The 57,671-nt window shown below is 44.8% G+C and carries 46 protein-coding genes (1 of these 46 running past the window's edge); 31 read left to right on the top strand and 15 right to left on the bottom strand.

What is annotated here, in order from left to right; all coding sequences use genetic code 11:
* From RIG27_RS18745 to RIG27_RS18725, 5 genes are all read left to right on the top strand, one after another.
* Window positions 1-2,403: the 3' portion of a two-component regulator propeller domain-containing protein gene (locus tag RIG27_RS18745; protein ID WP_446347626.1), read on the top strand. The gene continues 2,598 nt to the left of window position 1, outside the view; 2,403 of the gene's 5,001 nt are visible here — the last part of the coding sequence; its start codon lies beyond the left edge, outside the window; its stop codon occupies window positions 2,401-2,403.
* 462 nt (window positions 2,404-2,865) lie between these two features.
* The gene (locus tag RIG27_RS18740; RefSeq protein WP_446347624.1) at window positions 2,866-3,291 is read left to right on the top strand and encodes a hypothetical protein; all 426 of its coding nucleotides are present in this window, start codon (window positions 2,866-2,868) and stop codon (window positions 3,289-3,291) included.
* Window positions 3,281-3,778 carry a TOMM precursor leader peptide-binding protein gene (locus tag RIG27_RS18735; protein WP_446347622.1) on the top strand — a complete coding sequence of 166 codons (498 nt, stop codon included), beginning with the start codon at window positions 3,281-3,283 and terminating at the stop codon, window positions 3,776-3,778. Before RIG27_RS18740 ends, RIG27_RS18735 begins: the two co-directional genes overlap by 11 nt.
* Entirely contained in the window at window positions 3,730-3,930 is a 201-nt protein-coding gene (locus RIG27_RS18730; RefSeq protein WP_446347620.1) for a YcaO-like family protein, read from the top strand. Before RIG27_RS18735 ends, RIG27_RS18730 begins: the two co-directional genes overlap by 49 nt.
* A gap of 71 nt (window positions 3,931-4,001) precedes the next feature.
* Window positions 4,002-4,169 (top strand): hypothetical protein, encoded by a 168-nt coding sequence (locus RIG27_RS18725; protein WP_446347618.1) that lies wholly within the window; start codon window positions 4,002-4,004, stop codon window positions 4,167-4,169.
* A gap of 72 nt (window positions 4,170-4,241) precedes the next feature.
* On the opposite strand, the gene RIG27_RS18720 is transcribed toward RIG27_RS18725, so the two are convergent.
* Complete coding sequence (locus RIG27_RS18720) at window positions 4,242-5,708, bottom strand: Dyp-type peroxidase (protein ID WP_446344945.1); 1,467 nt, start codon at window positions 5,706-5,708, stop codon at window positions 4,242-4,244.
* Window positions 5,709-5,914: 206 nt separating this feature from the next.
* Here RIG27_RS18720 and RIG27_RS18715 point away from each other — a divergent pair, with 206 nt between their 5' ends.
* The 8 genes from RIG27_RS18715 to RIG27_RS18680 all read left to right on the top strand — a co-directional run bounded on the left by RIG27_RS18715 (window position 5,915) and on the right by RIG27_RS18680 (window position 20,324).
* Window positions 5,915-6,247, top strand: coding sequence for a hypothetical protein (locus RIG27_RS18715; RefSeq protein ID WP_446344943.1), 333 nt, complete (start codon window positions 5,915-5,917; stop codon window positions 6,245-6,247).
* Between the two features lie 99 nt (window positions 6,248-6,346).
* Window positions 6,347-8,590 (top strand): TOMM precursor leader peptide-binding protein, encoded by a 2,244-nt coding sequence (locus tag RIG27_RS18710; protein ID WP_446347615.1) that lies wholly within the window; start codon window positions 6,347-6,349, stop codon window positions 8,588-8,590.
* Between the two features lie 19 nt (window positions 8,591-8,609).
* Complete coding sequence (locus RIG27_RS18705) at window positions 8,610-9,701, top strand: amidohydrolase family protein (RefSeq protein WP_446344939.1); 1,092 nt, start codon at window positions 8,610-8,612, stop codon at window positions 9,699-9,701.
* Between the two features lie 33 nt (window positions 9,702-9,734).
* A complete protein-coding gene (locus RIG27_RS18700; protein WP_446347612.1) occupies window positions 9,735-15,116 on the top strand; it encodes a trifunctional serine/threonine-protein kinase/ATP-binding protein/sensor histidine kinase in 5,382 nt (1,793 codons plus the stop codon).
* A 458-nt stretch (window positions 15,117-15,574) separates the two neighbouring features.
* Window positions 15,575-15,949, top strand: coding sequence for a response regulator (locus RIG27_RS18695; protein WP_446344935.1), 375 nt, complete (start codon window positions 15,575-15,577; stop codon window positions 15,947-15,949).
* Window positions 15,950-15,979: 30 nt separating this feature from the next.
* Window positions 15,980-17,164, top strand: coding sequence for a SpoIIE family protein phosphatase (locus tag RIG27_RS18690; RefSeq protein ID WP_446347610.1), 1,185 nt, complete (start codon window positions 15,980-15,982; stop codon window positions 17,162-17,164).
* Window positions 17,161-17,289, top strand: coding sequence for a hypothetical protein (locus RIG27_RS18685; RefSeq protein ID WP_446347608.1), 129 nt, complete (start codon window positions 17,161-17,163; stop codon window positions 17,287-17,289). Before RIG27_RS18690 ends, RIG27_RS18685 begins: the two co-directional genes overlap by 4 nt.
* A gap of 113 nt (window positions 17,290-17,402) precedes the next feature.
* A complete protein-coding gene (locus RIG27_RS18680; RefSeq protein WP_446347606.1) occupies window positions 17,403-20,324 on the top strand; it encodes a response regulator in 2,922 nt (973 codons plus the stop codon).
* 326 nt (window positions 20,325-20,650) lie between these two features.
* Here the strand turns inward: RIG27_RS18680 and RIG27_RS18675 are convergent, their stop codons facing one another.
* Entirely contained in the window at window positions 20,651-21,253 is a 603-nt protein-coding gene (locus RIG27_RS18675) for a DUF1517 domain-containing protein (protein ID WP_446347604.1), read from the bottom strand.
* Between the two features lie 126 nt (window positions 21,254-21,379).
* Here RIG27_RS18675 and RIG27_RS18670 point away from each other — a divergent pair, with 126 nt between their 5' ends.
* The 7 genes from RIG27_RS18670 (at window position 21,380) to RIG27_RS18640 (ending at window position 33,132) form a co-directional block, all read left to right on the top strand.
* Complete coding sequence (locus RIG27_RS18670; RefSeq protein WP_446347602.1) at window positions 21,380-21,847, top strand: ABA4-like family protein; 468 nt, start codon at window positions 21,380-21,382, stop codon at window positions 21,845-21,847.
* 135 nt (window positions 21,848-21,982) lie between these two features.
* Window positions 21,983-23,884, top strand: a complete 1,902-nt coding sequence (locus RIG27_RS18665) for a S9 family peptidase (RefSeq protein ID WP_446347600.1) — start codon at window positions 21,983-21,985, stop codon at window positions 23,882-23,884.
* A 320-nt stretch (window positions 23,885-24,204) separates the two neighbouring features.
* Entirely contained in the window at window positions 24,205-26,214 is a 2,010-nt protein-coding gene (locus tag RIG27_RS18660; RefSeq protein WP_446347598.1) for an AMP-binding protein, read from the top strand.
* Between the two features lie 110 nt (window positions 26,215-26,324).
* Complete coding sequence (locus tag RIG27_RS18655) at window positions 26,325-27,536, top strand: cytochrome P450 (protein ID WP_446347596.1); 1,212 nt, start codon at window positions 26,325-26,327, stop codon at window positions 27,534-27,536.
* 114 nt (window positions 27,537-27,650) lie between these two features.
* Window positions 27,651-30,524, top strand: a complete 2,874-nt coding sequence (locus RIG27_RS18650; RefSeq protein WP_446347594.1) for a beta-ketoacyl synthase N-terminal-like domain-containing protein — start codon at window positions 27,651-27,653, stop codon at window positions 30,522-30,524.
* 241 nt (window positions 30,525-30,765) lie between these two features.
* A complete protein-coding gene (locus RIG27_RS18645) occupies window positions 30,766-32,091 on the top strand; it encodes a DnaJ domain-containing protein (RefSeq protein WP_446347591.1) in 1,326 nt (441 codons plus the stop codon).
* 282 nt (window positions 32,092-32,373) lie between these two features.
* Entirely contained in the window at window positions 32,374-33,132 is a 759-nt protein-coding gene (locus RIG27_RS18640) for a PEP-CTERM sorting domain-containing protein (RefSeq protein ID WP_446347589.1), read from the top strand.
* Window positions 33,133-33,529: 397 nt separating this feature from the next.
* Here RIG27_RS18640 and RIG27_RS18635 read toward each other — a convergent pair whose 3' ends face one another.
* Window positions 33,530-36,508, bottom strand: coding sequence for a pentapeptide repeat-containing protein (locus RIG27_RS18635; RefSeq protein WP_446347588.1), 2,979 nt, complete (start codon window positions 36,506-36,508; stop codon window positions 33,530-33,532).
* Window positions 36,509-36,972: 464 nt separating this feature from the next.
* On the opposite strand from RIG27_RS18635, the gene RIG27_RS18630 reads away from it, so the two are divergent.
* Window positions 36,973-37,623, top strand: a complete 651-nt coding sequence (locus tag RIG27_RS18630; protein ID WP_446345785.1) for a calcium-binding protein — start codon at window positions 36,973-36,975, stop codon at window positions 37,621-37,623.
* A 13-nt stretch (window positions 37,624-37,636) separates the two neighbouring features.
* Here the strand turns inward: RIG27_RS18630 and RIG27_RS18625 are convergent, their stop codons facing one another.
* Window positions 37,637-37,894 (bottom strand): hypothetical protein, encoded by a 258-nt coding sequence (locus RIG27_RS18625; RefSeq protein ID WP_446347585.1) that lies wholly within the window; start codon window positions 37,892-37,894, stop codon window positions 37,637-37,639.
* A 260-nt stretch (window positions 37,895-38,154) separates the two neighbouring features.
* On the opposite strand from RIG27_RS18625, the gene RIG27_RS18620 reads away from it, so the two are divergent.
* A complete protein-coding gene (locus tag RIG27_RS18620; protein ID WP_446345781.1) occupies window positions 38,155-38,391 on the top strand; it encodes a hypothetical protein in 237 nt (78 codons plus the stop codon).
* Between the two features lie 32 nt (window positions 38,392-38,423).
* Here the strand turns inward: RIG27_RS18620 and RIG27_RS18615 are convergent, their stop codons facing one another.
* From RIG27_RS18615 to RIG27_RS18595, 5 genes are all read right to left on the bottom strand, one after another.
* Window positions 38,424-38,768 (bottom strand): hypothetical protein, encoded by a 345-nt coding sequence (locus tag RIG27_RS18615; RefSeq protein WP_446347583.1) that lies wholly within the window; start codon window positions 38,766-38,768, stop codon window positions 38,424-38,426.
* A gap of 41 nt (window positions 38,769-38,809) precedes the next feature.
* Window positions 38,810-40,351 (bottom strand): HlyD family efflux transporter periplasmic adaptor subunit, encoded by a 1,542-nt coding sequence (locus RIG27_RS18610; protein WP_446347581.1) that lies wholly within the window; start codon window positions 40,349-40,351, stop codon window positions 38,810-38,812.
* 129 nt (window positions 40,352-40,480) lie between these two features.
* Window positions 40,481-43,531: a peptidase domain-containing ABC transporter gene (locus RIG27_RS18605; RefSeq protein ID WP_446347579.1), complete on the bottom strand. Its 3,051-nt coding sequence runs from the start codon at window positions 43,529-43,531 to the stop codon at window positions 40,481-40,483.
* 58 nt (window positions 43,532-43,589) lie between these two features.
* Window positions 43,590-44,327: a peptidylprolyl isomerase gene (locus RIG27_RS18600; RefSeq protein WP_446347577.1), complete on the bottom strand. Its 738-nt coding sequence runs from the start codon at window positions 44,325-44,327 to the stop codon at window positions 43,590-43,592.
* Between the two features lie 283 nt (window positions 44,328-44,610).
* On the bottom strand, window positions 44,611-44,784 hold the full coding sequence (locus RIG27_RS18595; protein ID WP_446347576.1) for a hypothetical protein: 174 nt from the start codon (window positions 44,782-44,784) through the stop codon (window positions 44,611-44,613).
* Between the two features lie 475 nt (window positions 44,785-45,259).
* Between RIG27_RS18595 and aroF the strand changes: the two genes are divergently transcribed.
* Complete coding sequence (gene aroF / locus RIG27_RS18590) at window positions 45,260-46,102, top strand: 3-deoxy-7-phosphoheptulonate synthase (protein ID WP_446347574.1); 843 nt, start codon at window positions 45,260-45,262, stop codon at window positions 46,100-46,102.
* Window positions 46,103-46,400: 298 nt separating this feature from the next.
* Here the strand turns inward: aroF and RIG27_RS18585 are convergent, their stop codons facing one another.
* Entirely contained in the window at window positions 46,401-46,775 is a 375-nt protein-coding gene (locus RIG27_RS18585) for a c-type cytochrome (RefSeq protein ID WP_446346691.1), read from the bottom strand.
* 295 nt (window positions 46,776-47,070) lie between these two features.
* On the opposite strand from RIG27_RS18585, the gene petG reads away from it, so the two are divergent.
* Window positions 47,071-47,184, top strand: a complete 114-nt coding sequence (petG, locus tag RIG27_RS18580; RefSeq protein ID WP_006106132.1) for a cytochrome b6-f complex subunit V — start codon at window positions 47,071-47,073, stop codon at window positions 47,182-47,184.
* 229 nt (window positions 47,185-47,413) lie between these two features.
* On the opposite strand, the gene RIG27_RS18575 is transcribed toward petG, so the two are convergent.
* A complete protein-coding gene (locus tag RIG27_RS18575) occupies window positions 47,414-47,527 on the bottom strand; it encodes a zinc ribbon domain-containing protein (protein WP_446347571.1) in 114 nt (37 codons plus the stop codon).
* Window positions 47,528-47,622: 95 nt separating this feature from the next.
* Window positions 47,623-48,261 (bottom strand): 16S rRNA (guanine(966)-N(2))-methyltransferase RsmD, encoded by a 639-nt coding sequence (gene rsmD / locus RIG27_RS18570; protein WP_446346684.1) that lies wholly within the window; start codon window positions 48,259-48,261, stop codon window positions 47,623-47,625.
* A 116-nt stretch (window positions 48,262-48,377) separates the two neighbouring features.
* On the opposite strand from rsmD, the gene RIG27_RS18565 reads away from it, so the two are divergent.
* The 3 genes from RIG27_RS18565 to RIG27_RS18555 all read left to right on the top strand — a co-directional run bounded on the left by RIG27_RS18565 (window position 48,378) and on the right by RIG27_RS18555 (window position 51,903).
* The gene (locus RIG27_RS18565) at window positions 48,378-49,241 is read left to right on the top strand and encodes an SWIM zinc finger family protein (protein WP_446347569.1); all 864 of its coding nucleotides are present in this window, start codon (window positions 48,378-48,380) and stop codon (window positions 49,239-49,241) included.
* Window positions 49,242-49,344: 103 nt separating this feature from the next.
* Entirely contained in the window at window positions 49,345-49,665 is a 321-nt protein-coding gene (locus RIG27_RS18560; protein WP_446347634.1) for an ADP-ribosylglycohydrolase family protein, read from the top strand.
* A 372-nt stretch (window positions 49,666-50,037) separates the two neighbouring features.
* Window positions 50,038-51,903: a tetratricopeptide repeat protein gene (locus RIG27_RS18555; protein ID WP_446347567.1), complete on the top strand. Its 1,866-nt coding sequence runs from the start codon at window positions 50,038-50,040 to the stop codon at window positions 51,901-51,903.
* Between the two features lie 191 nt (window positions 51,904-52,094).
* Here RIG27_RS18555 and RIG27_RS18550 read toward each other — a convergent pair whose 3' ends face one another.
* The 3 genes from RIG27_RS18550 to RIG27_RS18540 all read right to left on the bottom strand — a co-directional run bounded on the left by RIG27_RS18550 (window position 52,095) and on the right by RIG27_RS18540 (window position 54,405).
* Complete coding sequence (locus tag RIG27_RS18550) at window positions 52,095-53,681, bottom strand: glucose-6-phosphate isomerase (RefSeq protein ID WP_446347565.1); 1,587 nt, start codon at window positions 53,679-53,681, stop codon at window positions 52,095-52,097.
* Window positions 53,682-53,878: 197 nt separating this feature from the next.
* Window positions 53,879-54,136 (bottom strand): cytotoxic translational repressor of toxin-antitoxin stability system, encoded by a 258-nt coding sequence (locus tag RIG27_RS18545; protein WP_446347563.1) that lies wholly within the window; start codon window positions 54,134-54,136, stop codon window positions 53,879-53,881.
* A gap of 50 nt (window positions 54,137-54,186) precedes the next feature.
* Window positions 54,187-54,405: a hypothetical protein gene (locus RIG27_RS18540; RefSeq protein WP_446347561.1), complete on the bottom strand. Its 219-nt coding sequence runs from the start codon at window positions 54,403-54,405 to the stop codon at window positions 54,187-54,189.
* A gap of 753 nt (window positions 54,406-55,158) precedes the next feature.
* Between RIG27_RS18540 and ndhL the strand changes: the two genes are divergently transcribed.
* The 4 genes from ndhL to RIG27_RS18520 all read left to right on the top strand — a co-directional run bounded on the left by ndhL (window position 55,159) and on the right by RIG27_RS18520 (window position 57,479).
* Entirely contained in the window at window positions 55,159-55,371 is a 213-nt protein-coding gene (gene ndhL, locus RIG27_RS18535; RefSeq protein ID WP_446339716.1) for an NAD(P)H-quinone oxidoreductase subunit L, read from the top strand.
* A gap of 6 nt (window positions 55,372-55,377) precedes the next feature.
* Entirely contained in the window at window positions 55,378-55,680 is a 303-nt protein-coding gene (locus RIG27_RS18530; protein WP_446346672.1) for a DUF3007 family protein, read from the top strand.
* Between the two features lie 67 nt (window positions 55,681-55,747).
* A complete protein-coding gene (gene trpA / locus RIG27_RS18525) occupies window positions 55,748-56,542 on the top strand; it encodes a tryptophan synthase subunit alpha (protein ID WP_446346670.1) in 795 nt (264 codons plus the stop codon).
* Window positions 56,543-56,708: 166 nt separating this feature from the next.
* Window positions 56,709-57,479 (top strand): Uma2 family endonuclease, encoded by a 771-nt coding sequence (locus RIG27_RS18520; protein ID WP_446347559.1) that lies wholly within the window; start codon window positions 56,709-56,711, stop codon window positions 57,477-57,479.
* Window positions 57,480-57,671 lie beyond the last annotated feature (192 nt).

Below are 57,671 nucleotides of genomic sequence, written 5' to 3'. Positions count from 1 at the left end.
GAAGCGATTCCCGTCGGAATTGGCGTGATTGACGCCATGGGAAAATGGATTAATATGAATCAAACGGGGTTAGAATTACATGGTTTAGATGCTCCAAAAGAAGGATTAATCGAGAATCTGTCCCAAGCTTATCAGGTGTATATCGCGGGGACGGCTCAGTTATATCCCACAGAAAACTTGCCCTTAGTTCGGGCGTTGCGGGGAGAAAAAACAATCATTGATGATGTAGAAGTGCACCAACCGGATCGGGTTGTTCCCTTAGAAGCTTGGGGTACACCCATTTATGATGATCAGGAGAACGTCATTTATGCGATCGCGGCGTTTCAAGATATCACCCAACGCAAACAAGCCGAACGCGATCGCCTCCAGTTTACTCAGGAACTAGAAGCCAAAAACGCCGCCCTGCAACGCCTCGACCAACTCAAGGACGAATTTCTCGCCAATACCTCCCACGAACTCCGCACGCCTCTGAACGGGATTATTGGTATTGCTGAATCCTTAATCGATGGTGCAGCCGGGGCGCTGTCTGAGATGCAAATTGCGAACTTGGCGATGATTGTCTCTAGTGGAAAGCGCCTCTCCAATCTGGTTAATGATCTCCTGGATTTCTCTAAACTGAAAAACCAAGATATCCAACTGCAACGTACATCCGTCGATTTTCAGCAAATTGTTGAGGTCGTTCTTACCCTTTGTCAACCCTTAGTCATGGGTAAATCCTTGCATCTGCAAAACCAGATTCCGGCTACTTTACCTGCTGTTGATGGGGATGAGAATCGCTTGCAACAAATTATGTATAACTTAGTCGGGAATGCAATTAAATTTACTGAATCCGGGTTTGTTACCGTATCCGCACAGATAATAAATAACCAGATTGAAGTCACCGTGGCGGACACAGGAATCGGGATTCCAGAAAATAAATTTGAGGATATTTTCAAATCCTTTGAACAGGTGGATACATCCCCCTCTCGATCTTACAGTGGCACGGGTTTAGGATTGAGTATTACCAAACAATTGGTTGAACTCCATGGCGGTAAAATCCGGGTTGAGTCTGAACGGGGACAGGGGTCTCTATTTATCTTTACTCTACCGATTAGTGCTAAACCCCCAGAACCTCCCTTGACTATCAGCCAATTCATTAGCAAAGTGCGACCCAATCCGATACAACTTCCGGCACCATTACCGAAAGAGACAACGATCGCATCGAATCAACAATTAACGATTTTAGTCGTTGATGATGAACCGATTAATCTGCAAGTCGTAGCCAATCACCTTTCTGTACAAAACTATCGGATTATTCGCGCCACGAATGGGATGGAAGCCTTAGATCATATTCAAAAGGGGTTAAGACCAGATTTAATCATCCTGGATCTGATGATGCCCAAAATGTCAGGGTATCAGGTTTGCCGCGCGATTCGCCAGCAGTTTTCGGCGTCAGAAATGCCGATTGTGATGTTAACGGCGAAAAATCAGGTGTCTGATTTGGTTACTGGGTTAGAGGTGGGTGCGAATGATTATGTCACCAAACCGGTGCTGAAAAATGAATTGCTGGCACGGATTAAAACTCATCTTCGTTTATCGAAAATCAATACTGCCTATAGTCGCTTTGTTCCCCATGAATTCCTCCGCTTTCTGGGACGTGAAAGTATTGTCGATGTTCAGTTAGGGGATCAGGTGCAAGAAGATATGTCGGTTTTGTTTGCGGATATTCGCAACTTTACCACCTTGTCGGAGCAAATGTCTCCTAAGGAAAACTTTGATTTTATTAATGCTTATTTAAAACGAGTGGGTCCGGTAATTCGCCAGCATCAGGGTTTTATTGATAAATATATTGGCGATGCGGTGATGGCATTGTTTCCTAATACTCCTGACGATGCCTTGCAAGCCGCGATTGAGATGCAACAGGAGGTAGCACAATATAATCGCGATCGCCAAAACGCTGGGTATCCGCCAGTAACGATTGGTATTGGCTTGCATAGTGGGAGTTTGATGTTAGGAACCATTGGTGAAAAACAACGGATGGAAAGTACAGTGATTTCTGATACGGTGAACCTAGCATCGCGCCTGGAAGATTTAACTAAAGTCTATGGGGCGGCGATTCTGGTGAGTGGACATACCTTATTTTGTCTAGATGACCCCAACCAGTATGATTATCGGTTTATGGGTCAAGTTCAGGTCAAAGGCAAAAAGGATTTGGTTCCTATTTTTGAAGTGTTTGAGACTGACCCGATTGATAGCCGAACGTTAAAGCAGCAAACGAAGCAAAAGTTTGAAGAAGCAGTTATACTCTATCACCAGAAAAAAATATCGTTAGCGTCTCAAATCTTTACAGAAATCAGTCAAATGAACCCCCAGGATCAAGCGGCTCGTTTCTATATCCAGCGCTGTCAATGGTTACAGGGTTAAAGTCTGATTCAGACGCGATCGCATTAGCTAAGTCTTCTAGTTGATCGGGTAAGGGCTACTATGCCAACCTCTCTCATCTAAAATTTATATGATGGTTATATTGACAAAATGCAGGAGATATGTATCAAATCCAAGCTAGGGGAGAAGAGCGCGATCGCATCCCGTCACAGACCTGACTTTTCACGCCATCTAGAAAAATCGATATCAAACCTAACCCCCCTCATTCCCCCTGCGAGGGGGGAGGAGAAAGGATGCGAGAGCTTTTTTTGGCACGTAAGGGGGAGAATTCAAAGTCTCTCTCCTTGTAGGAGAGAGGTTTGGAGAGAGGTTTTCCAGATCCCGATCAAAAGTAAGGTCACAGAGGCGATCGCCAAGTATAATCCCGACAATCTCGATGATCAATATTGGCTAGTTTTGGGTTTATACTCAAATAATTAAGAGCCGCCTTTATCTTTGACAAGTATGATCAATAAGCCTAGATTTAAACAGTGCTTTCAGGTAGAAACGGTTGAACCAGAAACGGTATTTTTGTTATCGGAGCGAGGTTCAATTCAACTCAATCGTCATCTCTATCAACAATTAGTGCCGTTAATTGACGGGCATCACACGGTTGAGGACATTATTGATCAAATTCTCCAGCATTTACCAGAGGAAACTATTTCGTTTCAAGAGATGCTTAATACCAGTGTCATGGCGCGACACGCCCTGATGCAGATGGAACAGAAGGGATATATTGTTGAAAGTGAGTCTCTATTGCCTGAGCATTTAGCCAGCTTCTGCGAGATGCTAAATGTTGATGTTAAGCAGGCGTACCAGCGATTACAAACGACAAAGGTGGCAGTAAGATGTTTGGGTTCGTTGTGGACTGACTCAGAGGTTGAACCGTAAACCCTTACCGATTATTCTGGGACACCGGAAAAAGCGTTTTACTACCGATGGCGGACATCGTTATTGTTCACCGGAAGAAACCCTGAAAACCTATCACCATCACCTGAGTCCGATTACAGGTGTTGTGCGAGAATTGACCCGGTTAGAGACAGGCGTCAATCATTTAACTCATACTTATATCGCCAAGCATCATTTCGCCACATTGTTCGATGATCTCAACACATTACGCCAAAATCTTGGGGGTCGTAGTGCGGGAAAAGGTCGCACGGATGCTCAAGCGAAAGCCAGTGGGTTTTGTGAGGCGATTGAACGCTATTCTGGGGTGTTTCAGGGGGACGAAATTCGCGAAAAGGGGAGTTATCACAGGCTGGGCGATCGCGCGATTCATCCGAATACCTGTATGAATTTTAGCGCCAGTCAATATGAAACTCGTCAGGAGTGGCGTTATGGTGGTATAACCGGATTCAACGCCCCAAGGTTGATTTAGAGAGTTTTGATGACCCCTATTTTCATCAGTTAAACGAGTATTACCAAAGCCTGCATCGGGAACTCTGGGTGCTGGATATTACCAGTGATTTGACTATTCCCGTCTTTGCGGCGATTAGTCGGCGGTGCGATCGCGCGGTGGACAGTACCTAGAACCAGGGTTAAAGCGGTTTGCCCTAACGTCACCCAATATAACGATTCAGGGTGAAAAAATTTACAGCAAAATGTCTAATGATATTCACAATTATGCCGTAAGAAATATTGGACGCAATCACCCCACATCTGCCATACCCAATGGTTTTGACTCAGAATCTCAAGTTAGGGCAATGATGCAGATGGGAGTTGATATATCATTTCTCTATCCCAGCCTGGTTCGTTTTTATGGATTGTAGCTATTTTAGTCATTCACCAACTCATGGCGAAAATAGAAAAAACGACAATGTCTTTGAGAATACAGATAATTTCTAGATGTTTGCCAAAAAACTGATGCTAGGAGCAAAAAAGAATTCACCCCCTTGCATCCTGACAAAATTATTAAATTCAAAGGATACTTTTTCTTCTTGTCCCCACTCCTTTGACCACTTTTGTCCTCCATCCAACTGTTTTCCCTGACCAGCGACTGGATCAAGACCTGTGTCATACTTGACAAAGTTTTTTTGGTTGACCCAGGATTTTTGCATAAACATAAACTGATTAAATATATCCCGTTGAAAACACAAAAACAGTAAGCCAACCCCCTCATTGTTCTCTACCCGTAGAGCTTCGTGCGGTAAAGAGGTTAAGTGTTCCCGTAAACGTGAGATTGCGGAGGTTAAGGTTTGTTGTTCCGGCGACGTTCCACCATAGGGAATTGCTCGACGCACAATTCGATGTTGGCGCTGTTCTTCTAAAGACTCTACACTATCTCCTCTATCACCTCTAGGATTCGTCTTACGAATGTGAGCATGAAACGGACATTTTGTGCCTTCTGTATCATCAGCATAATTAAAATTATTAACAATAGTAGTATCTCCTTGTCCAGAGTTAGAAAGCGTAATTGGCGTTCCATCTCTAAACCGCCCGATTACCAAAGCACCAGCACGTTCAGCATCGTTTCCGGTCAATCCCAGTTTTTGTACCAATTGTTTTTCTCTTTGGCGAAAGCCTTGTACATCTTGTTTGAGTTTGCGGTAAACACAATAGCTCCCATAGCTATTTTCTCCCTGACCAAATGGATCTTTAACCAGAACCAATTCTAATGGCGCACAAGCATCCCATTGGTCATTCCCCTGCTGTTGTCTTTGCTCAATATCCTGTTTAAAAAATAACGGCTGGCTGATACCATCTCTGAAACCAAAGTGTTCAATGGTTTGTCCTTTGCCATTCGGCTGAATCTGAGCATTCCTGAGAATATGTCCCACTTCCGTATTGACAATACAGGCGACATGACTAACCGCTTTCATCACCGTTTTTGCCTGCTGCTGTAAATACTCTGACTGATCAGCCGCTAGTAAAATTAAGGCATCAATATCTCCCCGAAATCCATCTTGCCATTGGTCAATTGGCGGATCACTTAAAATCGGTTTGAACGCTTTCATTCCCGCCAGAAAAGTCCAACTTGGGAACTGTAGTCGCTTACCTTTTAACTCAAATCCCAGCGCTTGATATCCATGAGCTGATAGGAAAAAATTAGCCCAGAGTTTAGGGAAGTTTTGAGAAGAATCTTGGCTATATTTTTGCGGCTCATTTAACTGATGCTGCGCCGATGTCACAAATTCTGCGGCAAAGTCCCTAATCCATTGTCGAGTCGCCTGAGCATCAGACTCAAATTTTAGGAAAATCTGGACGGCGTAGTCCTGTTCGTACCCTTGCAAAATATTGCCTTGTAAATCCTCCAGTAGCAATTGATACTCTTTGACTTCAATGTTAGTTTTGGTTAAATCAACGGACATATCTGATTTTAGAATTTAGATTGTGATGATCATCGTTTGGCTGACATTGACCTGCACCACAGCCACTTACCCTTCGTTATATACCAGTTAAGCTTGATTTTGTCAATTTTCTTTAAAAAATGTATAGTCTTTATCCAACAACGGTAAAGTGTGATAAATATTATAGTATCGCGTCCGTTGCAAGTTGAGATAAACGGAGAAAACCCATGCCTTATGATCCAGTAAATTACACCAGAAGATATCCAGAAGAGTTACAGACAGCCTGGGCTAATGTTCTTGCCTTTGCTTGGCAAACCCCAGAGTTCCTCGATTTATTGAGACAAGATCCAAAGGAGACAATTGAGACGTATGCCTGTAGAGAAAACGAACCTGTTCAGCCTCATTGTGTTGTTATCCTTGAGCAAGGAGAAGGTGTATTTGGAATTCCTAATCCACCAGAGAGATTAGGAGAATCAGAGAGATTAGGAGAATTAAATCCGGAACAACTGGCTTCACTCCTCGATCGAGATGGGTTATTTGGTATCATTCGAGGAACGTGAGCTAGAGATTAATTTGCCTATCGAATGTTCAGGGTTCATAGTTTATAGATCATACAATAAATCCTGAACCCTGAGCCATGAATTATTTGAAAACGACCCATGACAAGTCGCCCCAGGTTTCCGCCCTACTTTCGTTGTGAAATTGTTCCGGCACAAGGCGTCTTTTTACTATCTGAGAAAAACTATATCCTGCTGCGGGGAGAATCCTATATCCAACTAGCGTCGCTTTTGGATGGTCAACATACGCTAACGGAAATTTGCACTATCCTTCAGGCACAATTTTCGCCGCTAGACCTATTATTCCTACTGGATAACTTGCGCCGCGAGGGATATGTGGTTGATGCTAACCCGTCCTTACCCAGCGAACAGCAGGCGTTTTGGGGAATGCTTGATATCACACCGGATGTGGCGGCGAAAAACCTACAACATACAACAATTTCTGTGGCGTCCTGGGGTAAACTTGACCCCACCCCCTTCAAAACCCTGCTGGAATCTATGGGAGTGCGAGTGGGGGATCAGGGTGATCTATGGGTGGTGCTAACCGATGATTACTTGCACGAGGGTTTGGAGGCGTTTAATCAGAATGCTCACCGTCACGGGTATTCCTGGATGTTAGTCAAACCCGTGGGAATTGAGCTTTGGATAGGTCCGATATTTCGTCCCGGTCTAACCGGGTGCTGGGAATGCTTGAGACATCGACTTCGAGGACATCGCCAGGTTGAAAACTACCTACAGCGGCAAAAAAACACGACTCAACCCTTGTCAACCTCACTCTCTGTACTTCCCTCAACCCAACAAATCGCTTTCGGTATAGCGGCGACGGAGACAGCTAAGTGGATAGTGGATGACACAAATTCTCACCTTGACGGTACTATCCTGACGCTGAATACCTTATCCTGGCAAAAGCGCCATAACCGTCTGATTCGGCGTCCCCAATGTTCTTGTTGTGGTCATCCCCAGTTATTATCGGTACAACAGTCCGCACCGATTATTCTGCAAAGCCAAAAGAAATCATTTACCAGTGATGGTGGACATCGGAGTTGTGCGCCAGAAGCCACGTTTAATAAATTAGCTGATCACATCAGTCCGATTACTGGAATCACCAGTGCTGTGACGCGAAATGCGGTGGGAGATGAAAACATACCGATCTATTCGTATGTCACGGATTACAATTTCGTCTTGATGGACGACACCCTCTATTTCTTACGGGAAAGTTTGCGGAGTCGATGTGGGGGGAAAGGGAAGAGTGAGATTCAGGCGAAAACGAGTGCGCTGTGTGAGTCAATAGAGCGTTATGTGGCGGTGTTTCAGGGAGATGAAGCTCGAACTCCGGCTCAGTTGGCACAGTTAGATCATGGAATTGCTCCCAATGCTTGTATGCTTTTTAGTGAACAGCAGTTTGCCGATCGCGACCAATGGAATGCTCGCGGTTCACGCTGTACCTGGGTGCCAGAACCCTTTGATCCGAGTCAAAGGATTGAATGGAGTCCGGCTTGGTCATTAACCCATCACCGACGCTGCTATGTCCCAACCGCCTACTGTTACTACGGGTATACCTCCCCATCGGGTTATCTTGTGGCGCGAGCAGATGGTAATGGATGTGCCGCAGGGACGACCAAAGAAGAGGCAATTTTGCAGGGATTTTTGGAGTTAGTTGAGCGAGATAGTGTGGCGTTGTGGTGGTACAATCGCTTAAAGAAACCGGGGGTGGATCTCTCAAGTTTTGAGCAACCTTATTTTCAAGAACTGGTAACCTGTTATCAAAGCCTGCATCGTCACCTATGGGTTTTAGATGTTAGCAGTGATTTGCCGATTCCCGCCTTTGTCGCCGTATCGGCTCGATATGACCAAGAGGTAGAAGATATTATTCTTGGATTTGGAGCGCACCTCGATCCCACCCTGGCAATTTCCCGCGCTTTAACGGAATTGAATCAAATGCTTCCGGCTGTGTTTCAGGGTACGCCGAGTTCTGATTCGGGTTATGATCCAGAGGCGATCGCTTGGTGGGAAACAGCAACGCTAAACAATCAACCCTATCTCCTACCTGATCAGACCCTCAACCCGAAAACTCCAAAGGATTATCCTCAATATTTCAGTGATGATCTAGCTGTAGATATTCGATACTGTATCACTCTTGCCCAACAGCAGGGATTGGAACTCATCGTCGTAGACCAAACTCGTCCTGATATCGATCTCCAGGTTGTCAAAGTCATTGTTCCAGGAATGCGGCATTTTTGGCCCCGATTTGCTCCAGGTCGGTTGTATGATGTTCCTGTGCAAATGGAATGGTTGACTGAACCTCATGATCAGGAACAGTTAAACCCCTATCCAATTTTTTTCTAAACGCCTCAGCTTAAATCAGATGCTTCAGGACTATAAAATTATTGATGCGGATTGCCATGTACTCGAACCCATGACGATGTGGTCAGAGTACCTCGAACCTGCCTTTAAAGAGTCAGCACTATCGGCAGATTTAACTGTCCAGGGACAGACAATTGTCAATAAGCTTTCCCATGAACTCTGGGTGGAAGGGTTTAAGGCAAAGGTGCGAGATGTGACCACCTATGGTATTCATCAGTATGATCCAGAATCTCAGGTTAAAGCCATTCAGCGCATGGGAGTGGATATGGCTTTTTTGTATCCAACTGTAGGTCTGTGGCTATTAGCCGTCGATACGATGACACCAGAATTAGCGGGAGCCTTTACCCGTGCTTACAATAATTGGTTACGAGATTTTTGTAACTATAACCCACAAATCCTCAGAGGCGTGGGAGCCATCAATTGTCATGCTCCCCAAGAGATGGTGCAAGAATTGCAGCGGGTCAATGAGTTTGGCTGGAAAACCGTGTGTTTACGACCCAATCCAGTGAAGGGACGATTGCTCAGTGATCCCGCCTATGAACCTTTTTGGACAGCTTGCGAACAGCTTAACATGGCAGTAAGTATTCATGAAGCCACCCATTGTTGTTTACCTTCAACGGGTGCTGATCGATTTAATACCCGTTTTGCCATGCACGCTTGCTCTCATCCCATGGAACAGATGATGGCGTTGCTGGCGCTGATTGAAGGCGGAGTGCTAGAACGTCATCCCCAATTGAGAGTTGGATTTCTGGAATCGGGGTGTGGTTGGTTACCCTACTGGTTATGGCGACTAGATGAGGTAGAGTATAAAAATCTAGCGTGGGAAGTTAGAGAAACAGTCAAAATGAAGCCATCGGAATATTTTCGCCGTCAGTGTTTTATTGGGATTGAGCCATCGGAGCCGTATCTGCACCAGATGATCGATTATATTGGCACTGATAATGTGATGGTTGGCTCAGATTTTCCCCATCTGGATCATGAACCAGACACAATCAAAGAGGCAATTGCCCTTCAGGAGCGTCTACCGAGAAAGACTGTGCAGAAAATTCTTTGGGATAATCCGGTGCGTTTTTATCTGAATGACTCGCGGTAGTACATTGGGGAATTGTTGTAACGGGACATGGCGATGAGTAAAATTAGCGGCTATCAAGTTTTCCACCCAATTGATGAAAGCACCAATTCCCTAGTCTATCGGGGTATTCGTCAGGGTGATGATCAACCGGTTATCCTCAAGGTTCTCAAGGAAGATTATCCCACACCAGCCAAACTCACCCAATATAAGCAAGAATATGAAATTACCCGTTCTCTCCATCTGGATGGCGTGATTAAAGCTTATCACTTGCAGCGCTATCAAAATACACTGGTAATGGTGTTGGAGGATTTTGGTGGAGAGTCCTTAAAACTGCTGATCAACCAGCAGCCATTTGCGTTAGCCGATGTTCTGGAACTGGCGATTAAAATAACCACGAGTCTAGGCGCCGTCCACGCCGCTAATATTATTCACAAAGATATTAATCCATCCAATCTTGTTTATAACCGCAACACGGCACAACTAAAAATCATCGACTTTGGCATTTCTACTGTCTTATCACGGGAAAATCCGACGATGCGAAATCCCAATGTGATCGAAGGGACATTAGCCTATATGTCTCCCGAACAAACGGGTCGGATGAATCGATCTATGGATTACCGCACGGATTTCTATTCTTTGGGTGTAACCTTTTATGAATTACTCACGAATCGACTACCATTTGACACTCATGATGCCATGGAATTGGTTCATTGTCATCTGGCTAGACAACCTTTCCCCGTGCATCAATTAGCAGATATTCCTAAATCTGTTTCTAATATTGTCATGAAACTCATGGCAAAAACCGCAGAGGAAAGGTATCAAAGTGCTTGGGGACTCAAAGCCGATTTAGAACGCTGTTGGTATGAATTAATTGAAAAGGGTCATATTGACCTATTTGAGTTGGGTCAGGACGATCAGTCTGACAAGTTTCAAATTCCGCAAAAACTGTATGGTCGCGATCGTGAAATTGCCACTTTAATGGGCGCCTTTGAGCAAAGTAGTCTAGGGGATACAGTGTTGCAATTGGTTGCCGGATATTCTGGAATGGGTAAATCGGCGCTGGTTGCTGAAGTTCATAAACCCATGACGGAAAAACGCGGGTATTTTATTTCCGGTAAATTTGATCAATTTCAACGCACTATTCCTTATTCAGCCGTTGTCAGCGCGTTTCAAGAATTAGTTCGACAACTGTTAACGGAAAGTGAAGCAAAACTCAATCAGTGGAAACAGAAACTTTTAGCGGCTGTGGGAACTAATGGACAAATCATTATTGATGTAATTCCTGAAGTTGAATGGATTGTTGGTAAACAACAACCTGTCCAAGAGTTAGGAGCCGCTGAATCCCAAAACCGTTTTAATTTAGTCTTTCAAAACTTCATTCGCGTTTTTTGCCAACCTGAACATCCTTTGGTTTTATTTCTAGATGATTTGCAATGGGTAGATTCGGCTACGCTGAATTTAATCGAACTCATGATGACGGATGAGAACACCCACCACCTCTTTCTCATTAGTGCCTATCGGGATAACGAGGTCAACTCAACCCATCCTTTGATGATGACCCTTGAGGGACTCCGCCAAAAATCAGCGATTATTAACCAAATTACCTTAACATCCTTAGAACTTGAACATATTACCCACTTGATTGCTGACACATTATCCCGTGAACCTCATAGCGTCAAATCTCTCGCTGAATTAGTGGTACGAAAAACTAATGGAAATCCCTTCTTTGTGAATCAGTTTCTGACGACGCTATATCAAGAAAACCTCCTAAAATTCACAGTTTATCAAACTAAAGGACAAGGACAATGGCAATGGGATATCGCTGAAATCGAGAGAATCGATATCACGGATAACGTGGTTGATTTAATGATCCGGAAATTGAAGAAATTACCCGCTAATACACAAGATGTATTACGATTAGCGGCTTGTGTCGGTAACCGCTTTGCCCTGAATACCTTAGCTATTGTCTATGAAAAATTAACCGATCAAACCTTTCGGGATTTAATGCAGGCAATTCAGGAAGGCTTGGTTATTCCTACATCAGAATTAGAAATGAATGATGATGAAGTTATTAACTCTCAATTGCTAATTCTCAATTTCAAATTTCTACATGACCGTGTTCAGCAAGCCGCTTATGCCTTAATTGATCCAGATCAGAAAAAAGCCGTTCATTTACAAATTGGTAAACTTTTATTAGAAAATCTAGAATCACAAGAGCGTTCTGATCGACTTTTTGAGGTTGTCGATCATCTCAATTTGGGACAAGAGTTAATTGTAAACCCATCCGAAAAACATAACTTAATTCGCTTAAACCTAGAAGCCGGTCAAAAAGCCAAAGATGCCACAGCTTACCAAGCTGCTCAGCAGTATTTAACCCTAGGCATCAAAAATTTAACCGATACAAGTTGGCAAGTTCAGTATAATTTAACCTTTGAACTCTATAAAGAACTGGCTGAAGTTGAGTATTTAACGGGAAATTTTGAGAAATCAGAAGCCTTAATTTATCAAACAGTATCTCAAGCAAAAACTATCTTAGAAAAAGCTGAACTTTATCGCTTATTAATTGTTCAATATACTCTAAGCGCTAAATGTTTAGAAGCTATTCAAATAGGTCGCAAAGCGTTATCATTAATTGGTATTGATTTACCTCAAGATAATGTTCAGCAATATCTTATTGCTGAACTTAATGAAGCCAAAAATAATTTAGGCGATCGTCAGGTGGCTTCACTAATTACTCAAGGAGAAGTCACTGATCCAGAAAAAAAAGTAGCCATCAAATTGCTAGCCAATTTAGCCGCGCCTACCTTTGTCGCTGACCAAGACCTTTTTCCCATCGTTAACTTAAAATCATCTAATCTATCTCTAAAATATGGTTTTTCCTCTGAGTCACCAATTGGGATTGCTAATCATGGTCTTGTCCTAGTTTCTCGCGGTGAGTATCGATTAGGATATGAGTTTGCCATGTTAGCCCAAAACCTAACCGTGGAAACCAACAATTTAAGCCAACGATGCAAAATTGCTTTAATTGTTAGCACAGAAATTGGAATTTGGGTCAATCATCTCAGTTGGGCAGATGCAATTCTAGATTCCGGATTTCAGGCAGGTTTAGAGTCGGGAGAATTGCAATGGGCTGGTTACATTCTCATGTATAAACTCCTGAATCAATTTTTTCAAGGTAAAAATATGGAAATCTTAGCCGCCGATATTCCTAATTTTTTACAGTTCAATGCCAAAACAGAAAATAACTGGTCAATTGATATTTTGTTGGGAGCGCAAGCTGTTATTTTGAATCTGAGTGGACTGACTGCTAATCAATGGGATTTTACCACAGAGGCAATTAGCAACCAAGAGCAATATTTTCAAGTTTGTCAGTCTCATCAAAGCTTTCTAGCCATCTGTACCCATCAGATTCTCAAATCCCAAGCACTCTATCTTTATGAACACTATAATGAAGCCCTTCAATGTTCTCATGAAGCGGAAAATTTATTAGTTTATGCAGTGGGTCATAATCAGTTGGTAGAATATAACTTTTATTATTCTCTGAGTTTAGCAGCGGTTTATGTGTCCGCCTCAAAATCTCAGCAAAAGAAATACTGGCGTCAATTAGAGTTGAATCAACAGCAACTCAGGATTTGGGCTGAAAACTGCCCAGAAAACTCACTGCACAAGTATCTATTAGTCCAAGCTGAGATGGCTCGAATTACTGGACAAGATCTGGGCGCGATAAAATTGTATGATCAAGCTATTGCGAAGGCGAAAGAAAATAAATTTATCCAAAATGAAGCCTTAGCGAATGAATTGGCAGCTAAATTTTGGCTAAATCAAGGTAAAGAAGAGTTTGCTAAACTTTATCTGGCAAAAGCTCACCATGGATATCAACTTTGGGGGGCTATACGTAAAGTTGAACTATTTCTAGACGAGTATTCTCAGTTTCTACCGATAAAATCTAAATCGACCCTAGAGGCAATGTCTAATACCACTGAATCAACCGGTAGTGGTTCAAGTGAAGCCCTAGATTTAGTTACTGTTTTGAAAGCTAGTCAAAGCATTTCCAGCGAAATTGTTTTAGGACGCCTACTGCAAACCTTAATGAAAATAGTTATTGAAAATGCTGGCGCTCAAAAAGGATTTCTGATTTTGGAGCAAGAAGGCAATTGGGTTATCGAAGCCGAAGGAGTCGTTGACTCTGAAGATGTGACGATGCAGCAATCGATTCCGATACAATCAGCAATCTCTGATTCTGAAAAACCTCTGCTCTCTGCTGGTATTATTAACTATGTTATCCATAGTCATGAAACCGTGGTTTTAAATGATGCCACCCATGAAGGACAATTTATTCGTGACCCTTATATTTGGACGGTCAAGCCTAAGTCAATTTTATGTACTCCTTTGCTGAATCAAGGTAGACTTAGTGGTATTCTTTATCTTGAAAATAATTTGACAACGGGCGCATTTACTCAAGAACGGGTTGAACTGTTAAGAGTTTTATCTGCTCAAATTTCTATCTCAATTGAAAACTCCCGTCTCTACCAACAATTAGAGGATTATAGCCGTAACCTGGAAATTAAAGTTGATCAAAGAACCCAGGAACTCCAAGAGAAAAATCAGGAACTCTCCGCTACCCTGAAAAAACTCAAAGCCACCCAAGACCAAATTATCGCCCAAGAGAAACTCGCCTCCCTCGGTGCATTAACCGCCGGGATTGCCCATGAAATTAAAAATCCCTTAAACTTTGTCAATAACTTCGCCGAACTGTCGGCTGAGTTAACCGAAGAACTCTTAGCAGAACTCGACAGTCAAAAAGAACGATTAGACCCGGAAAGCACAGAATACATCGAAGAAATACTCAGTGACTTAGGACAAAACGTCAAAAAAATCAACGAACATGGCAAACGCGCCGACAATATCGTGCGCGGGATGCTGATGCATTCACGGGGTCAAGGGAACGAACACCAACTCACCGACATTAATGCACTTCTCGCCGAATATGTTAATCTGGCATATCACGGTATGCGTGCCAAAGACTCCTCATTTAACATCACGATTGAAACCCACTATGACCCCACTATTGGTCAAGTTAATATTGTGCCGCAGAATATCAGTCGCGTCTTTCTCAATATCATTAATAATGCCTGCTATGCTGCCCATGACAAGAAAAAAGCCGTTGGCGCAGATTTTACGCCCACACTCTCCGTTACTACCAAAAATCTAGGCGATAAAGTCAAAATCCGTGTCCGAGATAATGGCAATGGTATCCCAGCAGACATCCGAGATAAAATATTTAACCCCTTCTTTACCACCAAACCCACAGGTCAAGGAACAGGGTTGGGATTATCCATTAGTCACGATATCATTGTGGGAGAGCATCAAGGGGAGATTCAGGTAGCAACCGAATTGGGCGAGTATACCGAGTTTAAGCTGATTTTGCCCCGATAATTGTAGCTGACTTTTCACGCCATCTAGAAAAATCGATATCAAACCTAACGCCCCTACCCCCCTCGTTCCCTGCTACCCCCCTCGTTCCCCCCTACAAGAGGGGGGAGGACAGAGGATGCGGGAGCTTTTGTTGCACGGGGGAGGAGAGAAGATGTTTCACTTTTATTGCACAGAAGGGCGAGAATTCAAAGCCTCTCTCCTTGTAGGAGGAGGTTTGGAGAGAGGTTTGGAGAGAGGACCAAAAGTAAGATAAGTCTAGCCATGGCGCGTCTTGAACGGTGTACTGTAGGGGCGACCCGCTGTACCAACGAACAACTAGAATCCACTCAATCGGCTCGGGTCGCCCTATAATTAACTAGGTTGCCCTTTACTACAGACAAGAATTTTGCAATTCTTGACATTAAGGTTTAAATGCCGAACAGCTTATGTCACTCCCGATGAATTGAGAGGAAAGAATGATGAAAGTCATGGTAGTTGATGATGAAAAAGATGTTTTGTTGCTGTTTCGACAACGCTTTAGAAAAGAGATTAGACAAGGCAAAATTGAATTTCACTTTGCTTTCTCAGCCAAGGAAGCCCTCTACTATCTGGAAATGGAAAGTAAAAAAGAAAATTGTGTTGTCTTGATTCTTTCAGATATTAATATGCCGGAGATAAACGGCTTAGAATTACTTAAAACAATCAAAATAAAATTTCCCAACTTAAAAGTTTTTATGATTACGGCTTACGGCGACGACGAAAACTATCGCATTTCCCAAGAATACGGAGCCGATGATTATATTCATAAACCCGTTGACTTTGACCAACTCAAAGAAAAAATCTTTAATTTATAATTTATCCACAACTTAGCCGACCAGAAACCAATGCCAGCTAAAATACTGGTTGTCGATGATGAACCCGACATAGAACCCCTAATCTGTCAAAAATTTAGAAAAAAGATTCGCCAAAAAGAACTCCAGTTTCTTTTTGCCTGTAATGGTGTGGACGCCCTAGAAAAGCTACAGGCTGATTCCGATATTGATATGGTTTTAACCGATATTAATATGCCCCAAATGGATGGGTTAGCTTTGCTGATGAAACTGGCAGCGGACTATCCAGGGGTTAAAACTGTAATCCTGTCCGCTTATGGGGATATGGACAATATTCGAGCGGCGATGAACTTAGGGGCATTTGACTTTCTCACTAAACCGATTGATTTTCAAGACTTAGAAATTACCACCTACAAAACCCTAAACCATGTCCAGCAAATCAAACAAGCGTTAGCACAAGAAAACTATCTCAAGCGTTTAGAAGCCGAAAACCTCCGCCTCAGTACCGAACTCGATATTACCCGACGACTGCAACAGATGCTGTTGCCCACAGAGACAGAACTAAGTCAAATTCAGGGACTCGATATCGCGGGGTATATGCAACCAGCCGATGAAGTCGGGGGAGACTATTACGACGTACTGCAACACAATGGCAGGGTGAAAATTGGCATCGGCGATATCACCGGTCATGGGTTAGCCAGTGGTGTCCTCATGCTGATGGTACAAACGGCGGTGCGGACATTGCTGGTGAATAATGAGACCAACACCGTTAACTTTTTAAGTACCCTCAACCAAACGATTTACCACAACCTACAACGGATGCGCTGCGACAAGAACTTAAGCCTCGTCTTAATCGATTATCATCAGGGGACTCTAACGGTGAGTGGACAACATGAACAACTGATTGTGCTACGCTCTGAGGGGAAGATTGAGCGAATTGATACGATTGATTTGGGGTTCCCGATTGGTTTGGCAGAGGCGATTGCCGACTTTGTGGCGGAAGCAACTGTACAGTTGTATCCCGGTGATGGAGTTGTCCTCTATACCGATGGGATTACTGAAGCCGAAGATATGAATGGGGTGCAATATGGACTAGAACGGCTGTGTCACGTCTTAAGCAACAACTGGCACAAGTCAGTCTGTGAGATTAAACAGGCAGTTATTGACCAAGTGTGGCAGCATATTGGAAACCAGAAAGTTCATGATGATATTACCTTACTTATTCTTAAACAGCAGTGATTGGTTATTTGTCATTTGTCATTGGTCATTTGTCATTGGTCATTTGTCATTGGTCATTGGTCATTTGTCATTGGTCATTTGTCTTTGGTGGAAAAATTATTACACTTCGTTGGGGGCGGGTTTAGTGACATTAGGGTGAACACCAAATGTTAAGGGTTCGCCCCTACACTCATCTTCCCCAGCGTCCCCAGACGCGCCATGGCGCGTCTCTACAGTCCATCCTTATCAGGTAAAAACAATGCCAGCAAAAATACTGGTTGTCGATGATGAACCTGATTTAGCACTCCTAATTCGCCAGAAGTTTAGAAAAAAAATTCGGCGTCAGGAACTCCAGTTTATGTTTGCCCGTAATGGTAAAGACGCCTTAGAAACGCTGCACGCCCAACCGGATATTGATATGGTTTTAACCGATATTAATATGCCCGAAATGGATGGGTTAATCTTACTGACGCACCTCGCCCAAAATTATCCCACCACTAAAGCTGTAATTCTTTCTGCGTATGGGGATATGGAAAATATCCGCAAAGCCATGAATCTGGGGGCGTTTGATTTCCTCACCAAACCCATTGATTTCCGCGATTTAGAGATTACCACCCATAAAACCCTAAACCATGTCCAACAGCTCAAAGCCGCTCAACAGCAGGAATATTTGGCACAACAGGCACAAGCTGACTTATTAGAAAATTTACGCCAAGAAGTGATTGAGCGCCAGCGAGTCCAAGAGGCGTTGCGGGCGAGTGAGAGACAGTTGGCGCAATTTCTGGAAGCTGTACCCGTGGGTTTATTTGTCATTGATGTCAATGGTCAACCCTACTATGTTAACCAGATAGGACAGGAATTACTGGGGAAAGGAGTGGTATCCAAAAACCCATCCGAACAACTGGCTAAAATTTATCAAGTTTATCTGGCGGGAACAGAACAAGTTTATCCCAGTCATCGCGACCCAATTTTACGGGCGCTTCGGGGTGAACAGTCAACGGTTGATGATATGGAAATCCGTCAGGGCGATAAGATTATCCCGTTGGAAGTCTGGGCAACTCCCATTTTTGATCACCAAGGTAATGTTATCTATGCTATTGCCGCTTTTCAAGATATCACTCCTCACAAACAAGCTGAAGCGGAACGGATTCAGTTTACCCAAACCTTAGAACAACAGAATACGGCGTTGCAGCGCCTAGATCAACTCAAAGATGAGTTTTTAGCCAACACTTCCCACGAACTACGGACTCCCCTGAATGGCATTATTGGTATTACTGAATCCCTCATCGATGGGGCGGCGGGTACTCTTTCTCCAGTGCAAATAACGAATCTGGCAATGGTTGTTTCTAGTGGGAAGCGCCTGCACAGTCTAATTAATGATATTTTAGATTTCGCCAAACTGAAAAACCACGATATCGAATTACACCGCAAATCGGTGGATTTTCGCCAAATCACTGAAGTCGTGCTTACCCTGTCTCGCCCCCTGATTAGCGGCAAAGCTCTAGACTTGAAAAATGAGATACCCGAAGATTTCCCCGGAATCGATGGCGACGAGAATCGGTTGCAACAAATCATGTACAATCTGGTGGGAAATGCGATTAAGTTTACTGAATCTGGGTCAGTTACGGTGTCAGCAACCCAGAAGCAAAATATGGCAGAAGTGACGGTGGCGGATACAGGGATTGGTATTGCCTCAGATAAATTCGAGGATATTTTTAAATCCTTTGAGCAACTTGACGCCTCTGTTTCCCGTCCCTCCAGGGGTACTGGATTAGGACTAAGTATTACCAAACAACTGATTGAACTCCACGGCGGAACCATTCGCGTTGAGTCAGAGTTGGGTCAAGGTTCACGATTTATTTTCATGCTTTCTATCAGTTCGCAACCGATTGAACCTGGATCAGAACTCAGTACGGAAATCACCAAAGTGCGGGACTATAGCGGTATATTCCCCAGCGAATCTTTGCCACAGGTTCCTAAAACTGGGGAATTCACGATTTTAGTCGTAGATGACGAACCGATTAATTTGCAAGTGGTTGCTAATCATTTGTCTGTCCAAAACTACACCATTGTACAAGCAACTAATGGTATGGAGGCTTTAGCCAAAATTGAGCGGGGCTTCATCCCGGATTTGGTGATTCTGGATATTATGATGCCCAAAATGTCGGGCTACGAAGTGTGCCAAAAAATCCGCCAACGATTCCCGGCGACTGAAATGCCAATTATCATGTTGACGGCGAAGGAGCAAGTCTCGGATTTGGTGGAAGGTTTGAGTGTGGGGGCGAATGATTATTTAACGAAACCAATTTCTAAACATGAATTGATTGCCCGGATTAAAACCCATCTTTATCTGTCGAAAATTAATCGGGCTTACGGGCGCTTTATTCCCCAGGAATTTCTGCGCTTTTTGGGGTATGAAAGTATCGTGGATGTACGGTTGGGGGATCAGGTTCAGCAGGAGATGTCGATTATGTTTGCGGATATTCGCAACTTTACCACGCTGTCGGAGAGTATGTCTCCCCAGGAGAATTTTAATTTTCTTAATTCTTATTTAAAACAAGTTGGACCAATTATCCGTAAGCATCAGGGGTTTATTGATAAATACATTGGTGACGCAATCATGGCGCTGTTTCCCGCCACCGCCGATGATGGCTTACAAGCGGCGATTGAAATCCAGAAACAAGTGACATCCTATAATCGCGATCGCGAAAACGCTGGCTATCCTTCAATTACTATTGGCATTGGCTTACATACAGGTAGTTTGATGTTGGGAACCATTGGGGAACAGCAGCGCATGGAAAGTACAGTAATTTCTGATACGGTGAACCTAGCGTCACGCTTAGAAGATTTGACCAAAGTCTATGGGGCATCAATTTTAATTAGTGGTTATACTTTATTTTGTTTAGCGGATCAAAGTCAGTATCACTATCGATTTATCGGTCAGGTGCAGGTTAAAGGCAAAAAACATCTGGTGCCAGTTTTTGAAGTGTTTGATGCAGAACCGGATTCAATTATTCAATTAAAAGAACAAACAAAAACTAGCTTTGAAAAGGGAATTGTCAGTTTTAATCAAAATAAAATTGATGTCGCATTTAGCATATTTCAAGAGATTTTAGAAATTAATTGGCACGATAGAGCAGCACTGAATTATCTTAAACTCTGTGAAATGACTAGACTCTAATTCGTCATTCGTCATTCGTCATTCGTCATTCGTCATTCGTCATTTGTCATTCGTCATTTGTCATTCGTCATTCGTCATTTGTCAGGGAATAGGTTAGTTGGTTGACACCGTAGGGGCGACCCGCCGCACAAAATTAACAAGACTCGCCCATTAATCTGAGCGGGTCGCCCTGTATCAGGTATCGGTAATAATCTGAAACCACGTACATTTAGACAGGGGCGAGTCGAGATAGTTAAGTGGAGACACCACCGACTATGAACAGCGACTCGCCCCTACAACCGCCATAATTCCGACAAGACCAATTTAACACTATATTAATATTTCCCTTATAGCGGAATCAGTTCTGGAAAATTAACTAACAGTTGTTCATCGGTTAATTCATCACCAAATTGAGCTGGCGAAAAGTGAACTTGGATAGCTCGCAAGTGGTTTTGGTAATGAAGATTAATTAATGCTTTGAACCCTTCTTCTAGTGCCTCCATATCTGCCAGATTGGTTTCCATTTCTGGCACTTCCCCCTCAAATGCCACAGTAATCATGACAATTAAATTACGAGTGACGGGTAACGATAGCGGTTCATTCTCCGATGAACATCCATTGAAGTTAGGCTCACTCAAATACCGTTGTGCCGAGTCAGTAAATAACTCACTCACAAAATCTCCCGCCTCCCCTTCATCCCCAAACACATCTCCTTCATTCGCCGCCGATTGCCAATAGGTATTGTACTGTAAGAGGTTCTGGCAAATATCCACCAGTCCTTCTCCGAGAACGCCTAAGTCTCCGCCGGATTCAACCGCATCTCGCGCCGCCTGATTAAGCACTCCCAATAACGGTGCGACTTCTGTCCCGCTTAAATGAACAAACAACCGACAGACAACCAGTCGGGTTTTGCCACTCAGTTTATTGAAGCGATCGCGCCAAGAACTCATAGATTTATCCTCTGCTGGCTCAAAAAAAAATAAAATGTCACTTATGTCGATTAAAATCGTAACATAAACTGCCTAATTCTTCAGTTTATAACTTATTATTTATTAAGTCTCTTTGATTTTAACGCTATGACACCGAGTCTACTCTTTACCATCGCGAATCTCTTCGTTTTACCCTTCTGGCTACTGATGATTCTGCTTCCCAACTGGGGAATTACTCGAAAAGTGATGGAATCCTATCTGCCGTTTGTTCCATTAGCCGGGTTGTACATCTACTTTTTCGCGAACAGCATAACACCAGAATCTGCTCAAGCCTTATCCAATCCCCAGCTTGCTGATATTGCCCGCTTCTTTGGAGATGAAATCATCGCCGCAGCCGGATGGACTCACTTTCTCATCTTGGATTTGTTTGTGGGGCGATGGATTTACTGGGAAGGGCAGCAGACTGGGGTGTGGACGATTCATTCCCTGCTTCTTTGTTTATTTGCTGGACCGATTGGATTGCTATCTCACATTTTGACGGCTGGGATTACCCAGAAATTTTCGGCGGATTCGGAAACAGAATCGACTACTGCCTCAACGTCTAAGTCATTTTAAATGCATGACAGCTTATCCGGCTTGAATATGCCTACAGCGCCCGATAATTGGGCTTACCCGCTGAGTAGCTTCTAACAGGCCAGATTCGTTACAGTGTCTTTAAGACAATCACAGCAATTGAACCCGTAAACTAAAATGGCAACGGCAACGACTTCTCCAGTATCCCAAGCACTACCTCCCTTAATTCCCCGCGAAACTCTATTCGGAAACCCCGATCGCACCCGCCCGCAGCTATCGCCCGATGGTAAGTATTTGGCTTATGTCGCCCCTGACGAGAAGAATGTGTTGCAAGTCTGGTTGCGAACCGTGGGAAAAGATGATGATCAGCAGCTAACGGCGGATCAAAAGCGGGGGATTCGCCTTTATGTCTGGACATACAATCCTAACCAGCTTATTTATCTGCAAGACTCAGACGGCGACGAAAACTTTCACCTCTATTTGGTGAATGTCCAATCCAAGTTAGTGCGCGATTTAACCCCCTTCCAAGGCGTGAAAGCCCAACCGATTGACCTTGATCCAGACTTTCCTGATCAAGTCTTGGTGGGAATGAATCTCAACGATCGCCAAAAATTTGATGTATATCGGGTTAATCTGAATAATGGCGCAGTGGAGTTTGAGACTGATAACCCCGGTAATATCGTCAGTTGGGTGGCTGATGCTCAATTCCAGATTCGGGGCGCGATCGCAGCGACGCCAGATGGCGGTTCTGATCTGTTATTCCGCGAGACTCCTGATCAATCCTTTGAAGTATTACGCCACTGGGGACCCGATGATGAAGGATCTGCTGTAACCTTTTCTCAGGATGGCAAAACCCTGTATATTAGTGGATCACATGATGCCAATGCCCAACGGTTAATTGCTTTAGATTTAGCCTCCCGCCAAGAAACGGTTATGGCGGCTGATGAACAGTATGATATCGGTGGTGTGGTCATTCATCCCACTCAGCGCCGGATTCAGGCGGTGTCCTTTTATAAGGATAAAGTGGAATGGCAAATTCTGGATGAAAGCATTGCTGATGATTTTAAGGCGATCGCGCAAATCCGAGAGGGTGAGTTTGCCATCACCAATCGCACGTTAGCGGATGATACTTGGTTGGTTGGTTACGCGACGGATGATGGTCCGGTTTATTATTATGTGTATAACCGGGACGCTAAAACCCACTCCTTGTTATTTAGCAATCAACCTGAACTGGAAACCTTGCAACTCGCATCAATGCAACCCATTTCCTACCCAGCGCGGGATGGTTTAACCATTCACGGCTATCTCACCACACCTGTTGGGATTGAAGCGAAAAATTTACCCACAGTGCTGTTGGTTCACGGTGGACCCTGGGCGCGAGATACTTGGGGCTATAGTCCAATGGTACAATGGTTGGCAAACCGAGGTTATGCGGTGCTGCAAGTCAATTTCCGAGGCTCTACAGGTTACGGGAAAGCATTCCTAAATGCCGGGAATCGTGAATGGGCGGCAAAGATGCACGATGATTTAATTGATGCCGTCAATTGGATTGTAGACCAAGGGATTGCTGATCGGAATAAGGTGGCAATTATGGGGGGATCGTATGGGGGATATGCCACATTAGTCGGATTAGCTTTTACCCCAGAAGTATTTGCGGCGGGTGTGGATATTGTTGGTCCGAGTAATTTAGTGACCTTAATGCAAAGTATACCTCCCTACTGGGCACCGATGAAAGCCGTGTTTGCCCATCGTTTGGGGGATTTGGAGACTGAGGAGGATTTTCTTAAGGCGCGATCGCCTTTGTTTTTTATTGACCGGATTCAGAAGCCGTTACTGATTGGTCAAGGGGCAAATGATCCACGGGTGAAACAAGCCGAAAGTGAACAAATTGTTGAATCGATGCGAAAGGCAGATAAACCTGTTGAATATGCTCTTTATACGGATGAAGGACATGGATTTGCTCGTCCAGAGAACCGGCTGCATTTTTTCGCGATCGCGGAAGAGTTTCTCAGTAAGTATTTAGAGGGACGCTTTGAACCGATTGGTGAAATCAAGGGTCATTCGGGGGTGGTTAGTTAAGCTGAAAAGTAATGGCTGGTGAAGTCCCCCAACTTGCTTCACTGAAGTTGGGGGGGCATCCATGAATGTAAATTTTTGTTACAGGTTGCCAACCTTGTTTGTTCGCATTAAAGTATAATTAAATCTGTCTAATTATGAAGACTGCTTTCTCAAAAAGCCAAGAGGGTTACCAAGAGCCGCTTTTTCTTTTTTGGCAAAAATAGCGCGTCCAAATCATTTGTATAATAGCGAAGCCTTGCTAGCTAATGCTTTGATATTGGTTCTAATTTTACAACTCATTTAGACAAGTTAGATATAAGTTGTAGGTATTACTTTATACGATGTCTTCTCAAGTAGATAGTTTAGTTGAAATCTTGAAAGCGCGATCGCACCAACAACCCGAACAACGCGCCTACACTTTTCTCGGCAATGGCACAACAGAAACGGCTCATTTAACCTACCAAGAACTAGACCAACAGGCTCAAACTCTTGCCACTTATCTACAAACCCTAGCGCAACCAGGGGACAGAGCCTTACTCATTTATCCTGCCGGTTTAGAATTTATTACCGCTTTCATCGCCTGTCTCTACGCTGGTATTGTTGCTGTACCGATTCATCCTCCCCGTCCTAACCGTCCCCTCAATCGGCTGCAAGCCATTACCAAAGATGCTCAACCTCTGGTAGCACTAACCACAACATCCCTGTTATCCAAGCTCAAAGATAAAGTTAACCCAATCCCAGAGCTACAACAACTAAACTGGATTGCGACTGATACCCCTGTTCCAGAGCAAGAAAACTGGTCTCCTCCAACAATTTCGCCTGACACCCTTGCCTTTTTACAATATACTTCTGGTTCAACTGGAATTCCCAAAGGCGTGATGGTGAGTCACGCTAACTTAATCCATAACCTTAAAACGATTCAGGCAGCCTTTGAACTGACTCCAGAGAGTGTATCCGTTAGTTGGTTGCCTCACTATCATGATATGGGACTGGTTGATGGGATTCTCGAACCTCTCTATACAGGGTGTCTTGGGGTTTTAATGCCACCCACGGCTTTTTTACAAAATCCGAGTTGCTGGCTTGAAGCCATTTCTCACTATCGCGCTACCCATAGTGGGGGTCCGAACTTAGGCTATGAACTCTGCACTAATAAAATTACGCCTGAACAGCAAAAAGGACTTGATCTAAGTTGTTGGTTAAGTGCCTACAATGGCGCGGAACCGATTCGTGCAGAAACTTTAGCACAATTTACCTCTAAGTTTTCCTCCTGTGGCTTTCAGTCTAAGTTTTTCTATCCCTGTTATGGGATGGCAGAATCGACGCTGATGATTAGTGGAGGAAACCTCCAAGATGAGCCAAAAGTGCTTACCGTTGACGCACCAGCTTTAGAACAAAATCAAGTCGTCAAAGCGTTAGCCAATAGCGAAAATGTAAAAAACCTGGTTAGCTGTGGACATCCGTGGCTAGAAACAAAAGTCCTCATCGTTAATCCTGAAACTACCCCCTGTGCAGATAATCAAGTGGGTGAAATTTGGGTCTCTAGTCCAAGCATAGCTCAGGGGTATTGGCAACAAGTAGAAGTCACACAGGACACCTTTGGCGCATCTTTGCCGGAAACAACTCCAGGACAATTTTTGCGTACTGGAGATTTAGGCTTTTGGCATGATGGTGAGTTATTTATCACTGGACGGCTCAAAGATGTGATCATTATCTGGGGTCGTAACCACTACCCGCAAGATATTGAATATACCGTTTCTCAATCTCACCCAGCGTTACGTCCTGATGCTGGTGCAGCTTTCAGTATCCAGGTCAATGGTTTGGAGAAATTAGTCATTACTCAAGAAGTTGAACGTAGTTATCTACGTAAGTTGAATGTGGATGAAGTCGTCGGTGCAATTCGTAAAGTTATTGCGGCTGACTATGATTTAGACGTTTATGCTGTGGCTTTGCTCAAAACTGCCAGTATTCCTAAGACATCTAGTGGTAAAATTCAACGTCGCACCTGTCGGGACAGATTTCTCAATCAAACCCTTGATATCGTTGGCGAATGGCAACAAGCTAATTTATCGCCAACCTCAATACCCATGCCAGATATTACATCCTCAACCCTGACCCCAGAAACCCTGGAAAATTGGCTGATTAGTAGACTGGCAACGGTTCTCAATATTGATCCCGAAGAAATTGATCCAGAAGAATCTTTTGCTCAGTATGGTTTAGATTCTTCAGTTGCGCTAGAAATTACTGGAGAATTGGAGGTTTTGCTGGAGCGTGAATTAGAACCTACACTTTTTTGGGAATATACCACTATTGAATCTTTAACGGAGTATCTCAGTACAGAAATCTCTGACTAACTTTTAAGTCTGCCAATCACTACTACTGACCGAGGGAAAACCCTAAGAGTAATATTGTGAGGCTTTTGTTGCAGCTTCAATCTGAATTTAGAGCGTAGGAACTAACCGAAATGACAACAACTATCCGCTTTAACCCTTTCCAACCAGAATTTCATCAAAATCCCTATCCCACCTACGAATATTTGCGTCGAGAAGACCCAATTCATCGCAGTTTTCTGAATGCTTGGGTGATTACGCGCTATGAGGATGTGGAAGCCATTCTAAAAGATACTCGCTTCTGTGTCGATGACTTACCCGAACGCCTAATCCAGAAAAGCCATTACCTGAAGCAAGGCAATCTTGACCCCCTAGCTCAAACGATTCATAACTGGCTTTTTTTCCTAGAGCCTCCTGATCATACACGATTGCGAGGTCTGGTGAGTAAAGACTTTTCTCCTGTCACTGTAGAAGGAATGCGACCTGAGATAGAAACAATGGCGAATGACCTACTGGCGAAAGTAAAAGCCACAGGAGAAATGGATGTAATTAAAGATTTAGCCAGTCCCCTACCCGCGATGACCGTGACTCGCATCTTGGGACTCCCACCAGAAGACTATCCTAAGCTAGTGCGTTGGTCTTATGAGTTATTCTTTGTTTTTGATCAACCCATGTCTTTACAAGGTTATCAACAGCAAAATCAAATGGCAATAGAAGCGAGGGACTACTTAACTGAACGGATTCGTCACTTAGAGAAATATCCGAATGATGGCTTGATTAGTCGTTTAATTGCAGCTAGAGAGGAAGGAACCCGTCTAACTCAAGAAGAAATTCTTGGCTTTTGTATCATGTTACTGATTGTTGGACAAGAAACAACGAAAAGCCTGGTGGGAAATGCGACTGTTGCTCTCCTGAAGCATCCTGAGAAGCTAGCCGAACTCAAAGAAAATCCAGACCGGATCAAAAATGCGGTTGAAGAGTTACTCCGCTACGATAGTCCAGTGCAAGTGATTGCTCGTTTAGCTATAGAAGATGTAGAAATGAGAGAGAAAACGATTCAAGCTGGGGATAAAGTGATTCTCTGCATTGGTGCGGCAAATCGCGACCCAAAACAGTTTACCAATCCTGACCATCTAGATTTTAAACGCCGCAACTATAGCTTGCCTTTTGGGGGAGGAATACACTTTTGTCTGGGTGCATTTCTGGCTAGAGTCCAAGGACAAATTGGGATTAATGCAATGGTGCAAAGATTACCGAACCTTCAGCTTAACACGGAAAGTCTAGACTGGCGTGAAAGTATCACCTTGCGAGGGCTAAAAAGTTTACCTGTAACTTTTGAAACTTAATTTATTGATTCACTGAAGGGTTAATATACAATCACTGGCATATCAATATCAAATTATTTTGTATGCCACTTGTTCTCGAATAAACTTTACCTTAGAGCCTTAGAGAAATTTAACATGAGTCAAGAACCAATTGCAATTATTGGGTTAAGCTGTCGTTTTTCTCAAGCGAAAAATACACAAGAATTTTATCAATTATTGAATTATGGTGTTGATGCAATCACTCAATCATCACGAAACTCCAGTGATTCAAGTTTCTCAATTTCGGGGGGATTTTTAGACAATGTTGATCAATTTGCTACTGATTTTTTCAAAATTCCTCCCCAGGAAGCTGCGATGATAGACCCTCAACACCGTCTACTTTTAGAAACAGCTTGGGAAGCGTTAGAAGATGCCGGTCTAGTTCCTAAAAAGTTGGCTGGAAGTAGGACAGGGGTTTTTGTTGGGATTGGGAGTAATCACTACTCTCGACTAATCAATGATCAGGGAATTGAACGTTTTGATGTAACGACGGGAAACCAACGAGGAATGGCGGCGAATCGGATTTCCTATTTCTTTGACTTTCGCGGAGTTAGTATGTCTGTTGACACCGCTTGTTCTTCAGCTTTAGTAGCAGTAGACCGAGCTTGTCGCAGTCTCTGGACAGGGGAATCTACCCTAGCTTTAGTGGGGGGAGTCAATCTGATCTTAGTGGAAAATGGGACAGGAAAATTTGAAGAGGCTGGTTTAATTGCTAGGGATAATCGCTGCAAAGTATTTGATGCTCGCGCTGATGGTTATGTCAGGAGTGAAGGGGTGGGAATGGTGGTGTTGAAACCACTAGCTCAGGCGCAAGCCGATCGCGATCGCATTTACGCTATCATCAAGGGAAGCTGTGTAAATCAGGATGGACGGAGTAATGGTTTAACCGCACCAAACCTGCAAGCACAAGTTGATTTACTCCAGCAAGCCTATCAACAGGCTCAAGTTGATCCGACAACAGTTACCTATATCGAAACCCACGCCACTGGAACTCCTATTGGTGATGCGTTGGAACTCAAAGCTATTAGTAAGGTTTTGGGGAATCAGCGTTCCCTAGATAATCCCTGTCGGGTTGGTTCAGTCAAAACCAATATTGGACATACAGAAGCAGTATCGGGTATGGCTGGTTTAATCAAAGTGATTCTCTCCCTCCAGCATCGTCAGCTTTTCCCTACACTTCATTTCCAGCAACCTCATCCTGCTATTAATTTTGAAACGTTAAGACTACAGGTACAACAACACCTCGAGTCATTACCCCCGACAACAAAACCCCTACTGATGGGAGTCAGTGCTTTTGGTTTTGGCGGGACGAATGCTCATGTAGTGCTAGAAGAAGCACCATCACCGCCTCCAATCTATCCTGTTACTACACCGTTTCATCTGCTTACTCTGTCTGCTCAAACCGAAACCGCCTTGCACACCCTTGTCAAAGGTTACCTAGTGTGGTTATCTCAAAACCCAGACGTGGATTTAGGCAATCTTTGTTACAGTGCGAATACTGCGCGATCAAATTTTTCCTACCGTCTCTTCACCATCGTTGCTTCCATCAACCAACTCCAAGATAATCTAGAACAATTTATTCAAGATAGGAATACCCCAGTAGTCCTAACTGGTACAGTAAACAAACGCCAGCGCAAAATTGATACCTTATCGGTGATTCAGGAGAGCTTGGCTATTACTGAATCTCAGGATATCTTTACTGTTGCTCGTAAAAATCGTTTATTGTGGCAGGAAATGTTAACTAAGTTAGGATGCCTATGGTTAGAAGGACATAAAGTTGACTGGAACTTAATTTATAGAGCCGAGTCTTATCAGTTAACTTCATTACCGAGTTATCCTTTTGAAAAACAGAGGTATTGGTTTGAATCGACGGTTAAAGCATCTAGTCCTTTGGACATAAAGCCTATTGCTTCTCAACTCTCTATTAATACGGATACTCTGAGTGCCTCTGAGAATGCCACCCTATTTCAACTCAGGCAAATTTGGCAAAATTTACTCAACAATAAAACTGTTCGAGCAGAAGATAACTTTTTTGAACTAGGTGGCAATTCATTCCTAGCCGCAAATCTATGTTTAGAAATTGAAAATATATTTGGTCAAAAAATATATCCGATCACAATTTTTGAATTTCCTACACTCGGAGGACTTGCCCAAGTTCTTCAACAGTCTCCACTACAAAATTCATCTTCTTTAACTATCATTCAACCACAAGGTAAAAGGGAAATATCTCCTCTAATCTCGATTAATTCAATGGGGCAAATGCGAAATTTAGCCGCCAATTTGTGGGAAAAATATCCATTAGTAAACCTAAATCTCTTCAGATTTTCCCAGGAAATGATTCAAAAAATATCATTATTGGAACCTCAGGATAAACTTCCGGCAATAGCAGAAACTATGGTGCAAGATTTGTGTCAGTCTACTCTCAAACCACCTTATCAGTTTATCTGTTTTTGTGGAGATGCTCATTTGACTTTAGAAGTTGTGAGGCAGTTGAGAAAATTAAACCAAGACGTTGCATTTATTATCTTGATTGATGGAATTTTGCGATCATACAAACCTCAATTATCTCATCGATATGAAGTTGTCCGTTTATTAGGTGTCAATTATCTTTTTGCCAAAAGCAAGAATTTATTTAAAAAGCATATTCTTAGAAAATTTTCATCATTTTCTCAGCAAAATTCAAGCCAGATACAGCAAAAAAGCAAATTTGGAGAATTTTATAGTGACTATTTAGTTTCTCGGAAGCAGTATATAGTCCAACCTTATCCTGAGCAGACTTATCTCCTCCTTTCCTTAGAATGGCAGAATGCAGATTTATCTCGACTGAAACAAGCGGCTGGAGAAAATTTAGAAATTTATCAAGTACCCGGACCTCATCATCATCTTTTTGATCAACCTTATATTAACGATCTGGCTAAACCAATTAACGAAATTTTAAAGGCTAGTACACTTCCGATTGAATCTAGCTAAGTAGGTGGGGACAATTAAAGTTAACGGCAGGGATCGTCATTCGTCATTCGTCATTCGTCCTTTGTAAGGGTTTGAGGCTTTTTAACATAACTTCATAAGGTTGAGTTTATTTCCACCAACCTACTTAGTAGGTTAGAAAGCAATAGATAGAATTGAATAAATGATTGGGGCAGTAATTCAAGGATTGATGAAACCCTCGATTGTATGACAGAATTACTATGGTATAATTCCACCCAGTCAGATGCATAATTATCGTAATTACTATCAAATTCTGGAGATTTCTCCTGGCGCAACCGAACAGGAGATCAAACAGGCTTATCGTCGCCTCGTGCGTCAATACCATCCAGATTTGCATCCCGATAATCCAGACGCCACGGAGCGGTTTAAGGTGATTTGTGAGGCGTATCAGGTGCTGTCGGATGAGGTAAGGCGGCGTCAGTATAACCAAGAGGTTCAACCTCAGTCTAATCCGCCTAAAAGGGAGTCAATGACGGCTCAAGATTTCTATGTGCGGGCGGTTAGTAAGGCGTTGGCTAAAAAGTATCAGGGGGTGGTTAAGGATTGTAATCAAGCGATTTCCATAAATCCTCAGTTTGTGGACGCCTACGTGGAACGGGGTGCCGCGTATTATAAACTAGGAAATGCGAGGGTAACACTACAAGATTGTAATCAGGCATTAAGGATTAATTCTCAGTTTGCCCCAGCTTATTATTACCAAGGGAGAGCGCGTTATCGACTGGGATATAGTCAGGCGGCGATTGATGCCTATACTCAAGCGATCGCGTATGATTCTACTCATGCTAAAGCTTACTATCAGCGCGGTTTAGCCCATAAAGATTTGAAGGAATTTGAAAGCGCGATCGCGGATTTTCACCAAGCGGCACAATTGTTACGTGAACAAGGAGATAAAACAGGATATCGGTTAGTTCAAGAAACCTTGAAAACGCTGAAGCAATCCCAAGGAAAATGGGGAGGGTTGAAGAAACGAAATCCGCTCCATTATCTCAAAGAATTACTGGGGGATATCCTGGCAACTCTCAAGTCCTTTTTACTGAATCCCATGGGGGGACTCTTACCCAGTTTTGCCCGTCTCGATGCTCAACGTGCTATGATGGTAGGATTCCTATTGGCGGCGATTTTTGATGCTTGTTTTGTCTGGGGTATTTATACAGGTTGGCGGGATGTGGTTTCTGTTTCCCTGATTCCGTTAATTGGCGTGGGTATGATGCCGTTTATCATTCTAGTCTTGATGAGTGCGATCGCGCGATTAATTCGGCGTCATCCTGGTAGTTTGGCGGGGGATAGTTTTCTGGCTGGGGCGACACTGATGCCATTAACCATTTTAGCGATCGCTAATGGGATTTCGTCCAATTTGCCGAGTCAACTTATGGTGATGATCACTGTATTCACTAGCTGCTACACGATTCTGACGCTGTATAGTGGTTGCACACAGATCGCGAATTTATCCGAAAAGACAGCCGCGTTATGGGTTCCGGTGATGGTTTTAGTCAGTGGCTGGATTTCCTATTGGGCGTTTATGGCGATGCTGGGAATGGTGTCTTTTTGAGGATGGGATTGGGAAACCGTCAAAAACCGACATTTGATAAAGTTTGTGTAAACGTCTAGACTCCCCTAAATAAAAGAGGAAATCCGGGAAATGATTCTAGACATTATCGCCAAACTAACTACAGCCGGACATTTGGGGCATAATTTCCAGTAATACTTTCATTATAGTTTAGTTGAGGTTATATAAAAAACTGATAAAGTTAAGTTAATCCGCTTGCTTTGCAAAACGTGATCACTCTACCATAGAAGACAGTACAGTTATCAGTATGATGCTTAAGAGGCTATGAAAAAAACAGTATTGGCAAGTTTAAGTTTGGTCTTAGGTTTAATCTTTGTTCCTGAGAATGTACAAGCCCTTACCTTGTATGGGGAAGACTTCTCTGGTCAAAACGGCAAAGGAGCAACAGGCGGAGCAGCTACAGACGTAGTTGGCGTGGATTGGTCGATTGAGTTGAATGATGCGGCTCTCTTTGACTCCAACGATTACTTCAGAGTCGAGGCTGAAGCCTTCACCGCTCGTGATACAAACGCGGGTTGTCCGAATGTAAGATGTACCTCTGGGGGTAATCTTAATCCCTTATTTCCAGCGTGGCTGAGTCCAGAAATCGATATTTCTGGATTTACGAACCTGGCGTTATCGTTGGATACTTTCGCCAGTGATGTCAGTTTTGAACACGAGGAAAACAGCCCGATTGGTGAAAAAGATTACTTTATTGTGTCCTATTTACTGGATGATGTTGAGTTTCTGGCGGCTGACTTAATTACCCAGTCTGGACTTTTCACGAATCAAACGGTGAATCAAGCGATCGGTGATGGTAGTACATTACAAGTGAAAGTGCAGCTTAACACGACTGCATCCACAGAGTTGTTGTCGTTTGATAACATTTTGGTCACAGGAGATCAAATCAATTCCTCTCAGTCTGTCCCTGAACCTGCGTCTATTATGGGTTTAATCGCACTTGCGGGTGTCGGTATAGCTTCCCGTAAACGCCAATCTGTAGGGGCGGGTTTAGGAACTAACCTATCAAAACCTAACCGATAACTTTCGTACAAAACCCGCCCTTCCACAGCCCTGTTGAAAAGGAAATCGCAGCTACACAAACCAAGTCCGCCTGCGCGGACTAAATTAATCGCGTTATCGTCAACCCAATCTGTAGGGGTGGGTTTAGGAACTAACATATCAAAACCTAACCGATAACTTTCGTGCAAAACTCGCCCTTCCACTGTTGAAAAGGAAATCGCAGCTACACAAACAAAGTCCGCCTGCGCGGACTAAATTAATCGCGTTATCGTCAACCCAATTTGTAGGGGCGGGTTTAGGAACTAACCTATCAAAACAGAACCGATAACTTTCGTGCAAAACCCGCCCTTCCACAGCCTGCGATCGCGTCTTCCCTGTCTGTTGTCTTAATAGTAGGATGGGTCAGCATTTGATCGGCTTATGAATTGGGCGCGTCTGGTGGTGGATTGGGTGGGGAAAGCGATAGCTGTTGCTTTAATGCTTCTGGCACATTTTCGGCTGTTTCTAATCCTCGCACGTTTTCCCATTGAGTATTTTCATTCCAGGTAATACCGTTGAGGTTGGCACCACCAAGGTATGCAAAACTGAGGTTGGCATCGCTAAGGTATGCAAAACTGAGGTTGGCATTGCCAAGGTATGCGCCCATGAGATTGGCGCTGCTAAGGTTGGCACTGCTGAGGTTAGCATACCTGAGTTTTGCCTCTCGAAGATTGGCATTGCTGAAGTTGGCATTGCTGAGGTTAGCACCAGGGAGTTCTGCGCCGTCGAGGTTGGCGTTGGTGAGGTTGGCGTCGATGAGTTCTGCATCGATGAGTTCCACACCCCTGAGATTAGCCCCAATGATGTTTGTGCCGCTGAGGTTAGCGAAGTTGAGGTTGGCATCACTGAGGTCTGCGCCACTGAGGTCTGCACCGATGAGGTTAGCGAAATTGAGGTTGACACGTCTGAGATTTACCTGCTTGAGATTGACGTTGCTAAGAAATAGATCAACTGTATTGACAAAAGTGTCAAGTTTAACGCTATTGCTATAACTAATAATGCGAAGTAATTGTTCTGGATCAAAAATATCTTCTTTACCACAAGGATTAAAGCTAATCTTACCCTTCAGTTCATCCCTGATCACAGAATAATCCTTCAATTCTAAAAGCAGAATCATCGCATTTAGTCCAGCATAAATATCCACCTCTCGCAATCCCATCAAACTACCATGCTTTCGCAATTGCAGCATCTTGTTCTGAGGCAGATTACTCGTAGGTTCTGCATCAATAAACTCCCCATTGCACCAATCGAGGTAGAATTCTTCCAAACGCTGAAATAATTGCAAAAATTCTTCCTGATTGACATCAAGCAACACTATCATATACTCGACTATTTCCCATGTCAGCCCCCCATAACCTAGTAAATCGTAGACTTCCTCAGCTAACTGCTCCCGGCTAACTAGAAAACCCCCACGTTTGCGGCGCGGTTCAACCCACTCTTTCAAGCTTTCAACTAACCGCTGGGCGCATAAAAACTCAGCAAAACTTTTATGGACAAATTCCACCGCTCCTTCCGTGGCGTCAGCAGCAGAAGCGGGTCGTAGATAAAACGCGGCTAGCGCATTTCTCAACGGATTATTATCACCAATGCGTTCTCGTGCCTTTTCTAACAATTTCCTGGCTTGATCATCTCCCTTGAGACGTTCCTCAATCATGGCAATTGAAGTCCACTCTCCACCCGATTGAGTGACACATAAGCCCGCTTCAGTGAGAATGCGCCGCAAATCGTCTGTCTCTTGTTCTGTAAGTTCCAGATTCAGTTCTTGAGAACGCTGCTGAGTTAGTACCCAATCTAAAGCCTTTTGATAAATTAACACTTTAGCACCAGCGCGGCTGGTTCCCTCAAACATTTCTAAGGATATTTCACCATCCCGATGCATCGCAGCTAAAAGGTAAAGTAATAGCGGTTCTCGCGCCAATTCCTTCACCCGTTCCGGGCAGTTTTCAGCCTGTAAAAATTCCCCCAATGCGTTAGCGTTATCCTCACCCACTAAATTTGACCATTTCTCCAACCATTGCTGCTGGAGTTGGTCATTCATTAGGGCAATTTCTACCCGTTCTAAATTTCCAGGGAGAAATCGTTCAATCCCATGTAATGCTAATTCTCTACCCGTGACTAAAAACCGATGTCCCAGTTGTGAATTTTGCTGACAACTGGTTTGAAAATTCCCCACCTGTTTGAGAAACTTTTCAATCCCGCCTGTAGTTCTCCCCTCCATTCGCAATTCATCAAATCCATCCAGGACGAATAAAAATCGGGTATTGCGGTCAGTTAACCAGCCGTTATCACTCTTAACAAAATCTGCCTTAACCGCAGCGCGGAGGGTATTTTCGATATTGTTTTCAAAAGCGTCAATATCCCGGAGTCGAATCAGAATCGGTGTCCAGATGGGATGAAAATGTTCTCGCACCCAATTAGCAAACATGCGACAAAAGACACTTTTTCCTCGTCCGGGTCCCGCTTGAATGAATAGGACTTGACCATTTTTATCCGGATTCGTAAGCTGTTCTTTTGCCCACTGTTCTAAATTAACCGGGTTTGCTTGTTTATCAACTTTGCCGTTTTTATCCACTAAATGGGCTTCCAGTGGCACATAGATATCCGGAAGCGTGAACATTTCACCCAATACTTTCCACTGGTTTTGTAACAGAGGATTACTGGTATTAGGAGATATTTGTTCCGTTAAATAGGATTCAATGCTGCTATATTTCTGGGTTGCTTGGGTTTCCCGTGCGGCGGTGCGGGTTAATTGTAGAGGTTGGGTGATCGTCTCTGATTCGTAGGAGAGTAGCTGATCAATAATCGGATAGATTCCCCAGGCTACCCATCCGGTTACAATGGGAATACTGTACTGATTTAATCCCGCTTGGTTTAAGTATTCTGATAATTGCTGATTTAACGCCTGTCCTAACCGGGATTCGGGAAAATAGGTTAAAGCGTCTTCAATTAGTTTTTGGTCAAGTTGAAGTTCTCCAAGCTGTTCAAGTTGCGACTTAGCCGCTTGATTCGATATCCCAGAACCGATTTTTTGCTGTAGCCAATCATTCTCACGCACCAATATATCGAAACTTTCGAGATAGGCTAAAGGAAACGCGATCGCAGCCCACTCTTCTAACTTTGTCGTTCCCTTCGCCTTATCACGATACAGGTTCACCCCTTTGCGAGCAAGCCCCACAAACGACAACCCAGCCGGGATCGCCGCCATAGGTGCGGCTGGCGTTCCCAATAAACCTAGCGCGATCGCTAATTCTAACCCCGCCTTAGAAACCTCTGCGCCAGCCTCGGCAATTTCTCCCGGTTTCCCTAATTCCCGGATATCAGTATTGAGAAGCTGCCAAACCTGCTTAATTTTTGTCATCGCTGATCAAGTATTAACCTCTCCCTTACAGGATAAATGATTCGGTTGGTTAATTGACTCGGATAAAGACCCCTACCCAAACCTCTCCCTAGCCCTCTCCTACAAGCAGGGGGTGACAAAGGCGGATTTGGTATAAGACGAACTGGATAGTACAGCAGCATTTAGGAGTCAAGACATTGCTGGCATTGGGATGTCCATAAGTTAAATAGCGTCTTGACCAAAACTTCATAAAGTTCTGACACTTTCTTTATGGAAACTTTACCAAAAACAAAACAAAAGTTTATAAAATAAAGTTGAATTAAATTTTACTCTGTCGAAAAAATATCGGATTCATATTGTTTTCAGAAACAGGGTTAACGCAATTTAATTGCCGCAAGAATTAATAGATAGGTGGGACGTTGCCTTCTTAGCATACATATCCAAGGGATAACCCAATATCAAACAATCACATTTGGAGCAAGTTGATGAATTACATTTTTGGCACAGTTGGTGATGATTGGCTAGAAGGCACATCCAGTGATGATGTCATTTATGGAGGTGAAGGAACCAATCAGATTATAGCGAGATATGGCAATAATGAAATTTACGGCGGTTCGGCGGCTGATTGGATTACGGCTGGGGATGGCAATGACACGATTTATGCCAACGAAGGGGAAAATATAATTGATGCTGGAGGCGGCGATAACCTGATTTATGGGGGTTCGGCGGCTGATACAATTACCACGGGATCGGGTGATGATATTATTTACGCGGGTGAAGGGGTAAACACGATTAATACTGGAGATGGAAATGACATTATTTACAGTGGTTCAGGTGATGATTTAATTAATGCAGGTAGAGGTCAAAATCAAATCTGGCTGGGCGGTGGACAGGATACCATTAGCTTAGAAATGTGGGGATCTAGTGAGATTAATAACTTTAACCCCTATCAAGACCAAATTGACTTGGGACTCTCCGATCTACGCGGCGTAGTTTTGATAGGACTTGGCAATGATACAATGATCGGTTTAGGTAATCATTCGATTATGGCAACGCTGCATAATGTTGATGTTCAGACTGTGGCGGCTCATTCAACTGATATTTTTGGCGCAGAACTTACTCTGTTTTCCAGTTAAGCCTGTCCAGCGATCATCGGTCATCATACCAAATCCGGGTTCCGGGTTGACAGCCCCTTTTTATGCCAACCGCAAAAACATTGTAGAGACGTTGCAGTAGAGACGTTGCATGCAGCGTCTCTACTGGTATATCTTGACATCTACAAAAATTAGGATATGAATCGGACATCTCGCGATCGCGCCCAATGACGCCCCAATGACGCCCCAATGACGCCAAGTGGTACTCAAGAAACCCAAGCGTGAGAGATCGCTGGGTGGAAGTAGGTTGCATGTACACTCTTCATTCAGATTAGCGCATTACGCTTCTTACGGTGCAGCAATTTCAACTAGCTTTGTGAGCAGATGCATCATCAGGATGATGCAAATGAGTTTACCACATTGATGTTGGGGGAGTCCAGTGTATCCCAACGCGCTCATCATAGATTACAGCGTGGGTCTTATTGCTCCCCCTTTCCCCCCACGATTAGATAAAATCTAGACAAGCTGGATGCAAACACGGATTCCAGCCAACTCCTTTAAGATTTATTAAAGATGATGAAACCTAAATTAGTCATAACCGCTATTTTGGCAACGAGCGCGATCGCAACAGGTGTGATGCTAGGTTCAGCTAGTTCCGCCCAATCCTGTAGCTATAGCAAGTATGAGTCCTCTCACCGAAAAGAAGCCCAGCTAGACTGGTTGCGATCGCCTTGGGCTATCGTGATCACCTTACCTGGAATCGCCTTGGCAACAGCCCTGTCTAGAGGTGGGCGTTCCTACGACAGTTAATCCGGGACATATCGCGTGTAGACGACAACAACTTAACTCGCTCCTAAACCATTATCCCAGACCTTACCCATTTTCTGATACTCCCGCTTAGTTCCCTGGAGTAGAGGGGACATGGTCACGGGACATTGTAATATTCCCTCCACAATTTGACAGGAATTATCGCGGTTGTAGGGGCGAGTCGCTGCATATCCTAGGCAGTGTGAGAAGTAACCTATCTCGACTCGCCCTTTTCTAACGGTATGTGGTTTCTGATAATTACCGATACCCAGCGCAGGGCGAGCCGATCGCATTAAGGGCTGAGCGGTGTGAATTGAATGCGGCGGCTCGCCCCTACCATTGTCTTTATGTAGGGCTTGCTGCATGAATATGGTGCGCATGGAGGACTTCTGTCGCTGACTGATAACGTTGCTTAACTTTTTTATCGTACAGTTTTGAGACTATCAATTTTCCGCATAAACAAGTCGCTGAAGATACTAATTACAGGACGCTTGCGGACTTTAATATTAGCGCTGATTGACATCCCCGATTGTAAGGGAATTTCTTTTCCATTGACAGATATGGTTTGTCTATCCATGCGAATTTCCGCTGGGAAACGATAGAACGGGTAGACTTCATTGGGCGGTAAAGCATCAGAACCAATCTGGACTAAATTGCCTTTGACATCCCCAAATTCGCTATAGGGGAAGGAATCAACCCTGACATCCACGGACATTCCTTCATTGACAAAACCAATGTCTTGGTTAGTGATATAAACTTTGGCAACGAGTGTGTCATTCGGGACAATTTTCAGCACGGGCTCACTGGTGTTTGCCACAAATTCAGGACTGGCTTGCAGGTCAAACACTATGCCACTTTCAGGTGCATGTAATTCCTGATTGGTTAACGTTACCTGGATTTGGCTGAGTTGACTCTCGATTTCTTGGAGACGTTTTTGGTTTTCAACAATAATTTTGGTGAGTTGGCTGTCAATTTCGGCAATCCGTTGTTCGTTTTGAGCAATTTGCGTTCGCAGTTCTTCTTCCGATAGCGCCATGGTGTTCTGTTTGCGTTCCTGGGCTTGCTCGATCGCTTTCTCTAACCGTTCCTGTTCTTTCTGGAGACGGGCTACTTCGGCGGCGCTGCTGTCGGTGTCTTGTTTCTGACGCAGATACTGGAGTTCGCCGAATGCTCCTTCTCGCCACAGCTTTTCTAGGCGATCGGTAATTTGTCGGTTAAAGGCTAACACTTGTTCAGCATCGGCAAGTTGGATTTGGGTTTGAGTGAGTTGTCGGTTGACTTGTTCGACTTCTAAATCCGCTGCCGCGACACGAGAGTTATACTCGTTTTGGCTTGCCTGTAAACGTTGCTGTTGTGGCAGAGTTAAACCGGTAGGATTTCCCGTGAGTTGGGCTTGATAGTACCGATTTTCTGCCACTAAAGCAGCCCGATTTTTGGTAAGTGAGGCAATTTGGGGCGGGAGTTTCTCTGGCAGATTTTCGGGGTCAATGGGAACGGCTTTGCCCGTCATCTGAGCCTGATAAAATTGATTTTCTTGCATCAAAGCGGCGCGAATTTGCTGGAGCGATTTAAATTGAGCTTGAGCCGCTGTTTGGTCAAAGGTGAGCAGGGTATCCCCTTTTTCGACGCGATCGCCTTCTTCAACCTCCACCGATTTAACCACCCCACCTTGAGGGGCTTGGACTTCCTTGACGGCGGCTTTGGGTTCGAGTTTGCCTTGGGCAGGAATAGCTTCTTCAATTTTCGCGAAACACGCCCAGGTGACGCTTAATGTCGTCACCCCAATAATCGCTACCACAATCATTCGGGGCCACAGGGGAGATTGTTGCAGGATAACGGGTTGATCAAATTCTGGGGGTTGATTGTTTCGACGGGTGGTTCCGGCTTTGGTTGATGTTTTCACCGACTGTGCGGGCGATCGCGTGGCAAGGGGTTGGCTGGATGATCCGTTGCGTTGATTCATGATATAATTAGTCCTTCCTCATTGGTCATTGGTCATTGGTCATCAAGTCATCTGTTTAAAGTCAAACAACTTTTGTCATCTTGAGGGCTTGGAAAAAACAAAGGACGAATGACAAAGGACAAATGACCATCAAAGTTGAGCATCTTGCTGTTGATAGAGGCAGTAGTAGCGCCCTTGCAGTGCCATCAGTTCGTCATGGGTTCCTTGTTCAACGACTGATCCTTTATCCATCATTAAAATGATGTCGCTGTTGCGAATGGTAGTTAAACGGTGGGTAATGAAAAAGACAGTGCGTCCTTTGAAGGCTTCAATTAAATTTAAACAAACTTGCCGTTCGGTGTCATAGTCAAGGGCGCTGGTGGCTTCGTCTAGAATTAAAAGTCGCGGATTTTGCAGTACCGTGCGGGCAATGGCAATTCGCTGGCGTTGTCCTCCTGATAGGGATGATCCCCGCTCCCCGACTCTTGTATTGTAACCACTGGACAACCCCATAATAAAATCATGAGCGGCGGCGACTTTAGCGGCGGCAATAATTTCCTCGGCGCTAGCATCAGGATTGGTCAGAGCAATATTATCTTGTACCGTACCATCAAACAGCAGACTATCTTGGGGTACAATTCCTACCTGACGACGTAGAGAATAGAGTTCAACTTTGGAGATATCGTAGTTGTCGATTAGAATTCTCCCGGAATCAACATCATAGAGACGGGGTAAAAGTTTCATTAACGTACTCTTACCCGAACCACTTTGACCGACAATCCCGACAAATACGCCAGCCGGAAAATGCAGGTTAATATTGGTTAATTGCCAAGGACCACTCGTGCCAAAGCGGAAGGAGAGATTTTCATACTCCACTTCCCCTTTAATCGCAGGCATGGGAATATTTAAGCGATCCGCCTCATCCGCTTCTTGGGGGCTATCTACAATATCACTCAACCGTTCTAAAGATAGCGCCGTTTCTTGGAAATTCTGCCACAGTTGGGCTAATCGGAGTAAGGGACTGGTAACATAGCCGGAAATAATCCGGAACGCGATTAATTGCCCTAGGGTTAATTGTCCATCTAAAACCAGATAAGCACCCACCCACAGCACTAACAACGCCGAGAGTTTATTCAAGAAATTACTCGCTGAACCCGCCGTTGTCGAGGTAAGCACCGTCTTGAACCCCGCCGATACATACCGGGCATAGCGTTCCTGCCATTGCCAGCGCGTTCGCAACTCGATGTTTTGCGCTTTTACCGTTTGAATCCCAGACATGACTTCGACTAAATAGGATTGCGTCTGGGCGTTCCGTTCAGCTTTAACCCGCAGTTGGCGACGGACAATCGGTGACACAATGACGGTTAACAACACAAACAGGGGAATAATCCCCAAGGAGACAATGGTTAGCACCCAGCTATAAATAAACATGACCACGATGTACAACACGGAAAACACCGCATCTAACACCACCGTCAACGCCGTTCCGGTGAGAAACTGACGAATATTTTCCAACTCATTAATTCGACTCGCCAGTTCCCCCACGGGACGCTTTTCAAAATAGCGCAACGGTAAGCGGACTAAGTGGTCAATAATCTCCGACCCCAGATGCATATCAATCCGGTTCGTCGTATCCACAAATAGATACGTGCGGAAACTGGTTAATAGCGCCTCAAAAACGGCAATAATCACCAGGAAAAACCCCAGTACATGCAGCGTATCAATACTGTTCTGTACGATCACCTTATCGATGATCACTTGGATCATCAACGGATTCGCCAGTCCAAATAGCTGCACAAAAAACGAGGCGATAAACACCAAAATTAAGACGCGGCGATAGCGTACCAGAGACGGGAGAAACCATTGCAAGCCAAACCGTTGTTGCGGCGTGTGCTTTGTCCGTTGTACCAGCAGCACCGGGATCGCTTCCGGTGACTGCCCGTCTTCGCTTCTCGGTAAACTATCCAGTAAATCAGCAGGTTTGCGGCGGACAATCCCCAATTCTGGCACGCCCAGCAGCAATTCCCGGGGCTTGGCTTCATAGAGAACGGCAAAGCCTTCATACCAAGGAACCAGGGCGGGGGTTTGCAGGCGACTAATCGATTGGGGCGGTACATTTACCAATTGGGCATGTAAACCGATTAAATCCGCCACCGCCCCACACAGGGGTAACGACAGCCCCCCGGTGCGCTGCATCTGTTCATTAAGTACCCGACGAATCACATCGCGGCGAAAGGGCATTTCTAAATACTTACTCAGCATTTGGAAACAGGCTAGGGTACCATCGAGGAGTCCTTTCCCTCGGACATGGGGATATTTGCGGCGTTGGTCAGAGGTTTGATCTACGTCCTCTGTGGCTTCTGGCGGTTTATCAGGGGCATAGGGGATACTCTCGTTGCCATTGTTATCATCCAGCCAAGGGTCATCGTCGGTGGTTAGGGGGGTTTGTTCGCCAACTACTGTCACTGGGGTAGTGGGAGGTTCGGTTTCAGGTTCCCCGACTAAATCCGATTCGCGAAACCCGACAATCCGGGCGGGGGTAGATCCTTGGATGTCCAATCCCTGAGAAATTGCCTCTGGCGTCAGCCGACTTCCCACGAGAAAATCTTTGACGACACTCCCGCCACTGACAAACCACACCCGATCTGGCGTCAGCAGTTCCGTGGCGTCAGTCATGGGATAGAGGTAACGCACCTCGGCATCTGGGTAAGCGTTTTTTGCCAGTTCTTTGAGATTCATAATCCCACTGGCTTGGCGTACCAACTCCGCGCCAATTAACTCGAAGGCTTCGATGACACTGCACTGGTTTTGGAACGCGGCGGTAGCGGTGGGTTCCTGTGCCATCAGCGCTAAAAACTGACCCGTGGGGATGGTTAAGCAGACTGCCTCTGTTGATGCGATCGCGGTTTCACAAGGGATACCCCGTATCACACTCACCCAACCCAGAATCGCGCCCGGTTTCAACAAGTCTAGGGTGACAGGTTTTTGCGTGGTTTGTTCGTAGCTTAAAAGACGCGCCTTTCCCTCATAGAGAATCGAGATTTGAGAGGGCATTTTGTCTCGCACCAGGATCGGTTGACCCATGCGATAGCGCAACAGTTGACTTTTTCCCGCCAACTTGTTTAGCGTCGAGGCTTCAAGTTGATTGAAGGGAACTATATCCGCCAGAAAATCCTGAATCGTCGTTTTTGTGTAGGTCATGGGCAAGCCTCAGGGAATAGCATTGTTCCAGACGTGCCATGGCACGTCTGGACAGGGTTTAAGATTGAACGGGTGTACCTAAGGATATTTGTTGTCGCAGTTGTTCTTTTAACCAGGTGGTAAACATTTCATCTAGGAGTCGCTGACGCATCGGATCATCTAGTTGCACGGGTAAAAACTTTTCTAAACGAATGACGATAAACCAGTCCCCCAAGCGGGTGGGGGGCAAAAGTTGACCCGGTTGGCTAACGGTTAACATTTGCGCCAAGGTGGGGTGGGGTGTACTCAGTTCAACGGGTCCGACTAATCCGCCTGTTTGCGCCTCTGGTCCTTGGGAATAATCCCTGGCGAGTTCATTAAATGACTGTTCTCCTTCTTGGATACGAAAATAGAGTTCTTGGGCAATCGCCGCCTCCTTTGTCCGAATCAGGGAATAAATGACCCGATCTAACCGTCCTTTGCGCTTGAGGAAATAGGACTCAATTTTATGTCCCCAAGTCGCCTGTTTAAATTTTTCCAGCTTCAGTCCCCGAACCGCTAATTCTTCAACTTGTTCTAAGGTTAAGTCTTGGCGATCGCGCCACGCTTGACGCTCTTCCTGGGAAGTTAGCTGATTTTTAGTATAGAACTGCTCGCAGGCAGCATTTTTTTCTTCGTCGGTACAATCTAGGGTGGCAATGGCTTGATCAATAATGATTTCTCGCAATAACTGAGGGAGTAATTGATATTTGGCTAACAGGGGAATTACTTCTTCAGCCGTGATGGTTTGGTCGCCAACCTTTAAAATGGCAGTCATCGTGGTGAGAAGCCTCTCAATGTAGTGTTTTCAATAGGTAATGGACTGGGCGATTTCCAAGATAACATCTTGCTTCAACTCAGCGTTATACTCTAGCACCACGATGAATTAAAAGTTTATGAAAGTTAAGATTTTTCCTTGGGGCGAGAATTTTGTTAATTTTTTTGTGCAACAGTAATAATTCGTCATTTGTCATTGCCCTACTCGTTCCCGAAAAGAAGCAAGCTACGTCCTTCGTAAGGGTTTGAAGCTTGTTAACATTTCTTAGTACAGTGTACAGAATTTAGGGCGACAGCGATACAAGTGTGAATATCGGCATTGGTTTTAATCGCTCCCGGTGTAATATGAGTCGCACAGGCGAAATATCCGCGATCGCGCCGACTAAATTTTGCTGTAGAATCCAGTTAAGCTCAGGATTCCCCTCATTCACCCAGATCCAATCGGCTTGACTCTCCAAACTATCAAAACACCCGAAAGCTGAGAACCCCTGCGCTCTCTTCCAGGGGATGAAAGCAACTTAGGGCTTTAGCCTGTGGAAAACGGAAATTTGTCGAGATCAGGTATTGACGCGAGCCACAACAGCTTGCTATGGTGTGCGGTAATAGGCATCTCGTTAACGTTTCATAAAAAGCCCTCAGCTATGCTCAACTACAACAACTACTTTTATTTTTGGTTTACGGAGGTTCACCGGAGGTGAGCAGAGTTCCTCATGGAACCTCCCCGGTGGACCGCAGAGCGAAAGCTGCGGTCTTTTTGTTTTTTAAGGAGTATCTGATGACAACCTACCTGAGTAACTGGTTTACCTTGTTTTACTTTTTTTGGTTCGGAAGCGGTTCCGGGTAGGTGATGCTGCGTTTAATTTTCTCAGAACCCGGAACCCACAAGGAACCGGGTTTTTTGTTGTTCACTCGTTGTTTAAAGGAATTAGTCTGATGTTGAATGCTACACTTGCCACTCAATCTGATCACCAAACCCTGGTTCATCTTTCGGATCGTATCACTTTCGGCGGTGAGGAACTGGTGATTATTGCCGGTCCTTGTACGGTTGAGAGTCGATCGCAGATGGAAACGGTGGCGACGCAACTGCAACGCGCCCCGGTTCAGGCGTTACGCGGCGGTGCTTTCAAACCCCGCACGTCTCCTTACTCGTTCCAAGGTTTAGGGGTAGAGGGATTACAGATATTATCCCAAGTGCGATCGCGTCATCAGATTCCCGTGGTGACGGAAGTCATGTCCATTACCCAAATCGAGTTAGTGGCTGCCTATGCTGATATGCTTCAGGTGGGCAGTCGTAATATGCAAAACTTTGATTTACTCAAAGCCTTGGGTCAAGTTGATCAACCGATTTTGCTGAAGCGGGGATTAGCGGCGACTATAGAAGAATTCGTCATGGCAGCCGAGTATATTCTTAGTCATGGGAATTCTCAGGTGGTGTTGTGCGAACGGGGGATTCGTAGTTTCGATACCTATACCCGGAATGTCTTAGACTTAGGAGCAGTTGTGGCACTCAAGCAGATGACCTCATTGCCTGTGATTGTAGATCCCTCCCATGCCACGGGTAAACGGGAATTAATTCCCGCCTTGGCGAAAGCGGCTGTCGCCGTGGGTGCGGATGGATTAATTATTGAGTGTCATCCAGAACCAGAAAAATCTGTATCTGATGCCCGTCAAGCCTTATCGTTAGACGATATGGTGCAGTTGGTTCACAGCTTACACCCTGTCGCCGCCGCCGTCGGGCGAAAAATCCCAGCCAGTTTAGCGGCTGTGTCAGCTTGAGGTTTAATTTTTGTGATCGCGTAAACCAAATAGGGTTCTATTTTTTAAGTTGATTTTTGCGAACGTCTCATCCCGGAATTAGTTCCGGGATGTTGTTGTTTTGTCGAATCAATTCGGTTGTCGCGGGTGGTTGAGTAGGATGATCCCACCTTGCTTAAGGTATTGCTACTCTTGGTTTACTTGACTGGCATATCTCCTAAAATTTCTGATCCAGACTAGAATGTAGTTTTGGCATCTCTAAAGATAACAATCAAATCCATCATCTTTCCACATCCCTACGGTGAATCTTCCCACCTACTTACAATTTTTCCAAATAGGTTAATAAATCAGCCATTTCCTGAGGACTCGGCTGGAACTTGGGCATCGGCGGGGTTTGACCACTAATCACCTGTTCAATCAGACCATTTGCGGATCTGTGTTTAGAAATATGCTGTAAGCTAGGTCCGACCTTGCCATCGGCGTGCATACCGTGACAATCCGCACAATTAATCTCAAAAATAGCTTGCCCTCGAACTGGATCACCGTTGAGAGACAAAACTTTCTGGATATAGGGATCTGAAACTTGCAGCACCTGAAATCCGAAGATGCCGATGCCGATCACGAACAGTAGGGCGATTACCACCATGGTAATCCGCCGAACTAGGACTTGAGGTTGGTCAAGCTGGTTCTCCAAGGGATCTCCTGCCAAGTTGAGAATTTTTGAACAAAGTTGAACTGGACTCACACTGCAACAGAGGTAGAGTTACCCAGGAGGATATTAGTGTAACAGATTAGAAAGAAGTATGTCGATTCATAAACATAGCTTAAAATTTATGGACTGAGTAAGCAAGCTGGAATCATGAATGTAGTGTAGCCAGCAGTAGGGAAGCGGTTGACGCCCAAATCTTACTAGTAGTGAGTAGCGATTGGGTCATCTCAGCTAGTAGGATGAGAAACAAGCAAAAAAACTTAGTATTTGGAGAACGATCATGGTTGAACCATTGCTGTCGGGAATTGTTCTAGGCTTAATCCCTGTTACCCTGGCTGGGTTATTTGTCGCGGCGTACCTACAATATAAGCGGGGGAACCAATTGGAATTGTAGAAATTGACATCCTCCCCACCCTGCTTACGCGCTCCGCTCGGGTGGGGATTCCCATCATCACTGACGGGATTTCCTGGCTCTACGAGTAACCTTACTTTTTGGAGTTTCCCCCTCCAAGTAGTGGGTCATCTCATCCCCAGGCGTTACTTTCCGAGCGCCCATCGGTAGTTGAGCTAAGCCCTGCAACGCTTTCATCAAAATATTAATCGCTGCATTCGTATCTCGGCAATCAACATACCCACGGCGGAGGACATTTATGGGTACGAGTGGACAAAGTTTTCTTAATTTCTTGCCCACAGTTGGAACAATCTTGGGATGTGTAATGAGGTGCAACAGCAATCACTGGCACGTCTGGAAGCTGGGGGAGATATTAGCTGTTCAGTTATTTCTGCTTTCTTGCACTAGGGATTGTAAAATACCCTCGATTGCAGCGAAGGGTCAAAACTTCCCCTGGAGGCGGTAAAACACTAAGGCGGTGTTGCCGTAGACTTTCTGGCGACAAATTTCCAGTGTAGAGACGCAGCTAGCTACGTCTGTAGAGTCATAATTTTCTTTTACCTTGCCAGCTTCCTCCTTCTCTTCTGCCTTGTGCCTTGTGCCTTGTGCCTTCAAAAGTTGCGGTGTCCAGTGGTTGGGTCCATATTCCACCGCTAATTCACCCTGATCAGCCAGGAGTTGATAATGCGCGATCGCGTCTAGAACCGGATTGTACAAATCACTGGCGTAGGGGGGATCAAAATAAATCCGGTCAAATTGCTGATCAGCTAGCGTTTTTAATCGTCCCACCACATCTCCTCGTATTACCTGAAAGGTTTGCTCCGGTTGAGCCACTTGCCGCCAATTTTGTTGCATAATGGAGCAGGCTTTGCCTTTTATGTCAATACCTACCACTAAAGATGCACCGCGACAGAGTGCTTCAGCCCCCATCGCGCCTGTACCTGCACAGAGATCCAGCCAACGACATTGTGCGATCGCACCTTGCCAGATGTTAAATACCGCCTCCCGTACCCGTGCTGGTGTCGGGCGGGTTTCTAGTCCTGGTAAAGTTTTTAGCTGTCGGTTGCCATAAATTCTCATGAATCATACCAAATCCGTTAACATCGGTTGTGTATACTATTAAGCTGATGTGCAGTTAAATGGAGTATTACCTGTTCCTCGTTCTCTGTTGCCTTTGAAAATACTATAAATTACTTATGCAATCTTACGAAATAGAAGCTCCTCCTTGGTGGGTACAACGCTGGATCGACCTACTCAACTCCTATCGCTTTAAAAAGCGTTTGGAACGCGCCCGCAAATACGCCAAGGAAGGCAATGTCCTCAGCATTGAATTTGAAGGTCCTCAGGTATTAGCACGGGTACAAGGAACAGAACCAGAACCCTATCAAGTTTCCCTATCGATTGATCCATTTACCGAAGAAGACTGGGGTTATGTAGTGGAAACGATGGCGCAAGAAGCTATTTATTCGGCTCAATTATTAGCTGGGGAAATGCCGGAAAATATTGAGCAAGTGTTCACCGCTAATGGGTTGAGCCTATTTCCCTTCACGCTTTCAGATATTCACTCAAAATGCAGTTGTCCTGATCCCCAGAACCCCTGTAAACATATTGGTGCAATTTACTATCAATTAGGCGATCGCTTTAGTGAAGATCCCTTTGTCTTATTCCAGTTACGAGGACGTACTAAAGCACAAATTCTGGATGATTTGCGTCATTTACGGAGTACGGGGAGTGTAGAACTAAAACATGATAAAAAAGCAGAGGTTGAGTCCCAATCCAGTCAATCCGCCGTTACATCCAGTCGATTAGAGAACCAGCAAAATGAGGGAGAAGCAGCCGTTGATACTCCAGTTAAACTTGAGCAATTTTGGCAATACGAAAAACCGCTTGATCCCTCTCTGGTTGTCATTACTCCTCCTCCAGACAATCGTACTGTATTGGATGTCTTAGGGACAATCCCCTTAGCAGCAGCTGATAGTCGTGTGATGCAATATTTTCGGGAAGTTTATCAACGGGTTAGTCAACATGCAATGATGTCCGCCCTGAATCGGAAAACCTAATATAAGAAGGCTCCAGGGCAGATAGATACACTTGTTTGGGTTCTAATCTGCAAGCCACAGCCTCGGCTATTTTTTAGCACGAACAGGTCATAGTAAGGCAGAGATCAAGTCTTATGTTGAAACCACATTTAACTATGACTTAAATCAAACGATAGAGCAGATTACACCTGCAACAGTTTCTTGTCAGGGTTCTATTCCTCAGGCAATGAGCGCTTTTCTAGAATCAACTGACTTTGAAGATGCCATTCGTAATGCTATTTTTATCGGCGGGGATAGTGATACGCTTGCTTGTATTACAGGTGGAATGGCTCAAGCCTTTTATGGCTGTGTCCCCCAGGCAATAGCTCAACAAACATTAACGATTCTTGATCAGCGTCTAGGCGCGATCGCCGATCAGTTTAGTTTAAAGTATTCAATTTCATAAATTGCACCAATCGCCAGCCAATCGGTTTTTGACTCCTCGTGCAATATCTGAATAGAACACCAGTTCAGTCGTCTCATCTTTAATCTATTCTTCTCGAAAAAATTACAACTACTTCAATGACTTCCCAGCGCGACGCTGATTGCAGCGTTTGCGTAAATTATCATAGAATATTAACTGTATTACTTGTTTTACATTGTCTTACAGCTTTGAGTGCCTTTCAGACTGCAACCTGAAAGAGAGAAACCACTCATCACCGACTGAGAGCAAGTTGCCATTGTGTAACAGCAAGTCAGAACCCTTACTCCTTGCTGAGTAGATTGTCACGCTTTGTAGGGGAGCATCTATCTGAACGATTTAAGATGAGAGATGATCATGCAGCAGTCAGATCAAGGCGGTAAGGGGGATCAATCCCCAGATGTGCTGTCACCCGAACAAGCGTGGAAACTTTTGACAGCCCTAGCGGGTAAAGAGCGCATGTTGCAGGATCGAGGCGCACAGAAGGTTGTACCCCTATTATGTGAATGGCTGGGATATCTGTCGTTAGGCATAGAGTTAGTCGGGCGATACTTAGCCAAACACCCCGATATGTCTTTAACTGATATGCTCAAACGGCTGGAAGCGCGACATCCTGATACAGCAAGCCAGCCGCCAAGCCAACCGACACTCCAATGGGGAATCAACACCATCTTGGAATGGATCTGGAGAGAACTCAATCCCCTAACCCAGCAGGTTGGTCAACTTTTGAGCTTATTTGCCCCAACCCTCTGGCGTTGGCAATGGTTAGACTATGCCAGTGATTTCTTGCATTGGAGACAGGCAGATCTCGACCAAGCCCAAACTCAACTGTATCAGTGGCGTTTAATTGAGTCAGTGGCAAATCGCCGGGGTTGCTACACAGTTGAGCCCTTAATTCGGGAGTTTTTTCGCAAAAAACTGGAGACATTGGATGCACCCACCGTCTTTGTATCTCACCCTCCTTTTCCGTTCCCACCCCAGGCGTCGTCCAAGCCGATTTCCCAGCCACCTCAACCGGATACTCACTCTTCTTTGCCAAAGCAAATTTCCCATGACGATTCAGCCCCGCAGACGCCACCTCCTAGAGAATGGTCTTCATTTCTCTCTCCTTATCCTGACGTCCCTGGGTCTGGTGAAGATTGCTTGATTGAGCAGCACCTCTATTTTCCGATTACGAATTCCACCTGTTCGTGTCAACGAGACAACTCTCACATTGCTCATTCAGGAGTTTCCCAAAAAAGCAAGAATAAAGCACCACCCTTAAGAAAACTTCAGGCTAATGACTTCAGGCAGGCTTTTACCGCTATTCTTATCGAACTGGTTCAGCAAATTCCTGATTGTCCTACCCCAGAGCAGATAACGTTTTTGGATGAGATCCTGCCTCACATTCAAGAAATAGCCCACACCCTAGAATCAGCCGTAAGGGATGAAGATTTACTCTGCTTATTTGACAGTTTGGGCAAATTCTATAAAGGTCAAGGATTAACGGATTTACTTTGGCTATTTGATCGCTTAGGTAGATTTTATCAGCATCAGGGAGTGGGCAATCAGGCAGAATCCTGGTTTCGGCGGTGCGTATCTATCGCCCAAGCTGCTTTTGGTGAGGAACATCTTGATGTTGCCACTAGCTTGAATAATTTGGCAGGACTCTACTATACTCAAGGTCGCTACAGTGAAGCTGAACCCCTTTATTTGCAAGCCTTAGAGGTGAGAAAATATCTGTTAGGTAATCATCATCTTGATGTTGCCACCAGCTTGAATAATCTGGCAGGACTTTACTATGCTCAAGGTCGCTACAGTGAAGCTGAACCCCTTTATCTGCAAGTTTTAGAGGTGAGAAAACGTCTTTTAGGCAATTGTCATCTTAATGTTGCCAGTAGCCTCAACAATTTGGGATTATTGTACTATGCTCAAGGTCACTACAGTAAAGCTGAACCCCTTTACTTGCAAGCCTTAGAGATGAGAAAGTCTCTCTTAGGCAATTGCCATCCGGCTGTGGCGACTAGCATTAACAATTTAGCCGGACTCTACAATTCTCAAAAACGCTACAGAGATGCAGAATCGCTATTAGTTCAGGCATTAAGTTTGAGTGAACAGCACTTAGGACGCGAGCATCCTAATACGGCTATTTTTCGCAAAAATTTATCCATTCTCCGCACTTATAAGAAGACTAATCGTAGCTGGTGGCAGTGGTTATGGCAGGTGATTCAACCTCAACCCTGATACTGGAGATCATCGGGTACGGCATTGCCGTACCCCTACCATAGCTGAGGGATAATTGATTGGGTAGGGACACGATACTATCGTGTCCTGATATAGCAGTAGATACATCGATTAGGACTTTCGGCACCATTGTAGAGACGTTGCCTGCAACGTCTAGCTATGGCGGTTGCTATATATAGCTCCCTCAGCCATTAAACCGCAGACACTTTTAAGCTACTCGGTTCTCCCAGTTTTCCTTCTAAAACCACACCCCGTTGATTAGTGTGGAGATGGCGCAGAATTTTATAAATGGCTTCTATTTGGTCAGTCGCTCCCGCTTTCTGGGCTAACTGTGATAAAGACATCGATTCTCCTTGATCTTGCAACACCTGAATGACCCGTTTCTGTAAATCCAAAATTGCAGAGGCGGCTTTTTTCCCGGCTTCTACTCCAGGTTGATGGTAAGCGTTGATATTTACCAGGGAGGCGTACAATCCTACAGCCCGATCATATAAAGCAATCAGCGCTCCAACCGTGCGAGGATTAACGTGGGGAATTGTTACGGTAATCGAATCTCGTTGATTGTCATACAAGGCTTTTCGGGTTCCCTGTAATAAACCGGATAAATAGTCACCGGACGTTACCCCGGCTTCTACCTCTGGGGAGTGTCCCTCGCGATCGCGCAACACTTCAATAAAGGTGACAAAGAAATTGGGAACCCCTTCGCGCAACTGCTGTACGTAGGCATGTTGATCGGTTGTGCCTTTATTGCCGTAAACGGCGATTCCCTGATGTACAGTATTACCATCGAGGTCTTTTTCCTTACCCAAGGATTCCATAACTAACTGCTGGAGGTATCGAGAAAATAGCAGCAGGCTATCTTTGTAAGGTAAAACCACCATATCTTTTTCACCCTGACCATTCCCCGAAAAATACCAGGAAAGTGCCAGCAACGCCGCCGGGTTTTCTTGGAGATTGTGGACACGGGTGACACTATCCATTTCCTTGGCACCTGCCAGCATCTGGCGGATATCAATTCCTTGCAGTGCGGCGGGTAACAGTCCCACGGCTGACATTTCTGACGTGCGTCCTCCTACCCAGTCATACATAGGAAACGTCGCCAGCCACCCTTCGGATTTCGCCAGTTGCTCTAAATTACTATCTTCACCCGTAATCGCCACGGTATGGGCAGCAAAGTCTAATTTCTGGGATTCGTAAGCTTTTTTTGCCTCAATCATGCCATTGCGGGTTTCCGGCGTTCCTCCAGACTTAGAAATTACCAAGACGAGTGTGTTAGCCAGACGATCTTGCAGTTTAGCAATAGTGGCATCAATCCCTGCCGGATCAGTGTTATCTATAAAATGAATCGCCAAGGGCGGGACGTTAGGGGCAAGGGCATCAGCGACAAACTCAGGACCTAATGCTGAACCGCCAATGCCAATGGAAAGAATATCAGTGAATCTAGATGAACCTGGGGGATGGATATCACCACTATGGACTTTAGCAGTAAAGGATTCAATTTTCTCTAACGTGGTGAGGATATCTTGGCGCAGTTCGGGAGTTGGCGCTATGTCAGGATCTCGTAACCAATAGTGACCCACCATCCGATTTTCATCAGGATTAGCGATCGCGCCCCCCTCCAATGCCTCCATATCCTGAAATGCCTTCTCAAACTTAGGTCGCATCGCCTCGACAAAGGCATGATCAAATCGCATACGGCTGACGTCGAGGTAAAAGTCTAACCCTTGGTGGTAATAGAGCCAGTCCTGATAGCGTTGCCAGAGTGCAGGGGCGTCCATAAGTAGCTTCTCAAATTTCTGTTTTTTCCAATCACAAGTTTATGTTGTCCGGGGATCAGTTGTCAGTTTTCCTTTTCCAGTCGCTTAGTCTTATCAGCCTTCCCCAGCTTCCAGACGTGCCATGGCACGTCTCTACATTGGCTCCCCCAGCTCCCCCAGCTCCCTCTGCTCCCCCAGCCTTCTGCCCTGGAGCCTTCTCATATATACGGCTTGGGCAACACGCGCAAAAACTTGACGATGTGACCTGTCACTTCAATCCCTACCATATAGTTGTCGATGGTAAATCGGTAAAAAATAGCATCTGAGCCGATGGGGTGAAGCCCTGGCAAGTCGTGAATGCTGCTGAGATTCATGAACTTTTCAAAAACCATGTCATAGACCTGCTGATAAGCAGCCGACTCTAGATTTTTGAGATCTTGTAGGAAAGACCGCGCATAGCGTACTTCTAGACTCACAGGATATACCCCGATTCCCCAGGAATCATTCTAATCTTTCTGCAAAGATTTTAGGGCAGATTTAGCAGTCGCAGCGCCTCTTCACGGGTCATCGCATCTCCGGGTCGAATTGTTCGCATGGATTCTTGCATGGCACAGAGCATATACAAGTCATAATAGAACGGTTGCAGAACTTTCCAGGCGTCTGCCAAGCTTTCATCAGGGAGTTGATCCACTAAATCAGGTAACTGTTGGGTTAAGCGTTGCAATCGACCTCTGAGTAAATTCATCAGCAAAGAATACTCCAGGGGAACTTCAGTTTACAGATAACCTGCTGTTGATTTCGTCTCGTATAGCAATCGCCATAGCGGTTAGAACGCATAATTGGTTAGAGACGTTGCATGCAACGCCTCTACATAGTATGGGGGCAGAGGGACTTGAACCCTCACGACCTTTTACGGTCAACGGATTTTCATTCTCACTGTAGCTTTCGCTACTGCTTTAACCTGTAGCTTTCGCTACTGCTTTAACCTGCATCTGAGAATTGGACTCTCTCTTTACCCTCGGCTTCACGTTAGGGTAGCTCCCGTCGAGTCTCTGCACCTTCCGATACCTGTTGATCCTTCGCTTCGCTTTAGGACAGGTTTTGAGTGAGTTGGGTTGAACTCATCACTCTTATCGGCTTGGCTCAGGATTGCCTTATCTGTATTTGTTTTCAGACGTAGGTTTCCCTGAATTTGAGAGCATCCACTTGACAGATTTCTCCATCAAGGCTCAATTTACTTAAGTCCGTAGCGTCTACCATTCCGCCACGCCCCCTTTCGGGTTGTGCTTCGGTATTGAAGTCTACCTCAAAACCTCCGCATTTGTCTATTTGAACATTAAATGGGGCAGATTGGCAACTAGAAAATTTGAGGAACCTGGACAAGGTAAGATAGTAGGGGCGATAGAATAGTCTTAGGATAGCCTAGCGTCGGGCTATTCAACTCTTGATTCTCCGATCGCCTGTATTCTGTAGACGAGTTGTCGCTATAACGACCATCATGATTGTTGCATTACTCTATCTCGCTTTAGGGGGACTCTACCTAGTCGTCGTTCCCTTGGTCACATACTTTTACCTCAAACAGCGCTGGTACGTCGCTAGCTCCTTTGAGCGTAGCTTTATGTACTTTCTCGTCTTTTTCTTCTTCCCCGGATTGTTACTGTTCAGCCCATTCCTGAACTTCCGCCCCAAGAAGCGTCAGATCCAAGCTTAATCACCAATGCGACGAATTGATGCGATCGGAATTGCCATCGGCGTGTTTGCGGCTGGTGGTATTATGTATCTCCTCTTACAGGTTGCTGGTTTGGACGAGGTAAAAGCCGGGATTTGGAGTCAAGCCCTCTTAGTCGGCGGTTTGCTTGGCTGGGTATTCACCTATCTGTTCCGAGTGGGTACTCACAAGATGACCTATAACCAGCAACTGAAAGAGTACGAGGATGCTGTCTTGCAAAAGCGCCTCGAAGAGATGACCCCAGAAGAACTTGCTCAGTTACAAGCTGAATTGGAACAAGAGTCTGAATAAATCAACCGTGATGAATTGGAACTCCCTGTTCCCTGTTCCCTGTTCCCTGTTCCCTGTTCCCTAACCGATGACCAAAATTTCCCAGTGCTTCGAGACTCTACGCCAACGCTCTGAATGCGCCTTTATTCCTTTTATCACAGCAGGTGACCCGGATTTAGTCACCACGGCTCAAGCTTTGCGAGTCCTTGACAAATCAGGGGCGGATATGATAGAGCTAGGCGTGCCTTATTCCGATCCCTTGGCTGATGGTCCGACGATTCAAGCGGCGGCGACACGAGCATTGAAACGGGGGGTACGATTGGATGATGTTCTGGCGATCGCGCAGGAAGTAACCCCCGATCTAAACGCACCAATTATTCTATTTACCTATTACAACCCCATTCTCAACCGAGGGATTGAAGTCTTTTTAAAACAGATTGCTGCCGCCGGGATAGCGGGGTTAGTCGTGCCGGATTTACCCTTAGAGGAAGCAGAATCGCTGATCCAGCCTGCGACTGAAATTGGCATCGAAGTGGTTTTGTTAGTTGCACCCACAAGTCGGAAAGCTAGAATTGACGCGATCGCGAAAAAATCCCAGGGCTTCATTTACCTCGTCAGTGTTACAGGTGTCACCGGGATGAGAAGCCAAGTCGCATCCAGTGTCCCCAATTTACTTGAAGAAATGCGGGCGGTAACGGACAAACCCATCGGAGTCGGTTTCGGTATCTCCCAACCCGAACAAGCCCGACAGGTGAAACAGTGGGGTGCAGATGCAGTAATTGTGGGAAGTGCTTTCGTTAAGCGTTTAGCTGAAGGAACCCCGACTGAAGGATTGAAAGCGATTGAGGAGTTTTGTCAATCTCTCAAGTCAGCGATTAAGTAGATGGACACAATCTAAAGTTAAAGGTGGTGATCGTCATTTGTCATTTGTCCTTGGTCATTTGTAATCGAACAGCGATTAACCATTAAGTACCTGGATATAAATTATGTACCCTTTACTAAGAAATGTTTTGAAGCCTCCAATAACTTTAATGAAAGTCTGACTATTTATGGTTAACCTTCCCACTCAAACTGACCCCCCCCTTTCACCTCGGCAAACCTTACCCACGATGTATGATTTACCGAGTGACAACCCGGAGGAACCTGGATTGCCAGACGAGTTTCATTTTTTACAACCCTTATTGTTATTTCTTACCTTTCAACCGGCTAACTGGAATCCAGAGTTGGTATTTTCGGCTTGTGACTTGAATCTTTACTATGATGTGAATCATCCTCAATGGTACAAACGCCCCGATTGGTTTGGGGTAGTGGGAATACCTCGGTTGTATGAAGGGCGAGATTTACGCTTAAGTTATGTGGTGTGGCAAGAAGTAATCAATCCTTATGTAGTGGTGGAATTATTGTCTCCCGGTACACAAGAGGAAGATTTGGGTCAAACGGTGCAAACACCTGGAAATCCACCGACAAAATGGCAGGTTTATGAACAGATTTTGCGGATTCCGTACTCGATTGTTTTTAGTCGCTATACCAATGAACTTCAGGCGTTTCATTTAGTCGGGGGTCATTACGAACCAATGAACATGATTGATAATCGCTTATTGATGCCGGAGTTAGGGTTAAGTTTAGGGTTATGGCAGGGAAGTTTTCGAGGAATTAACCGTTTGTGGTTGCGGTGGATGACGCTTGAGGGAGAGTTGATTTTAACGCCGGAAGAAGAGGCAGTCGAGGCGCAGGAAAGGGCAGTTGCGGAACGGGAAAGGGCAGAACGATTAGCAGCACGATTGCGCGAGTTAGGGATTGAACCTGATGATGTCGAGTAAGTGCGATCGCTGTTTTCAGTTCACTACATCTTAATTTGCGGTAGTGGTAAATTGAACAGACCCTAACTAATTACAAGTAATCTAGTTAGGGATTCTTTCCCTGCTGTTACCACTGGGAACCGCTGTTCTCGGTGGGTATCAGGAACTTTTGCCTTTATACCCCTCCAAGCCATTTCTACTAAGGAGCTAAGA

This window comes from Coleofasciculus sp. F4-SAH-05, from assembly GCF_040222985.1.
Classification (GTDB): Bacteria; Cyanobacteriota; Cyanobacteriia; order Cyanobacteriales; family Coleofasciculaceae; genus Coleofasciculus; species Coleofasciculus chthonoplastes.
This window is presented reverse-complemented; position numbering and strand designations above follow the sequence as displayed.

Bases quoted from the DNA above. Each gene is read 5' to 3' on its own strand.
- RIG27_RS18665 (WP_446347600.1), top strand. From the start codon at position 21,983: ATGGCAACGGCAACGACTTCTCCAGTATCCCAAGCACTACCTCCCTTA.
- RIG27_RS18695 (WP_446344935.1), top strand. From the start codon at position 15,575: ATGAAAGTCATGGTAGTTGATGATGAAAAAGATGTTTTGTTGCTGTTT.
- RIG27_RS18705 (WP_446344939.1), top strand. From the start codon at position 8,610: ATGCTTCAGGACTATAAAATTATTGATGCGGATTGCCATGTACTCGAA.
- RIG27_RS18645 (WP_446347591.1), top strand. From the start codon at position 30,766: ATGCATAATTATCGTAATTACTATCAAATTCTGGAGATTTCTCCTGGC.
- RIG27_RS18655 (WP_446347596.1), top strand. From the start codon at position 26,325: ATGACAACAACTATCCGCTTTAACCCTTTCCAACCAGAATTTCATCAA.
- RIG27_RS18660 (WP_446347598.1), top strand. From the start codon at position 24,205: ATGTCTTCTCAAGTAGATAGTTTAGTTGAAATCTTGAAAGCGCGATCG.
- RIG27_RS18640 (WP_446347589.1), top strand. From the start codon at position 32,374: ATGAAAAAAACAGTATTGGCAAGTTTAAGTTTGGTCTTAGGTTTAATC.
- RIG27_RS18555 (WP_446347567.1), top strand. From the start codon at position 50,038: ATGCAGCAGTCAGATCAAGGCGGTAAGGGGGATCAATCCCCAGATGTG.
- RIG27_RS18725 (WP_446347618.1), top strand. From the start codon at position 4,002: ATGTCTAATGATATTCACAATTATGCCGTAAGAAATATTGGACGCAAT.
- RIG27_RS18620 (WP_446345781.1), top strand. From the start codon at position 38,155: ATGATGAAACCTAAATTAGTCATAACCGCTATTTTGGCAACGAGCGCG.
- rsmD (WP_446346684.1), bottom strand. From the start codon at position 48,261: ATGAGAATTTATGGCAACCGACAGCTAAAAACTTTACCAGGACTAGAA.
- RIG27_RS18650 (WP_446347594.1), top strand. From the start codon at position 27,651: ATGAGTCAAGAACCAATTGCAATTATTGGGTTAAGCTGTCGTTTTTCT.
- RIG27_RS18605 (WP_446347579.1), bottom strand. From the start codon at position 43,531: ATGACCTACACAAAAACGACGATTCAGGATTTTCTGGCGGATATAGTT.
- RIG27_RS18550 (WP_446347565.1), bottom strand. From the start codon at position 53,681: ATGGACGCCCCTGCACTCTGGCAACGCTATCAGGACTGGCTCTATTAC.
- RIG27_RS18720 (WP_446344945.1), bottom strand. From the start codon at position 5,708: ATGTCCGTTGATTTAACCAAAACTAACATTGAAGTCAAAGAGTATCAA.
- RIG27_RS18675 (WP_446347604.1), bottom strand. From the start codon at position 21,253: ATGAGTTCTTGGCGCGATCGCTTCAATAAACTGAGTGGCAAAACCCGA.
- RIG27_RS18600 (WP_446347577.1), bottom strand. From the start codon at position 44,327: ATGACTGCCATTTTAAAGGTTGGCGACCAAACCATCACGGCTGAAGAA.
- aroF (WP_446347574.1), top strand. From the start codon at position 45,260: ATGTTGAATGCTACACTTGCCACTCAATCTGATCACCAAACCCTGGTT.
- RIG27_RS18635 (WP_446347588.1), bottom strand. From the start codon at position 36,508: ATGACAAAAATTAAGCAGGTTTGGCAGCTTCTCAATACTGATATCCGG.
- RIG27_RS18610 (WP_446347581.1), bottom strand. From the start codon at position 40,351: ATGAATCAACGCAACGGATCATCCAGCCAACCCCTTGCCACGCGATCG.
- RIG27_RS18680 (WP_446347606.1), top strand. From the start codon at position 17,403: ATGCCAGCAAAAATACTGGTTGTCGATGATGAACCTGATTTAGCACTC.
- RIG27_RS18690 (WP_446347610.1), top strand. From the start codon at position 15,980: ATGCCAGCTAAAATACTGGTTGTCGATGATGAACCCGACATAGAACCC.
- RIG27_RS18700 (WP_446347612.1), top strand. From the start codon at position 9,735: ATGAGTAAAATTAGCGGCTATCAAGTTTTCCACCCAATTGATGAAAGC.
- RIG27_RS18670 (WP_446347602.1), top strand. From the start codon at position 21,380: ATGACACCGAGTCTACTCTTTACCATCGCGAATCTCTTCGTTTTACCC.
- trpA (WP_446346670.1), top strand. From the start codon at position 55,748: ATGACCAAAATTTCCCAGTGCTTCGAGACTCTACGCCAACGCTCTGAA.
- ndhL (WP_446339716.1), top strand. From the start codon at position 55,159: ATGATTGTTGCATTACTCTATCTCGCTTTAGGGGGACTCTACCTAGTC.
- RIG27_RS18630 (WP_446345785.1), top strand. From the start codon at position 36,973: ATGAATTACATTTTTGGCACAGTTGGTGATGATTGGCTAGAAGGCACA.
- RIG27_RS18615 (WP_446347583.1), bottom strand. From the start codon at position 38,768: ATGCGCACCATATTCATGCAGCAAGCCCTACATAAAGACAATGGTAGG.
- RIG27_RS18740 (WP_446347624.1), top strand. From the start codon at position 2,866: ATGATCAATAAGCCTAGATTTAAACAGTGCTTTCAGGTAGAAACGGTT.
- RIG27_RS18520 (WP_446347559.1), top strand. From the start codon at position 56,709: ATGGTTAACCTTCCCACTCAAACTGACCCCCCCCTTTCACCTCGGCAA.
- RIG27_RS18710 (WP_446347615.1), top strand. From the start codon at position 6,347: ATGACAAGTCGCCCCAGGTTTCCGCCCTACTTTCGTTGTGAAATTGTT.
- RIG27_RS18715 (WP_446344943.1), top strand. From the start codon at position 5,915: ATGCCTTATGATCCAGTAAATTACACCAGAAGATATCCAGAAGAGTTA.
- RIG27_RS18565 (WP_446347569.1), top strand. From the start codon at position 48,378: ATGCAATCTTACGAAATAGAAGCTCCTCCTTGGTGGGTACAACGCTGG.
- RIG27_RS18540 (WP_446347561.1), bottom strand. From the start codon at position 54,405: ATGAATTTACTCAGAGGTCGATTGCAACGCTTAACCCAACAGTTACCT.
- RIG27_RS18625 (WP_446347585.1), bottom strand. From the start codon at position 37,894: ATGCAACCTACTTCCACCCAGCGATCTCTCACGCTTGGGTTTCTTGAG.
- petG (WP_006106132.1), top strand. From the start codon at position 47,071: ATGGTTGAACCATTGCTGTCGGGAATTGTTCTAGGCTTAATCCCTGTT.
- RIG27_RS18530 (WP_446346672.1), top strand. From the start codon at position 55,378: ATGCGACGAATTGATGCGATCGGAATTGCCATCGGCGTGTTTGCGGCT.